Origin of the sequence: Ralstonia pickettii (genome assembly GCF_000607165.1) — a bacterium.
GTDB classification, from domain to species: Bacteria; Pseudomonadota; Gammaproteobacteria; order Burkholderiales; family Burkholderiaceae; genus Ralstonia; species Ralstonia holmesii.
Map to the genome: position 1 here is coordinate 740,006 of NZ_JFZG01000006.1, position 56,263 is coordinate 796,268.

52 protein-coding genes and 1 tRNA gene (2 of these 53 cut by a window edge) are annotated in these 56,263 nt (G+C 63.5%); 20 read left to right on the top strand and 33 right to left on the bottom strand.

The window, feature by feature from the left end:
• The 7 genes from BG83_RS0109745 to BG83_RS0109775 form a co-directional block, all read right to left on the bottom strand.
• A protein-coding gene (locus tag BG83_RS0109745; RefSeq protein ID WP_024976541.1) for a phosphoribosylaminoimidazolesuccinocarboxamide synthase crosses the window boundary here: on the bottom strand, positions 1-338 show its 5' end (the start). 586 nt of this gene lie to the left of the window's left edge; the window shows 338 of its 924 coding nt (coding positions 1-338); the start codon lies at positions 336-338; its stop codon lies off the left edge, out of view.
• 113 nt (positions 339-451) lie between these two features.
• Positions 452-1,516 (bottom strand): class II fructose-bisphosphate aldolase, encoded by a 1,065-nt coding sequence (gene fba, locus BG83_RS0109750; RefSeq protein ID WP_024976542.1) that lies wholly within the window; start codon positions 1,514-1,516, stop codon positions 452-454.
• A gap of 87 nt (positions 1,517-1,603) precedes the next feature.
• Entirely contained in the window at positions 1,604-3,043 is a 1,440-nt protein-coding gene (gene pyk / locus BG83_RS0109755) for a pyruvate kinase (protein WP_024976543.1), read from the bottom strand.
• 49 nt (positions 3,044-3,092) lie between these two features.
• Positions 3,093-4,304: a phosphoglycerate kinase gene (locus tag BG83_RS0109760; RefSeq protein ID WP_024976544.1), complete on the bottom strand. Its 1,212-nt coding sequence runs from the start codon at positions 4,302-4,304 to the stop codon at positions 3,093-3,095.
• 119 nt (positions 4,305-4,423) lie between these two features.
• Positions 4,424-5,320, bottom strand: a complete 897-nt coding sequence (gene rarD / locus BG83_RS0109765) for an EamA family transporter RarD (protein ID WP_024976545.1) — start codon at positions 5,318-5,320, stop codon at positions 4,424-4,426.
• A 2-nt stretch (positions 5,321-5,322) separates the two neighbouring features.
• A complete protein-coding gene (locus tag BG83_RS0109770; RefSeq protein WP_024976546.1) occupies positions 5,323-5,646 on the bottom strand; it encodes an AzlD domain-containing protein in 324 nt (107 codons plus the stop codon).
• Positions 5,643-6,437: an AzlC family ABC transporter permease gene (locus BG83_RS0109775; RefSeq protein WP_024976547.1), complete on the bottom strand. Its 795-nt coding sequence runs from the start codon at positions 6,435-6,437 to the stop codon at positions 5,643-5,645. Before BG83_RS0109775 ends, BG83_RS0109770 begins: the two co-directional genes overlap by 4 nt.
• Before the next feature lie 328 nt (positions 6,438-6,765).
• Between BG83_RS0109775 and BG83_RS0109780 the strand changes: the two genes are divergently transcribed.
• From BG83_RS0109780 to BG83_RS0109800, 5 genes are read left to right on the top strand one after another with little or no spacing between them, the layout of a single operon-like run.
• Positions 6,766-6,963, top strand: coding sequence for a zinc-finger domain-containing protein (locus tag BG83_RS0109780; RefSeq protein WP_024976548.1), 198 nt, complete (start codon positions 6,766-6,768; stop codon positions 6,961-6,963).
• A gap of 49 nt (positions 6,964-7,012) precedes the next feature.
• Complete coding sequence (gene waaF, locus BG83_RS0109785; protein ID WP_024976549.1) at positions 7,013-8,038, top strand: lipopolysaccharide heptosyltransferase II; 1,026 nt, start codon at positions 7,013-7,015, stop codon at positions 8,036-8,038.
• Positions 8,039-8,063: 25 nt separating this feature from the next.
• Positions 8,064-8,504: a YybH family protein gene (locus tag BG83_RS0109790; protein WP_024976550.1), complete on the top strand. Its 441-nt coding sequence runs from the start codon at positions 8,064-8,066 to the stop codon at positions 8,502-8,504.
• Between the two features lie 34 nt (positions 8,505-8,538).
• Positions 8,539-9,615 carry a YheT family hydrolase gene (locus BG83_RS0109795; RefSeq protein WP_024976551.1) on the top strand — a complete coding sequence of 359 codons (1,077 nt, stop codon included), beginning with the start codon at positions 8,539-8,541 and terminating at the stop codon, positions 9,613-9,615.
• Positions 9,608-10,189: a DUF2946 family protein gene (locus BG83_RS0109800; protein ID WP_024976552.1), complete on the top strand. Its 582-nt coding sequence runs from the start codon at positions 9,608-9,610 to the stop codon at positions 10,187-10,189. Before BG83_RS0109795 ends, BG83_RS0109800 begins: the two co-directional genes overlap by 8 nt.
• A gap of 20 nt (positions 10,190-10,209) precedes the next feature.
• Here BG83_RS0109800 and BG83_RS0109805 read toward each other — a convergent pair whose 3' ends face one another.
• Positions 10,210-11,907 carry a tetratricopeptide repeat protein gene (locus tag BG83_RS0109805; RefSeq protein WP_024976553.1) on the bottom strand — a complete coding sequence of 566 codons (1,698 nt, stop codon included), beginning with the start codon at positions 11,905-11,907 and terminating at the stop codon, positions 10,210-10,212.
• A 105-nt stretch (positions 11,908-12,012) separates the two neighbouring features.
• On the opposite strand from BG83_RS0109805, the gene moaC reads away from it, so the two are divergent.
• Positions 12,013-12,489, top strand: coding sequence for a cyclic pyranopterin monophosphate synthase MoaC (gene moaC, locus BG83_RS0109810; RefSeq protein ID WP_024976554.1), 477 nt, complete (start codon positions 12,013-12,015; stop codon positions 12,487-12,489).
• Between the two features lie 62 nt (positions 12,490-12,551).
• Here moaC and BG83_RS0109815 read toward each other — a convergent pair whose 3' ends face one another.
• The 10 genes from BG83_RS0109815 to recA form a co-directional block, all read right to left on the bottom strand.
• Positions 12,552-13,064, bottom strand: a complete 513-nt coding sequence (locus tag BG83_RS0109815) for a pilin (protein WP_024976555.1) — start codon at positions 13,062-13,064, stop codon at positions 12,552-12,554.
• 151 nt (positions 13,065-13,215) lie between these two features.
• Positions 13,216-14,982: a PglL family O-oligosaccharyltransferase gene (locus BG83_RS0109820; protein ID WP_024976556.1), complete on the bottom strand. Its 1,767-nt coding sequence runs from the start codon at positions 14,980-14,982 to the stop codon at positions 13,216-13,218.
• 231 nt (positions 14,983-15,213) lie between these two features.
• Complete coding sequence (locus BG83_RS0109825; RefSeq protein WP_024976557.1) at positions 15,214-15,708, bottom strand: pilin; 495 nt, start codon at positions 15,706-15,708, stop codon at positions 15,214-15,216.
• 424 nt (positions 15,709-16,132) lie between these two features.
• Positions 16,133-16,645, bottom strand: coding sequence for a pilin (locus tag BG83_RS0109830; protein WP_024976558.1), 513 nt, complete (start codon positions 16,643-16,645; stop codon positions 16,133-16,135).
• A 185-nt stretch (positions 16,646-16,830) separates the two neighbouring features.
• Positions 16,831-17,529, bottom strand: coding sequence for a TerC family protein (locus tag BG83_RS0109835; protein WP_024976559.1), 699 nt, complete (start codon positions 17,527-17,529; stop codon positions 16,831-16,833).
• Between the two features lie 160 nt (positions 17,530-17,689).
• Entirely contained in the window at positions 17,690-18,571 is an 882-nt protein-coding gene (sucD, locus tag BG83_RS0109840; protein ID WP_012434934.1) for a succinate--CoA ligase subunit alpha, read from the bottom strand.
• A gap of 88 nt (positions 18,572-18,659) precedes the next feature.
• Positions 18,660-19,826 (bottom strand): ADP-forming succinate--CoA ligase subunit beta, encoded by a 1,167-nt coding sequence (gene sucC, locus BG83_RS0109845; RefSeq protein ID WP_024976560.1) that lies wholly within the window; start codon positions 19,824-19,826, stop codon positions 18,660-18,662.
• A gap of 66 nt (positions 19,827-19,892) precedes the next feature.
• Positions 19,893-20,519, bottom strand: a complete 627-nt coding sequence (locus BG83_RS0109850) for a DUF2889 domain-containing protein (RefSeq protein ID WP_024976561.1) — start codon at positions 20,517-20,519, stop codon at positions 19,893-19,895.
• Positions 20,520-20,806: 287 nt separating this feature from the next.
• A complete protein-coding gene (recX, locus tag BG83_RS0109855; protein WP_024976562.1) occupies positions 20,807-21,286 on the bottom strand; it encodes a recombination regulator RecX in 480 nt (159 codons plus the stop codon).
• A 96-nt stretch (positions 21,287-21,382) separates the two neighbouring features.
• Entirely contained in the window at positions 21,383-22,441 is a 1,059-nt protein-coding gene (gene recA / locus BG83_RS0109860; protein WP_024976563.1) for a recombinase RecA, read from the bottom strand.
• Between the two features lie 265 nt (positions 22,442-22,706).
• Here recA and BG83_RS0109865 point away from each other — a divergent pair, with 265 nt between their 5' ends.
• The 3 genes from BG83_RS0109865 to BG83_RS0109875 are packed head-to-tail and all read left to right on the top strand — an operon-like array spanning position 22,707 to position 25,289.
• Positions 22,707-23,417 carry a response regulator transcription factor gene (locus BG83_RS0109865; protein ID WP_024976564.1) on the top strand — a complete coding sequence of 237 codons (711 nt, stop codon included), beginning with the start codon at positions 22,707-22,709 and terminating at the stop codon, positions 23,415-23,417.
• The gene (locus BG83_RS0109870; protein ID WP_024976565.1) at positions 23,410-24,978 is read left to right on the top strand and encodes a sensor histidine kinase; all 1,569 of its coding nucleotides are present in this window, start codon (positions 23,410-23,412) and stop codon (positions 24,976-24,978) included. The genes BG83_RS0109865 and BG83_RS0109870 overlap by 8 nt, the downstream gene beginning before the upstream one ends.
• Positions 24,975-25,289 (top strand): sodium/substrate symporter small subunit, encoded by a 315-nt coding sequence (locus BG83_RS0109875; RefSeq protein ID WP_024976566.1) that lies wholly within the window; start codon positions 24,975-24,977, stop codon positions 25,287-25,289. The genes BG83_RS0109870 and BG83_RS0109875 overlap by 4 nt, the downstream gene beginning before the upstream one ends.
• 10 nt (positions 25,290-25,299) lie before the next feature.
• Here the strand turns inward: BG83_RS0109875 and BG83_RS0109880 are convergent, their stop codons facing one another.
• The 4 genes from BG83_RS0109880 to BG83_RS0109895 all read right to left on the bottom strand — a co-directional run bounded on the left by BG83_RS0109880 (position 25,300) and on the right by BG83_RS0109895 (position 29,893).
• Positions 25,300-25,950: a 3'-5' exonuclease gene (locus BG83_RS0109880; protein WP_024976567.1), complete on the bottom strand. Its 651-nt coding sequence runs from the start codon at positions 25,948-25,950 to the stop codon at positions 25,300-25,302.
• A gap of 16 nt (positions 25,951-25,966) precedes the next feature.
• Positions 25,967-27,793: a DUF294 nucleotidyltransferase-like domain-containing protein gene (locus BG83_RS0109885; RefSeq protein WP_024976568.1), complete on the bottom strand. Its 1,827-nt coding sequence runs from the start codon at positions 27,791-27,793 to the stop codon at positions 25,967-25,969.
• Positions 27,794-27,857: 64 nt separating this feature from the next.
• Positions 27,858-29,588, bottom strand: a complete 1,731-nt coding sequence (locus tag BG83_RS0109890; protein ID WP_024976569.1) for a cation acetate symporter — start codon at positions 29,586-29,588, stop codon at positions 27,858-27,860.
• On the bottom strand, positions 29,585-29,893 hold the full coding sequence (locus BG83_RS0109895; RefSeq protein WP_024976570.1) for a DUF485 domain-containing protein: 309 nt from the start codon (positions 29,891-29,893) through the stop codon (positions 29,585-29,587). The genes BG83_RS0109890 and BG83_RS0109895 overlap by 4 nt, the downstream gene beginning before the upstream one ends.
• 526 nt (positions 29,894-30,419) lie before the next feature.
• Here BG83_RS0109895 and BG83_RS0109900 point away from each other — a divergent pair.
• Positions 30,420-32,123: an MFS transporter gene (locus BG83_RS0109900; protein WP_024976571.1), complete on the top strand. Its 1,704-nt coding sequence runs from the start codon at positions 30,420-30,422 to the stop codon at positions 32,121-32,123.
• A gap of 48 nt (positions 32,124-32,171) precedes the next feature.
• Positions 32,172-32,248 (top strand) — tRNA-Met (locus BG83_RS0109905).
• Positions 32,249-32,332: 84 nt separating this feature from the next.
• On the opposite strand, the gene BG83_RS0109910 is transcribed toward BG83_RS0109905, so the two are convergent.
• Together BG83_RS0109910 and BG83_RS0109915 are read right to left on the bottom strand one after the other, a co-directional pair.
• The gene (locus BG83_RS0109910) at positions 32,333-33,289 is read right to left on the bottom strand and encodes an alpha/beta fold hydrolase (protein ID WP_024976572.1); all 957 of its coding nucleotides are present in this window, start codon (positions 33,287-33,289) and stop codon (positions 32,333-32,335) included.
• 23 nt (positions 33,290-33,312) lie between these two features.
• Positions 33,313-34,863 (bottom strand): flavin-containing monooxygenase, encoded by a 1,551-nt coding sequence (locus BG83_RS0109915; RefSeq protein ID WP_024976573.1) that lies wholly within the window; start codon positions 34,861-34,863, stop codon positions 33,313-33,315.
• A gap of 108 nt (positions 34,864-34,971) precedes the next feature.
• Here BG83_RS0109915 and BG83_RS0109920 point away from each other — a divergent pair, with 108 nt between their 5' ends.
• Positions 34,972-35,640, top strand: coding sequence for a TetR/AcrR family transcriptional regulator (locus tag BG83_RS0109920; protein WP_024976574.1), 669 nt, complete (start codon positions 34,972-34,974; stop codon positions 35,638-35,640).
• On the opposite strand, the gene BG83_RS0109925 is transcribed toward BG83_RS0109920, so the two are convergent.
• The 3 genes from BG83_RS0109925 to BG83_RS0109935 all read right to left on the bottom strand — a co-directional run bounded on the left by BG83_RS0109925 (position 35,637) and on the right by BG83_RS0109935 (position 39,052).
• Positions 35,637-36,623, bottom strand: a complete 987-nt coding sequence (locus BG83_RS0109925; RefSeq protein ID WP_024976575.1) for a M14 family metallopeptidase — start codon at positions 36,621-36,623, stop codon at positions 35,637-35,639. The genes BG83_RS0109920 and BG83_RS0109925 overlap by 4 nt on opposite strands.
• Positions 36,624-36,660: 37 nt before the next feature.
• On the bottom strand, positions 36,661-37,989 hold the full coding sequence (locus BG83_RS0109930) for an MFS transporter (RefSeq protein ID WP_024976576.1): 1,329 nt from the start codon (positions 37,987-37,989) through the stop codon (positions 36,661-36,663).
• Between the two features lie 139 nt (positions 37,990-38,128).
• Entirely contained in the window at positions 38,129-39,052 is a 924-nt protein-coding gene (locus BG83_RS0109935) for a LysR family transcriptional regulator (protein WP_024976577.1), read from the bottom strand.
• A gap of 120 nt (positions 39,053-39,172) precedes the next feature.
• Here BG83_RS0109935 and BG83_RS0109940 point away from each other — a divergent pair, with 120 nt between their 5' ends.
• Entirely contained in the window at positions 39,173-40,381 is a 1,209-nt protein-coding gene (locus tag BG83_RS0109940; RefSeq protein ID WP_024976578.1) for an FAD-dependent oxidoreductase, read from the top strand.
• Positions 40,382-40,400: 19 nt separating this feature from the next.
• Positions 40,401-40,976 (top strand): hypothetical protein, encoded by a 576-nt coding sequence (locus BG83_RS0109945; RefSeq protein WP_024976579.1) that lies wholly within the window; start codon positions 40,401-40,403, stop codon positions 40,974-40,976.
• Here the strand turns inward: BG83_RS0109945 and BG83_RS0109950 are convergent.
• From BG83_RS0109950 to BG83_RS0109960, 3 genes are all read right to left on the bottom strand, one after another.
• Positions 40,960-41,256, bottom strand: coding sequence for a cupin domain-containing protein (locus tag BG83_RS0109950; RefSeq protein WP_024976580.1), 297 nt, complete (start codon positions 41,254-41,256; stop codon positions 40,960-40,962). The two genes, BG83_RS0109945 and BG83_RS0109950, sit on opposite strands and share 17 nt — an antisense overlap.
• A 114-nt stretch (positions 41,257-41,370) precedes the next feature.
• Complete coding sequence (locus tag BG83_RS0109955; protein WP_024976581.1) at positions 41,371-42,111, bottom strand: response regulator transcription factor; 741 nt, start codon at positions 42,109-42,111, stop codon at positions 41,371-41,373.
• A gap of 460 nt (positions 42,112-42,571) precedes the next feature.
• Positions 42,572-43,489 (bottom strand): LysR family transcriptional regulator, encoded by a 918-nt coding sequence (locus BG83_RS0109960; RefSeq protein WP_024976582.1) that lies wholly within the window; start codon positions 43,487-43,489, stop codon positions 42,572-42,574.
• Between the two features lie 150 nt (positions 43,490-43,639).
• On the opposite strand from BG83_RS0109960, the gene BG83_RS0109965 reads away from it, so the two are divergent.
• Positions 43,640-44,545, top strand: a complete 906-nt coding sequence (locus tag BG83_RS0109965; protein ID WP_024976583.1) for a pirin family protein — start codon at positions 43,640-43,642, stop codon at positions 44,543-44,545.
• A 39-nt stretch (positions 44,546-44,584) separates the two neighbouring features.
• Here the strand turns inward: BG83_RS0109965 and BG83_RS0109970 are convergent, their stop codons facing one another.
• From BG83_RS0109970 to BG83_RS0109980, 3 genes are all read right to left on the bottom strand, one after another.
• On the bottom strand, positions 44,585-45,619 hold the full coding sequence (locus BG83_RS0109970; RefSeq protein ID WP_024976584.1) for a serine/threonine protein kinase: 1,035 nt from the start codon (positions 45,617-45,619) through the stop codon (positions 44,585-44,587).
• 5 nt (positions 45,620-45,624) lie between these two features.
• On the bottom strand, positions 45,625-47,286 hold the full coding sequence (locus tag BG83_RS0109975; RefSeq protein WP_024976585.1) for a DEAD/DEAH box helicase: 1,662 nt from the start codon (positions 47,284-47,286) through the stop codon (positions 45,625-45,627).
• Between the two features lie 131 nt (positions 47,287-47,417).
• Positions 47,418-48,422, bottom strand: coding sequence for a LysR family transcriptional regulator (locus BG83_RS0109980; protein WP_024976586.1), 1,005 nt, complete (start codon positions 48,420-48,422; stop codon positions 47,418-47,420).
• A gap of 130 nt (positions 48,423-48,552) precedes the next feature.
• Here BG83_RS0109980 and BG83_RS0109985 point away from each other — a divergent pair, with 130 nt between their 5' ends.
• The 5 genes from BG83_RS0109985 to BG83_RS0110005 all read left to right on the top strand — a co-directional run.
• Positions 48,553-49,860: an MFS transporter gene (locus BG83_RS0109985; RefSeq protein WP_024976587.1), complete on the top strand. Its 1,308-nt coding sequence runs from the start codon at positions 48,553-48,555 to the stop codon at positions 49,858-49,860.
• Between the two features lie 26 nt (positions 49,861-49,886).
• Positions 49,887-50,921 carry a histone deacetylase family protein gene (locus BG83_RS0109990; RefSeq protein WP_024976588.1) on the top strand — a complete coding sequence of 345 codons (1,035 nt, stop codon included), beginning with the start codon at positions 49,887-49,889 and terminating at the stop codon, positions 50,919-50,921.
• 258 nt (positions 50,922-51,179) lie between these two features.
• Positions 51,180-52,244, top strand: a complete 1,065-nt coding sequence (locus BG83_RS0109995; protein WP_024976589.1) for a TetR/AcrR family transcriptional regulator — start codon at positions 51,180-51,182, stop codon at positions 52,242-52,244.
• A 117-nt stretch (positions 52,245-52,361) separates the two neighbouring features.
• The gene (locus BG83_RS0110000) at positions 52,362-54,872 is read left to right on the top strand and encodes an acyl-CoA dehydrogenase (RefSeq protein ID WP_024976590.1); all 2,511 of its coding nucleotides are present in this window, start codon (positions 52,362-52,364) and stop codon (positions 54,870-54,872) included.
• 34 nt (positions 54,873-54,906) lie between these two features.
• On the top strand, positions 54,907-56,263 hold the 5' portion of the coding sequence (locus BG83_RS0110005) for a 3-oxoacyl-ACP reductase (protein ID WP_024976591.1). 56 nt of this gene lie beyond the right edge of the window; 1,357 of the gene's 1,413 nt are visible here — the first part of the coding sequence; its start codon is at positions 54,907-54,909; the stop codon falls past the right edge of the window.

Below are 56,263 nucleotides of genomic sequence, written 5' to 3' on the forward strand. Positions count from 1 at the left end.
AGGATCGGCTTCAGGCGTTTGACCACGATGGCGCGGCCGCGCACCTGGTCGACTTCATTCGGAGCCACCACGGTTTCCGGGGCGATGCCCGTCTCGTGCGTCGGCACGATGTGGCGCAGCTTGTTGAACCAGAAATCCGACATCTGCGCGAGCACACGGCCCTTGTCCGGAATCGGCTGGCCGAGAATCACGTCAAACGCCGAGAGGCGGTCGGTGGTGACCATCAGCAGCTTGTCGTCGCCGACAGCGTAGTTCTCGCGCACCTTGCCACGGCCGAGCAACGGCAGGCTGGTGATCGACGATTCGTAAAGGGCGGAGGATGCAGGGGTGGCGGACACGGCGGAACCCGAGAGGAGATAAGAAAACGTGGAAGGCCAGCATTATACGTGGCCCATGCAATGCAAAACGGCTGGCGCAGTGCCAGCCGTTTGCCAGATGTGACGCGAAATGCTTATTGCACCACTTGCGCCAGATCGCCGCTTTGGTACTTCTGCGCCATCACCGACAGACCGATCGGCTTGATCTTGCCAGCCTGACCTTCGCAGCCGAACTCGATATAGCGCGCCTTGCAGACCTGCTTGGCGGCTTCGCGGGCGGGCTTGAGCCATTCGCGGGCATCGAACTTGTCCGGGTTTTCGGCCAGGAACTTACGCACCGCGCCCGTCATTGCCAGGCGGATGTCGGTGTCGATGTTGATCTTGCGCACGCCGTACTTGATGGCTTCCTGGATTTCCTCGACGGGCACGCCGTAGGTTTCCTTCATCTTGCCGCCGTACTGGTTGATGATAGCCAGCAGTTCTTGCGGCACGCTCGACGAGCCGTGCATCACCAGGTGGGTGTTCGGGATGCGCGCGTGGATTTCCTTCACGCGGCTGATCGCCAGTATGTCGCCGGTAGGCTTGCGCGTGAACTTGTAGGCGCCGTGGCTGGTGCCAATGGCAATGGCCAGGGCGTCCAGTTGGGTCGCCTTGACGAACTGGGCAGCCTCTTCCGGGTCGGTCAGCAGGGACGAGTGGTCGAGCTTGCCTTCCGCGCCGTGGCCATCTTCCTCGCCGGCCATACCGGTCTCCAGCGAGCCCAGGCAGCCGAGTTCGCCTTCAACGGTCACACCAACCTTGTGGGCCATCTCGACCACGCGGCGCGTCACGTCGACGTTGTAGTCGAAATCAGCCGGGGTCTTGCCGTCTTCGCGCAGCGAGCCGTCCATCATGACCGAGCCGAAGCCCAGGTCGATGGCGCCCTGGCAGATTGCCGGGCTTTGGCCGTGATCCTGGTGCATGACCAGCGGAATCTCCGGATAAGCCTCGACGGCGGCCTGGATCAGGTGCTTGATGAACGATTCGCCGGCGTATTTGCGGGCGCCTGCGCTGGCCTGCAGGATGACCGGTGCGCCGGCTTCCTTGGCAGCTTCCATCACAGCCTGGACTTGCTCCAGATTGTTCACGTTGAATGCCGGCAGGCCGTAGCCGTTTTCAGCGGCGTGGTCCAGCAGTTGGCGCATCGAGACGAGTGGCATGGTTTTCTCCTATGGATCGATCTGTATTCGGTCTCAGGAACCCGTGGGCGTCTGGTAGACGTAGCAAACGGCGTTCCGTCGTGGGCGTCAGTGCATGCCGACGCGAACAATCTTGAGCGTGTTGGTGCCGCCGGCCTGACCCATCGGCTCGCCGACGGTCAGGACGATGAAGTCGCCACGCTGCACGACGCCACGCGCGACCAGCAGTTCTTCGGCCTGGTGCAGGGCTTCGTCACGGTCGGCGCTGTTGGCCAGCGGCAGCGACTGCACGTTGCGGTACAGGGCCATCTTGCGCTGCGAGGCCACGTTGGGCGTCATCGCATAAATGGGGATGTTGATGCCGTGGCGGCTCATCCACAGCGCCGTGGCGCCGGAATCGGTAAGCGCGGCAATCGCCTTGACCTGCAGATGGTGCGCCGTGAACAGCGCCCCCATGGCAATCGACTGGTCAATGCGGCTGAAAGTCTGGTCGAGGAAGTCAGTGTCCAGGTGCACGGATTGCGACTTCTCGGCTTCCAAACAGATGGCAGCCATGGCCTCGATGGTCTCGACCGGGTAGCGCCCGGCAGCGGTTTCCGCCGACAGCATCACCGCATCGGTGCCGTCGAGCACGGCGTTGGCGACGTCCGACACCTCGGCGCGCGTCGGCACCGGGTTGACGATCATCGATTCCATCATCTGCGTGGCGGTGATGGCCAGCTTATTGTTTTCGCGGGCCAGCTTGATCATGCGCTTCTGCAGCGCTGGCACAGCCGCGTTGCCCACTTCCACCGCCAGGTCGCCACGCGCGACCATGATGCCGTCGGAAGCGGCCAGGATCTCTTCGAGCACGCCGGGGCGGATGGCCTCGGCACGCTCGATCTTGGCGATCATGCGCGTCTTGTGGTTGTGCGGCGCACCTGCCACGGCGGCCAGCTGGCGCGCCATTTCCATGTCGGTCGCGTTCTTGGGGAAGCTGACCGCAACGTAATCGGCGCCCAGCGCCATCGCGGTCTTGATGTCTTCCATGTCCTTGGCGGTCAGCGCCGGCGCCGACAGCCCGCCGCCCTGGCGGTTGATGCCCTTGTTGTTGGACAGATCTCCGCCGATCTTGACGATGGTCTCAATCTCTTCACCCACCACGCGCTCGACCTGCAGCACGATCAGCCCGTCGTTGAGCAGCAGCAGATCGCCCGGGCCAACGTCGCGCGGCAGTTCCTTGTAGTCGAGACCGACGCGCTCCTGGTTGCCCAGTTCGCAGCGGGCGTCGAGCGTAAAGCGATCACCCGGTTCGAGCGTGATCTTGCCGCTCTCGAACTTGCCGACGCGGATCTTCGGACCCTGCAGGTCGGCCATGATGGCCACCTCGCGGCCCACCGAACGCGCCACTTCGCGCACAAGCTGCGCACGATCGATGTGATCTTGCGCCGCGCCGTGCGAGAAGTTCAGCCGCACCACGTCCACCCCCGCGGCGATCATGCGGGTCAGGACTTCCTGCGTGCTGGACGCGGGGCCGAGCGTTGCGACGATCTTGGTAGCACGGGTCATGGGCGGCGGTGTCTCGTTGTTGTGGTGGCGATGTTCGCGGCGCTTGCGCTCAAGCCACAGCGGTCTGGCTCTGCGCGCGTTGCTCCAGGATTTCGACGGCCGGCAGCGTCTTGCCTTCCAGGAATTCGAGGAACGCACCGCCGCCGGTGGAGATATAGCCCACCTTGTCGGCGATGTTGTACTTGGCGATGGCAGCCAGCGTGTCGCCGCCGCCCGCAATCGAGAAACCCGACGAGGCAGCAATCGCCTCGGCCAGCACCTTGGTGCCATTGCCGAACTGGTCGAACTCGAACACGCCGACCGGGCCGTTCCAGACGATGGTGCCGGCTGTCTTCAGTTGCTCGGCCAGTTGGGCAGCCGTCTTGGGGCCGATGTCGAGGATCATGTCGTCGTCCGCCACATCCGCCACATCCTTGACGGTCGCGGCCGCGGTGGCGTTGAATTCCTTGGCGCACACCACGTCGACCGGGATGGGCACCGATGCGCCACGTGCTGCCAGCATCTCAATGATGGCCTTTGCATCGCCCACCAAGTCGGCTTCCGCCAGCGATTTGCCGATCTTCAGGCCGGCAGCCAGCATGAACGTGTTGGCAATGCCGCCCCCCACGATCAGGTTGTCCACCTTGTCAGCCAGCGACTTCAGGATAGTCAGCTTGGTCGAAACCTTCGAGCCGGCCACGATGGCGACCAGCGGGCGTGCCGGCTGACCCAGCGCCTTGCCCAGCGCATCCAGTTCGGCGGCCAGCAGCGGACCGGCGCAGGCGACGGGCGCAAACTTGGCGATACCGTGGGTGGTGGCTTCCGCGCGGTGGGCAGTGCCGAAGGCGTCGTTGACGTAGACATCGCACAGCTTGGCCATCTTCTGGGCCAGTTCGTCGCTGTTCTTCTTCTCGCCCTTGTTCACGCGGCAGTTTTCCAGCAGCACGACCTGGCCGGGCGCGACATCCACGCCGTCGACCCAGTTCTGGACGAGTTTCACGTCACGGCCTAGCAGCTCGGACAGGCGCTTGGCAACCGGCGCGAGCGAATCTTCCGGCTTGAATTCGCCCTCGGTCGGGCGGCCCAGATGCGAAGTGACCATGACGGCCGCACCCGCGTCCAGCGCGGCTTTGACGGCCGGCACGGATGCGCGGATGCGCGTGTCTTCGGTGATGTTGCCGGCATCGTCTTGCGGCACGTTGAGGTCGGCGCGGATGAACACGCGCTTACCGGCAAGCTTTCCTTCGGAGATGAGATCGGACAGACGCAGGACGTGGGGCATGGCAGCTACGGAAGAAATCGCGGAAAACGACAATTTTACCCGATGCGCCTGGTCAAAACGTGCGTTTCTCGGCCGAACCTTCCCGGCTCGACCGTCTTGCCGAGGCCGATTGGCGGGGACTATGCCGGCACCGGCGTGCGACGGCGCAGCCGCATCCAGCCTTCGGCCGAATACACGGCAAGACCTGCCCAGATGAGCACATAGCCCGCCACCTTGGGGCCCGCAAACGGCTCGTTGTAGAGCCAAACGCCCAGCAGCAACTGCAGCGTCGGGCTCACGTATTGCAGCAAACCCAACAGCGACAGCGGAATACGCCGCGCGCCGGCGCCAAACAGCAGCAGAGGCAGCGCCGTCAGCGGGCCGGCCAGTGCCAGCAGTAACTGCGTGCCCGGCGATGCGGCCAGGAAGGCATTCTGATGCTGCGAAGCCAGCCAGCCGAGATAGGCCAGCGCCAGCGGAAACAGCAGTAGCGTCTCCAGCGTCAGCCCTTCCAGCGCGCCCAGCGGCGAAGTCTTGCGCAGCAAGCCGTAGAACCCAAACGAAAATGCCAGCGCCAGAGCAATCCAAGGCAGCGTGCCGGCCTGCCAGGTCAGCCACGCCACGCCTGCCGCCGCCAGGGCTACCGACACCCACTGCACTGGCCGCAGCCGTTCACCGAGCACCAGCAGCGCCAGCATTACCACCACCAGCGGGTTGATGAAGTAGCCCAAGCTGGCGTCGATCACGTGGTCGTGGTTGACGGCCCAGATGTAGGTCAACCAGTTGGCGGCCAACAGGCTGGTGCTGGCCGCGTAGCGTGCCACGACACGCGGCTGCGTGCGCAGCGCCCAAAGCCAAGCCCAGTGCCGTTTCACGAGCAGAATCACCACCATCACCGCCAACGACCAGATCACGCGGTGCGAAAGAATCTCCACCGGCGACACCGCCTTGAGCAGCTTGAAGTACAGCGGAAACAGGCCCCACATCGTGTAGGCCAGAAACGCGAAGATCGCGCCGTTGCGATTGGAGCCCGGCATGTTCATCCCCAGAGACGCAGCACGGTAAAGACGCCCATGCCGACGAAGATCATGCCGAGCATGCGCCGCGTTGCCACATAGAAAGCGGTGGCTGCAACGCCGGCCATCAGGCGCGGGTTGGTCCAGCTCGCGTCGAAGTGCCCCTGATTCCAGAGCAGGTCGGGCAAGACGATGGCGACGAGCGCGGCAGCGGGCGCAAAGCGCAGCGCGTGCTGCACGCGGGTGGGCAGGGTCATGCGGTTGCCCACGATCAGGAACAGCGAACGCGTGACGATCGTCACCACGGTCATCCCGGCAATCACCAGCCAGATTTCGAGTGCGCTCATGCGTCGTCCTCTTCGGCTGCAACACGCGCGGCGCGGCGGCGTTGCCACTGCAGGCGCGCGGCGGCTTCGTCCGCAGCCAGGCCGGCAGCCATCGCGCCGGTCACTGCAATCACCAGACTCAATCGATACGGCAGCCTGAAGGCAACCAGAGCCAGCACCGCCGCCACAGCCACCGCCATGAGGGTGGCACGGCTACGAATGGTCGACACCATGACAGGAATCAGCGCGAGCGTCCCGGCCAACGCCAGGCCCCACGCGTCAGGAAACAGGCTCGCCGCGACGATGCCCACGATGGACGACACCTGCCAGCCAACGAAGCTCAGCAGGACCATGCCCCAGTAATAGCCCTCCTTGCCCGCCTGCGGCGCGGCCGAGGGGTACTGCTGGGTGAACAGCACGAACGGCAGATCGCCGTTGAACACGCCCAGGACCACGCGCCGCATGAACGGCAGGTGCCCGAAATGCTGCATCAGCCCCGCGCTAAAGATGATGAAGCGCACATTCACGATGAACGCCGTCAGCAACGCCGTCCAGATCGGCAACCCCGCCGCCAGCAGCGGCAGCACCGCCAACTGCGATGACCCGGCATATACGAAGATCGTCATGCCGATGGCCTGTGGGATGGTCAGCACCGATTTGCTCATCGCCACGCCGGTCACCAGCCCCCAGGCGAGCACCGGCGGCATCGACGGCATGTAAGCTCGCACGCCGGCAAAGAAGCCCGCACGTTCGGCCGGATCGATCGCTTCCCAGCGGCGCTGCAACGCAGCCGCCCAGCGAACTAGCGCCATAGCGCCCCCAAAAGTGACGAATCAGACTCTTTTTGATCAACCGGACAGGGACAACCGGCAGCGCGGGCGCGCAGGAACGTCGGGGGCGACATGGGTGGCTCGTAGAAAACACGCGATTATACTTTTGATGTTAAGCATCCGCTTAACGGCGATGCGCGTGCGCCCTGCCCTACGAAACGATTCGTGCCGGGCGCCACGCACTGCAACAATCTGCGTTGGCGTGCCTGCGCCCACCCCTTACAATTTCGCTTTTGTCGTTTTTTGAACCTGCGGCCCATATCACGGTGTGGCTGACCTGCTCAGACCGCGCCGGCACTCCTCACTCACCATGACCTCGCAAACCGCACCCACGATCGAAATCGGCGCAGACGACCTGCCGCTGCATTGCCCGACCGCCAAAACGCCGGCCTGGAACTACCACCCGCGCGTGTTCCTCGACATCGCTGACACCGGCGAGGCCAAGTGCCCGTACTGCGGCACCGTCTACAAGCTGGCCCCCGGCGTTGAACTGAAGGGCCACCATTGAGCCCGATTCACCTGCAGTACACCGGTCGCCGCGCTCGCCAGGCGATTCGATGATGCGCAAGATTCTCGTCGTCGCCCCCAATTGGATCGGTGATGCGCTGATGGCGCAGCCGCTGTTCGCGCAGCTCAAGGCGCGGCACCCGCGCGCGCAGATCCACGCCATCGCCCCAAAATGGGTCGCGCCCGTGCTCGCGCGCATGCCCGAGATCGCGCGCGTGCTGCCGACCGAACTCGCCCACGGCAAGCTGCAGCTCGGCAGCCGCACGATGTTCGCCCAGCAGCTCAAAGGCGAAACCTTTGACGCAGCGTACGTGCTGCCGAACTCGTTCAAGAGCGCGCTGATCCCGTGGCTGGCCGGCATTCCGCTGCGCATCGGCTACAAGGGCGAGTCGCGCCTGGGCGTGCTGAACGTGCGCTATCCGAATCCGCCCAAGAACGCGCGTCCGCCGATGGTGCAGCACTACGCGGCGCTGGCTTTCAAGCCCCACGCCAAGCTGCCCGACACCCTGCCCGACCCCAAGCTCGACATTGATGTGCAGCGGGTGGCCGCCACCTCGGCCAAGTTCGGCATTCCGGGCAACGCGCGGCTGATTGCCTTCTGCCCGGGCGCGGAATACGGCCCCGCCAAGCGCTGGCCAGCCGAACACTTTGCAGAGCTTGCGCAGATGCTGCGCCGCTCGTTCCCGTATGCGCAGATCGTCGCGCTCGGTTCGGGCAAGGACCGCGAGATGGCCAACGCCATCGTCGAGCGCGCGCTGTTCGTGCGCAACCTGTGCGGCGAGACCTCGCTGGACGAAGCCATCGAGCTGCTCGCCCGCGCCGAAGCCGCCATCTGCAACGATTCCGGCCTGATGCACGTGACCGCCGCCCTAGGGCGCCCACAGGTGGCCGTATTCGGCTCCAGCGACCCGCGCCACACGCCGCCGCTGTCGCCCGCTGCGAGTATCATGTGGCTCCATCTGGAGTGCAGCCCGTGCTTTGCGCGCGAATGCCCGCTGGGCCACTTGCGCTGCCTGCGCGACATCGGTCCCGAGATGGTGTTTCATGAATTGCGCCGGCTGCTGCAGCCGCAGTAATACGCTCTCCTTAACGTTCACCGCCATGCCACGATTTGCCCGCCTGTTCGAAGCCGCCGAGGACATCCTCGAAGCCTATCGCGATGCGCTCAAGCGCCGCGATGCCGATGGCGCGCTCAAGCTGTGGCTCGATGAGGACTCGGTGAGCTTCATCCTGCCGGATGGCCAGCGCCTGAACGGCCACGAGCAACTGCGCGGCTGCCTTGATGCGCTGGTCGAGAAGAACCCGGTCTGGATCGAATGCCTCTCGCAGCAGGTGCATTCGTCGCTGGGCGTATCGATCTTCGAAGCCACGGAAGCATTGCGCTTCTCGGCCACCGCCACCGAGGCCGACCTGTACGTGCACACGACGTACGTACTGATGCAGAACCACGAAGGCTGGCGTATCGCCCACGTGCATTCCAGCCAGGCCGCCGAAGAACGCGTGGCCGCCTCCATCGCCAGCGTTACGCACTCTCTGCACTAAGCTGCCGCGCTTGGCGTGGCTGCCGTCTCTCTCGATGACCCACCCGTCTCGCCACGCCACTCCCCTTGAACTGAATCTGGGCGCCCTGCTTGCAGGGTCGTTCGAGCCGCATGCGTTCCGCTCGCCGTGGTGGCTGATCGGCGGCAACGCGCAGACGATCGTGCCCGCGCGCCTGTGGCGCTTTCCGCGCATTACGTATCGGCGCGAACGCTGGGACACGCCCGACCACGACTTCATCGACCTCGACTGGACCACGCATGAAACGGATGCGCACGCGCCGCTCGTCGTCATGTTTCATGGCCTGGAGGGCGATTCGCGCAGCCATTACGCGCGGCTGCTGATGGACGCGGTGCGCGCGCGCCGCTGGCTGGGGGTCATTCCGCACTTTCGCGGTTGCTCGGGCGAGATGAACCTTGCGCCGCGCATGTATCACTGTGGAGACGGCGCTGAGATCGCGTGGATCCTCGAACGCCTTTATCGGACGGTTTGCCAGCCGCAGGGCCGCAAGCTGCTGGTCGTCGGCATCTCGCTGGGCGGCAACGCGCTGCTGCGCTACCTGGGCGAACATGGTACCGATGCGCGCTACGTGAGCGCGGTTGCGACGGTGTCTGCGCCGCTGGACATGCGAGCGGGCGGCGCAGCGTTGTCCAAGGGCTTCAACATGGTCTACACGCGCATGTTCCTGCGCACGCTCAAGGACAAGGCCAACGCCAAGCTCGACCAGCACCCAGGCCTGTACGACCGCGCCGCCATGATGGCCACGCGCACGCTGGGGCAGTTCGACAATCTTGTCACCGCCCCGCTGCACGGTTTTCGCGACGTGCTCGACTACTGGACACGCGCTTCATCCAAACCCGTGCTGCGCGAGGTACGCGTGCCCGCGCTGGTGCTGAACGCTCGCAACGATCCGTTCCTGCCCGGACAGCACCTGCCCGGCCCCGCCGACGTGTCACCCGATATCACGCTGGACCAGCCGCTGCACGGCGGCCATGTCGGCTTCCTGGTGCGCCATGGCAAGACAGGCCGCGTCGACTGGATGCCCGCCCGAGTCCTGCGCTTTTTCGATGACGTTTTGGGCCGCCAAACCAATGCGGAAGACGCCCATGGATGACATCGTCCGCCAGGCCATGGCCAAGTGGCCGAACGTGCCGAACTGCTTTGGCTGGCTGGCGCTGGATCGGCGGGGCCAATGGCGCATGCGCAACGAATATGCGCAGGCCAACAACCTATCCGGTGAGCCGATCCGCCACGCGGCGCTCGTCGATTTCATCGTGCGCAACTATGCGCATGACGATGCGGGGCGCTGGTTCTTCCAGAACGGGCCGCAGCGAGTGTTTGTCGGACTCGATTACACGCCGTGGGTGGTGCGGCTGTCAGCCGACGGCGCGCCGCCAGCGTTCACCACAACCACCGGCGCCGCATTCTCACCCGGCGACTGTTTTGTCGATGAACAAGGCAGCGTGCTGCTCTCGGGCCGCGTGGGCGGCTGCGAAGCAGAAGAGACGATTGCGCTGCTGCACGATCATGACCTGGAGCCGTTCTCATCCTTGGCCCAATGGCACGGAGACGCATGCGGAGCCGCACTGGGTACGTTGACGCTGGGGGATCGGACGTTCGACATTGAGCCAATTGCGAGCACGGAGGTTGCAAAGCGCTATGGCTTCGTGACCCGGCCCGCGGAATAGCGCCCGCTGGCCCACCCGCCCTACTTCGGCAACGCCTTGTCTTCCGCCTTCTCTTCCCGGTATTGACGTTCCATCTGGTGCAGGCGCGCATCCACTTCGGATAGCGTGTAGAAATCCGCATCTCCCGCATCGCGGGCGAGCTTCAGTTGCTCCACTGCCGATCCCCACGCCCCATCCCGCGCGTATTTCTCCGCCAGCGCACGATGCTGCTCAACGCGCTTGCCCTTGTCGGCATAGGCACGGGCGAGCATGTCCCACCAGATCGGCTGGGTGGTGTCTTCGCGGGTCTTGTCTTTCAGATACGGAATCGCGTCATCGGCCCGGCCGGCCGTCAGCAGCGTTTGCGCATAGGTGATGCCCACCGCGCGTGACAGCGGATACGCAACGAGCGCCGCGCGTGCCAACGTCAGCGCTTCGGATGCACGGTCACGAGCGCGTGCCAACTCGATGGCCGTCACATCCAGCTCGACGCTGCCCGACGTGATGCCGGGAATGTTGCCGTACAGGCGTCGCGCCTCCTGCAGCGCCTGCTCAGCGTCATCCAGCCGCCCGGCCATCTGGTTGGCGACGGCCACGCCGTACCAGAGCGCCGCGCGCTTCTCGACGGGCGCATCCGGTGCCGACGACAATTGCGAGCGCATCGCATTACGCACGTCGATATAAGCGCTTGTGGACGTTTCCTGCAGCACGCGCGCGCGCACCTTCGCAAAACCAAATTCTGGCCGACGCGGCTGGCGCGGATGCGGCAAGCCTCGTGCGCGGTCCTCCATGTCGGCGATACGTTCGCCGGTCAGCGGGTGGGTGCGCGCATAACCGGGAATCACGCCGGTATCGGCAATGTTCGTCACGCGCTGCAGACGACGAAAGAAGTCCGGCATGCCGTCCGGGTTGTAGCCAGCGCCGGTAAGCAACGTGAAGCCTACGCGGTCTGCCTCGCGCTCCGCGCCGCGCGAGAAGGCGAGCTGGTTCGATACTGCCGCCGCCTGCCCGCCCATCGCCAGCGCCTGCGCGGCGTCACCGCTTTTGGTGGCTGCCAGGCCGGCCAACAGAATCGACGCCAGCGCAATCCACATCGACTCGCCGGATTTATCGATGCCGCGCGCAATATGCCGCTGCAGCACGTGCCCGATTTCGTGACCGAGCACCGAGGCCAGCTCCGATTCACTCTCGGTCGCGACCAACGTACCCGTGTTCACGCCGATGTAGCCGCCCGGCAACGCAAACGCATTGATTCCCGGATCACGCACGGCGAACAGCTCAAAGCTCGACGCCGACGTGCTGCCCGCCACGTGCTGACGGCGCGCCGCATCGATCAGCTTGTAGCCAATGGTATTGAGGTAATCGGTGATCAGCGGGTCGGGCACGAAGTCCGGATCGCGGCGTATCTGGCGCATCACACGGTCGCCCAGGCGGCGCTCCATCTCGGGCGACAACGACGCTGTCGACGGATCACCCATATCGGGCAACTCGTACGTCGGCGCGTCAATAACAGCCGGCTCCTTCGGCAAATACGGTGACTGCCGGCCGATCTGCACGCTGCGATTCAGGTTGCTTTGCACCTGATCGGCAGCGGAACCTAAGCCCGGGTTGACCGAGGCCGCAGGCGCGGACGCCACCGCCTGGCCCAGCACGGGCAATGGCAGCGGCGCCAGCCATGTCGACAACAGCACAGCAGCCGTCAGCTTGCGGACGCGCGGCCGAAAAAGTGAAAGCGTCATACGGAAAGCACGGAGAGCGGAATCAGCGCGGCTACATCGCCGCAAGCCGGGTGCTTGCTATCATAAAACGCTTCGTACCCTGCCCCGCAAAACGCGCTGTCACTCATGTCGCAACTCACCCACTTCGATTCCGCCGGACAAGCCCATATGGTCGACGTCGGCGACAAGGCCGTTACCCACCGGGTGGCCGTGGCCACTGGCACGATCCGCATGCTGCCCGAGACGTTTGCGCTGGTGCGCGACGGCAACGCCAAGAAGGGCGATGTGCTCGGGATTGCGCGCGTTGCGGCCATCCAGGGGTCCAAGCGGACGTCGGATTTGATTCCATTGTGTCATCCGCTGGCGTTGACGAAGGTGGGGGTGGAGTTTGTGCTGGATGAGGCTGAGCAAACCGTCCGCTGCACCGTTCGTGCCGAGACGCGTGGACAGACCGGCGTGGAAATGGAAGCGCTGACTGCGGTGCAGGTGGGGCTGCTGACGATCTACGATATGTGCAAGGCTGTGGATCGGGGGATGGTGATTGGGGATGTGCGGCTACTGGAAAAGCATGGGGGGAAGTCGGGGGATTGGGTGGCGGTGTAGTGGATCCCTCGCCTCAAAAAAAAGAGCGTCTTTGCGACGCTCTTTTGCTTGCGTTTACCGGATCAGCGGCATTCCGAGGGGGTCAGGTTGGCCGCAAGTGTCGGTGCGCCCTTCAACTCGTCGGACCCCGCACGAATTTGGGCACCCTTTGCGTAGCAATCCCAACGAATTGGACCGATAGGTCGCTTGCCGCTGCTCAAAGCGACATCGTTCGCCGTTGGTTTTAAAACAACGGTGTTTTCACCATCCGGAACGACGTTGCTCGCATAGGCAATGGTGATTTCCCCCGTCGATGCCTCAATCGTAATTCCACCCGCCTGAACATTCTTCGTCGCCTTGGTATCGGAGGCATAGCCTTGGTCAAGCGATACACCTGCAATAGCGTTTTCGGAGACCAACGTCTTGGCAGTCGAGGCCAATGTCAGCCCTTCAGTCACGCGCGAGCGCGTAACGTAGTCTTGGTATGCGGGCACGGCGATCGCGGCCAAAATGCCAACGATCGCGATGACGATCATGAGTTCGATCAGGGTAAAGCCCGCTTGGGCTCGCTTGCCTGCATTGCTCTTCAGACGCATTGACTTCTCCTCTATCGTTGTTTCGGATTTTCAATTGCCGATTTCTTTCAGCATTTGAGAGGGAGAAGACTAAGCGAGTCGATGAAACTCCATGCAAGGCGCAACGATTTTTAATTCTTCCCAATAAGAAAGCGCCCAAAGGGCGCTTCAATTATTGCGACGCGGCAGGCGCTTTTTCAGCCGATGGTTTCATCGTTGATACGAGCAGATTTTCGGATTTGAGCCGAGTACAAAGCGTCTTCAGCCTGCCATCCCCCTGCTTCTCACAGGCTTGCTTGAGAATCCAAGTCTGCGTTGCGTAGTCGGCCGGATAGCTGGCACGCATACGACGCGCGTACACCATGGCTTCATCGGCCCTCCCAAGATACGCAAGTGCAAGCACATAGCGTTGAACCGTGAGCGATCCGGGATAGAACTGCATGGCGTGGAACTCGAGCTTCTCCAGAGATGACGCCATCTCCTGGGTGACGTTCCACTGAATCGCAATCGCGAGATTCTCGAAAGGCAGCAACAACGTTGGCCCATGCTTGCTATACCTGGCAAGCTCCTTCTGTGCCCCCTCCGGCGCGTAATGAAGCCGCTCCACGGCCTTGTAGTCACCCCACAGATGCGCCATCAGCGCGACACCACCTATGGAAATCACAGCAGTAGACACGAAAGCCATACCGCTTGACGGTGCCGGCAAATCGCGTTCGTCAGCATAGCCCAGGGCAAAGGCGAGCGGAAGCAGGAAGAACAGGTAGTGCAGCGGATACTCCAACATCGAATGCACGAGCATAACCGCAGCGATGGAAAGCAGAAATGCCAAGTCCGGCGTCATCCGGCGCTTCCGCAGACTCCATACGAAGCCAAGCACGGGTACTACTATGGCAAGCAAACCAAGCAAGCCGACCTTGGCCAGTTGATCCAGCACGATGTTGTGTGCATTCAGTGACATCACGACCGGGCCAAGCACGTCGGTCTGTACAAACTGATTCCAAGCATAGTCGCCCCATCCACCGCCCAGCCATGGATGAGCGAGGAACATACGCCATGCATGCATCCACAACTGGGCTCTCCCCGTGCCCTCTGCAAAGCGCTCCCCTATCGATCCTGGCAACCCGAGATGCCATAGCGTGTTGCCGTAGTCAACCAACCAATTGCAGAGTTGGTATGTCACCGTCAGCAGGACGATTGGCAAACACGCCACCATCCAGCGGCGCCAGCCACGCAGATCGGACGTCCATACGAGCCCCGTCAAGCCGCCGACCACGATGATATGCAGCCATGACATGCGAGAGAATGTCAGGGATAGCCCAAACAAGAATAGAAGCACGACGACCGCGAGCAGCCACCGCGTGTAGCGATATCGCTGCGCCAAAAACGCGCTCGCCGCCATGCCAAATGCAAGATATGACGCCACATGATTGGGCTGGTTCATATTGCCCCACATGCGTCGACCGGTGGTTCCGGGCGCTTCGGCGATCAGCACTGGGAGCAAGTTAGGCACGCGAAACAGCTGCAGCAATTCGATCGCCACGGTTACGAGACTTCCGACGATCAAGCCAATCGCCAACGCCTCCAAAACACCTGGCAATTCTCGGCAGCGAGCACCAAGGCCACAAGCCGCAGTGGCAGCCAACAGGAACACCGTCGCGGCGAGCGAGAAAAACGGATTCAGCGGCGGTGCGACCAAGAGCTGCGCGAACAGAACGCCAATCAACGCGAGCGGCGCCAGCGCAATCCGCGGCAGTCCCGTCGGGCTTTTCCATGTCGCCGCCAGTACCGTGATCGCCAAGACGATCCAACAGATGGCAGTAAGAAATTCGGAATAGAAGGTTGGCATCGGCAGCGTATGCGGCGCCAACAGGTAGGGAAGTGCGCCGCACATGACCAATGCGAGCCAGAGCGGGAGATACAGAAGTCGAGATCGAAGCATGCGCAAATCTGCGAGAGAACGGGAGTACATACGGCGCCATCAAAACACCGTTTGCAACGGCCGCGAGTGTAGTCGAACGAACCGCAAGTTAAGCTTGATGGCTTTTTGAACACGCCACCCCGCCAAGCACATCCGCATAAAGCAAAGGGCGCCCTGAGGCGCCCTTGCGATTCTCTTGTTCCTAGATGTGCCAGTCGTTACACAGGACTAGCTGGACCAAGAAGATAACGATTAGTTCTGGCAAGCGGCCGGCAGGTACGGATACAGGGCTGCTTGCGATGCCGCGACGGAATTATTATTGGCCGAAGCAGTTCCGCACGTCCACGCAACCGTGCCATCGCCTGCGCCAACGCCAAACAAGCCGATCATCTTGCCATCAACCGACGAGTTGCCCGTGCTGGCAAGCGTCAGAATCACGCTGACATTCGACGCGCCAAACGGGTTGTATTTGATAGCACTGATGTACTTGGTATTGCTTGGCACCGACGTGCTGAACGGTGCGTTAGTCGGGAACGTGACAGGGCTAGCATTCGCGTAGGCTTCGGAAATCGCCGCGCGGGTCGAATCCAGCAGCGTCGTCGCTTCCGTCAGCTTCGACTTGATCATGTAGTTGTTGTAAGCCGGCAGCGCGATGGCAGCCAGGATACCGACGATCGCAACCACGATCATCAGTTCGATCAGCGTGAAACCCTTCTGGACACGCTTGTTCAGACGCAGCGACTTCATAAATTCCCCCGGATATTTGGTTAAAGGTGAAGCGGGTGAGATGGAGCAGGGATCGTGCCAACTCGAATTTGTAGGTTTATGGAACCCAGGCGGCAGAAAATTGGCAGGTCGTCCACTGTGGTGTGACACTTTTCGACACCAATTGACACTGTATGTTAGTTTTGCGATCCTTGAGTCACATTTTCGGCGAAGAACTGCTACACCGTTGTGACCGGGCACTTAAGGCGTCTCCGCGGAAAGTACTGGCTTGCCCATTTGAGGCGTCGTTCGTTCCTGCCTCTGGCTTGGGTGACGCTCCGCAGCACCCCCAAAAAATGCATCAGACCCCGAGCCTCGGGTCATGATGCACTGATTCAGACGACAGTACCTCCGACACGCCAACCAAGCCACCCGACTCATCTTGGTTGACGCGCACAATCTCGCTTCAATTTTGGCAGGCAGCCGGCAGGAAGGGATACATGGCAGGCACTGCGACGCCGGAGCCATAAGCGCTGGCGTTAACGCTATTGGCCGTCGCGCAGGTCCAACTCACTGTGCCATCAGATTGCTTAGCACCGAAGATGCCGATATACCCGCCGTCCACTTGAGCGGAACCCGTGTTCCCCAGCGTCACGATCACCGCCGCTGAACTCCCGCTGACGTTATATTTAACCGCGGTCACGTAGCGCGCATTGCTCGCCACCGACTGCACGATCAAGGGTGGCGACGATGCTGGTGGAAAGACCCCGTCATTTGCTGAATAGACATCCATGATGGCCGCCCGTGATGCGTCGAGCATGGTCGTCGCTTCGGTCAGCTTGGACTTGATCATGTAGTTGGTGTAAGCCGGCAGCGCAATTGCCGCGAGAATCCCAACAATCGCCACCACAATCATCAGCTCGATCAGCGTAAAGCCGCCCGCCCGACGCTTTATTCCCTTGCTGTGCTTGAAAACCATGACCTCTCCCCAAAAGGTATTTTGTTATTGGGAGGCCACCGTGCAGGGACTATGCCAAGGCACACATTGTGTATCTGGGCAAAAACTGGCGCACTTTGGTGGGAATTCAGGCGCAAATCTGACCGTTCTTGACAGAATTTCGGACAGAACCCGTCATCACCTACTTTCGTGGGGAATCGTTCGAACTAGGCTTGGCGCAACGCACGCCGGCTGAGCCACCAGCCCACACATACCACCAGCAGCGCCCCAACACACCCAACCACCACATCCGCGTACGGCACCGCGCGCTCGAACCACGTCGCGTCGATCGGATCGGTGACGAGCATGTCGCCGGCAAGATAGCCAAGCAGCGCTGCCCCCAGCGTGATGATTACCGGAAAGCGCGCCATGACCCCCACCAGCAGCGTGCTGCCGAATACGATCAACGGCACCGACAAACCAAGCCCCAGCACGAGCAACAGGAACGTCGTGCCTGGCGGCCCTTTCTCCGCCGCGGCGGCCACGGCGACGACGTTATCAAGCGACATCACAAAGTCGGCGACGAGGATGGTCTGGATGGCAGGCCACAGGCCAACTCGCTGGCGGTGGTCTCCGGAGGCTTCGTTTTCAGCTTCCGTGAGCAGCTTCACGCCGATGTAGAGCAACAGCAGCGCGCCAATCGTTTTCAGATACGGCAGCGCAAGCAGCTTGACGGCCAGCACGGTCAACACCACGCGCAGCACAATGGCGCAGGCGCTGCCCCAGAAAATGGCCTGTTTCTGCTGGCGCTTGGGCAGGTTGCGCGCAGCCAGCGCGATGACGACCGCGTTGTCGCCCGACAGCACGATGTTGGTCAGGATGATGGAGCCAAGTGCGAACCAGAATGCGCTTGAGGTGAGCGCCATAGCGTTTTCGAAGATGTCCTTGGGGTTGGCTTGCAGTGTGCCGGTGTGCAGCCTCTTGTCCGCTTATACACATGTCGTGCCTGGATCGCATGCTGCGTCGCGACCAAACAAAAACGGGAGGCCAGGCCTCCCGTTCTCGCACAACCTCAAACCTTGCCGATTACAGCATCGCCTTGAGCAGACGTGCCATTTCCGACGGGTTCTTGGTGGTCTTGATGCCGCATTCTTCCATGATGTCAAGCTTCGCTTGCGCGGTGTCGGCACCGCCCGAGATCAGCGCGCCGGCATGGCCCATGCGCTTGCCCGGAGGCGCGGTCACGCCAGCGATGAAGCCAACCACCGGCTTCTTCATGTTGTCCTTGATCCAGTAAGCCGCGTTGGCTTCGTCCGGACCGCCGATCTCACCGATCATGACCACGGCATCCGTTTCCGGATCGTCGTTGAACATCTTCATCACGTCGATGTGCTTCAGACCGTTGATCGGGTCGCCGCCGATACCGACTGCCGACGATTGGCCCAAGCCCAGCGCGGTGAGCTGACCCACGGCTTCGTACGTCAGCGTGCCCGAGCGCGACACCACGCCGATGCGGCCCTTGCGGTGGATGTGACCCGGCATGATGCCGATCTTGATTTCGTCCGGCGTGATCAGGCCCGGGCAGTTCGGGCCCAGCAGCAGCGTCTTGCTGCCGGCCTTACGCATCTTGTCCTTGACCATCATCATGTCGCGCACGGGGATGCCTTCGGTGATGCAAACCACCAGGTCCAGCTCGGCTTCGACAGCTTCCCAGATGGCGTCAGCGGCGCCTGCGGGCGGCACGTAGATCACCGACACGGTCGCGCCGGTCTGAGCCTTGGCGTCCTTGACGGTTGCGTAGATGGGAATGCCTTCGAAGTCTTCGCCAGCCTTCTTCGGGTTCACGCCGGCCACGAAGGCATTCTTGCCATTAGCGTAGTCGCGGCAGCCGCGGGTGTGGAACTGGCCGGTCTTACCGGTGATCCCCTGGGTGATGACCTTGGTGTCTTTGTTGATCAGAATCGACATGCTGTAATCCTTTTATGCAGCGAGCCGCGCCGACGTACTCAGCAGCGGGCGCGACTCACGTTCGCGTATGGTTGGGTCAGCGGGCGGCTTACTTGCCGGCGGCTGCGGCCACGACTTTCTCTGCGGCCTCTGCCATCGTGTCTGCGGCAATGATGGGCAGACCCGAGTCGGCCAGCATCTTCTTGCCGAGGTCTTCGTTGGTGCCCTTCATGCGCACGACCAGCGGCACCGACAGCGACACAGCCTTCGCCGCCGCGATCACGCCTTCGGCGATCACGTCGCAACGCATGATGCCGCCGAAGATGTTGACCAGGATGGCCTTCACGTCCGGGTTCTTCAGCATCAGCTTGAAGGCTTCGGTCACCTTCTCGGTGGTGGCACCGCCGCCCACGTCGAGGAAGTTGGCCGGCTCGCCGCCGAACAGCTTGATGGTGTCCATCGTGGCCATAGCCAGACCGGCGCCGTTCACCAGGCAGCCGATGTTGCCGTCGAGCGAGATGTAGGCCAGGTCGAACTTCGAGGCTTCGATTTCGGCCGGGTCTTCTTCATCCAGATCGCGGTACGCCACGATTTCCGGGTGACGGAACAGCGCGTTCGAGTCGAAGTTGAACTTGGCGTCCAGCGCGATGACCTTGCCGTCGCCGGTCAGGATCAGCGGGTTGATTTCAGCTTGCGAAGCATCGGTTTCCCAGAATGCCTTGTACAGGCCCTGCAGGGCTTGGCGGGCTTGCAGCACGCTCGCGTCGGGCACGCCGATCTTGCGGGCGATGTCGTCAGCCTGGGCGTCTTGCAGGCCAGCTTGCGGATCGATCAGCAGCGTGTGGATCTTTTCCGGGTGCGATTCGGCGACTTCTTCGATGTCCATGCCGCCTTCGCTCGAGGCCATCAGCGCGACCTGCTGCGAGACACGGTCCACCACCAGCGACACGTACAGTTCCTTCTTGATGTCCGCGCCTTCTTCGATCAGCAGGCGCTTGACCAGCTTGCCCTCCGGACCGGTCTGGTGCGTCACCAGCGTCATGCCCAGGATGCTGCTGGCGTATTCCTTGACCTGTTCCATGCTCTTGGCAACCTTCACGCCGCCGCCCTTGCCACGGCCACCCGCATGAATCTGTGCCTTCACGACCCACACCGGGCCGCCCAGGGTTTCTGCGGCCTTGATAGCCTCGTCGACCGAGAAGGCCGGAATGCCGCGCGGAACCGGCACATTGTATTTGCGCAGGATTTCCTTGCCTTGGTACTCATGGATATTCATGCGTGTTTCCTTTGCTAGGCAGAGTGAGTGTGATGAGTATTGAAAACGCGAACAGCGCGGTGCCCTTCAGGACGAGGGCTCAGGCGACAATTCGGTGGGTGGCGGTTGGATCTTGGCTTCGGGCTGGTATGCAAACCAGCGCGGGTAATGTTTGCGGACCACCTCGCCCTCAAGATGCAGGGCATGGCAGCCGTGGAGTTGATAAGGCGGCTTTTCGCCAGGCTCGACAGGCCGGAGGTCGGTAGAGTTATCACGCACCGGGAAAACGTCGCCCGCGAAGGCCTGGATGGCGGCGGTCGGCAGCACACCACACAGCTCGGTCAGGTGCGTACAGCCCGCCACGCCGCCGAGTCTCTCACGCGAGGCCTTTCGAAATCCCTTCATCAGGTTCAGGCCGATGAGCTTCCGGTAGGCGGGGCTAATCGTGTCGCAATGTGTGGGGTACGGCACCCAGTCGGAACACGCTTCGGCATCCACGACGTTCATGCGTGTATCGATCGTCACGCGCAGCCACAGGTCATGCAGCGGCTGGCCTTCGGGGCGCACGCCGCCGCTGGCCAGGGGGATGTCACGTGGTTTTGTGTCGGTCAGGCGCGCTTCGATGTCCCACAGGCCGTCTTCCCGCAAATAGGCCTCCACCGTGATGGCACGGCGGTGGCGCATGACGCGCGGGACAGGGGCAGACAGAGGCATGGACCAGACAGACCGATAGGACCGATGGAGGCGGCGCACGCGGATCTCGCGCATCGCCCACGGGACATATGCAGCAGCGCATCAGCCGCCACACACGAACACTACCGTCCGGCAATTGAGATGAAGGACGGTACCAAAGACTCGAATTTTAACACGTCGTCACGACCAGACTGGTCGCGTGCTGCAACGCAGTGTGAAAGCGGTTGCAACAACCGGGGGAGGTGCAACCGACACGATCCGCACACAAGAGAATTGTTCGGCGCGAATTGTGGCGAGATCGGCGGCGTTCAGGCGGGTTCGTCGCCATCTTCCAGCAGTTCATGCGCCCCTGCGATGATGCGCGACACTACGGAACGGGAGAATCCACGCGCCATCATGTATCGCACCTGCTTGGCACGTTCGGCCAAGTCGGCCGGTGGGCGGCCGAAGCGTTTTTCCCACAGGGCTTTGGCCCGGGCGGCTTCCGTGCTTTGCAGTTGCGCCTTGACCTCGCCCAGCGTCTCTGCGCCAAGCTGATGCGTCTTCAACTCCTGCATCAAGCGCGCTGTACCGTAGCGGCCCGCGCGGCGGTGCACCATGCTTTCAGCAAAGCGCGTGTTGGAGAGCCAGTTTTCGCCTTCCAGCCAATCCAACAGCGCGTCGACCTCCTCGGCAGACTCGGCGTGCGGCACCAACTTACGGCGCAGTTCGATGCGGCTGTGCTCGCGGCGAGACAGATAGCCCAGCGCGCGTGCTTTCAGCGATAACGGTGGGCGCGGCAACGGCATACGGTTTCAGGCTCAAAAAGAAAACGCCCACCGTTGGGGGACGGCAGGCGTATGAAGCTCGATAGAGCCGTCGATCTGCGCCGACGGCCAACCCAATTACTCTTCTCCGACTGCCTCGGCCACTGCGATGGCGCCCATCGGCGTCACGCCCAGTGCTTCGCGGACCTTGTTCTCGATGTCGCGGGCGAGGTCGGGGTTCTCGCGCAGGTATTCACGGCAGTTGTCACGGCCTTGGCCGATGCGCTCGCCGCCGTAGCTGTACCAGGCGCCGGACTTCTCAACGATCTTGGCTTCCACGCCGAGGTCGATGATTTCGCCCTCGCGCGACACGCCCTGACCGTAAAGGATGTCGAAGATGGCTTCGCGGAACGGCGGCGCCACCTTGTTCTTGACGACCTTGACCTTGGTCTCGTTGCCGACCACCTCGTCGCCCTTCTTGATCGAGCCGATGCGGCGGATGTCCAGACGCACCGAAGCGTAGAACTTGAGTGCGTTACCACCCGTGGTGGTTTCCGGCGAGCCGAACATCACGCCGATCTTCATGCGGATCTGGTTGATGAAGATGACCATGCAATTGGTCTTCTTGATGGTGCCGGTCAGCTTGCGCAGTGCCTGGCTCATCAGGCGGGCCTGCAGGCCGGGCAACGCGTCGCCCATTTCGCCTTCAATTTCAGCCTTTGGCACCAGAGCAGCCACCGAGTCGATGACAATCAGATCAACCGAGCCCGACCGAACCAGCGCGTCGGCGATTTCCAGAGCTTGTTCACCCGTGTCCGGTTGGGAGATCAGCAGGTCCGGCACGCTCACGCCAATCTTGTCGGCATAAGTGACGTCTAGAGCATGTTCCGCATCGATGAAGGCGCAAGTGCCGCCCAGCTTCTGCATCTCGGCAACCACCTGCAGTGTCAGGGTAGTTTTACCCGACGATTCCGGACCGTAGATTTCCACTACGCGGCCGCGCGGCAAGCCACCAACGCCCAGCGCCACGTCCAACCCCAACGAACCTGTCGACACGACTTGGACCGGCTCGACCTCGGCGTCGCCCATCTTCATGATGGAGCCCTTGCCGAACTGCTTTTCGATCTGCGCGAGCGCGGCAGCCAGCGCCTTCTGCTTTTCTGCGCTCATTGCGGCTGCCTTCTTACCGTCTTCCATGGTCGTCCTTCGTGCAAATTGGTGTATAAATGGGCCGCAAGGGCTTGCGATTCCAGCGGTTGCCTGCAATAACGGGCCGCAGCGTGATTGCCCCGACACGACCCATTCCATGACTTTAGCGCCGCCAAGACTACAGCACCGCGAATTCGGAGTACTGTATAAAAAACCAGTGGTTTTGACAAGTCTCCAGAACACATGTCGCGCGAAAACAATGTAGCGGGCGGGATGGGCAAGACATCTTGCCCGGCATCGCGGGGAGACACGCATGCGCATCCTGATTGCCGAAGACGACGCCACGCTGGCTGACGGGCTCACACGCTCGCTACGCCAAGCGGGTTATGCCGTCGACCAAGCCTCCGATGGGGCGACTGCCGACGCGGCGCTGTCCGCGCAAACGGCCCAAACCTATGACCTGCTGATTCTCGACGTGGGCCTGCCGCGTATGTCCGGGCTGGAGGTCCTCAAGCGCCTGCGCTCGCGCGGGGCGATGCTGCCGGTGCTGATACTGACCGCCGCCGACAGTGTGGAAGAACGCGTCAAGGGACTGGACCTTGGTGCCGACGATTACATGGCCAAGCCCTTCGCGCTGTCCGAACTGGAAGCACGCGTGCGTGCGCTGGTGCGCCGGGGCACGGGCGGTGGCGCTACGCTCGTTCGCCATGGGCCGCTGGCGTTCGACCAAGTCGGGCGCATTGCCTATATCCATGATCAGGTGGTGGAACTGTCGGCGCGTGAGATCGGGCTGCTGGAGATTCTGCTGGCGCGCGTCGGTCGCCTGGTGTCGAAGGAGCAACTGGTCGACCACCTGTGCGGCTGGGGCGAAGAAGTCAGCAACAACGCCATCGAGGTCTACATCCACCGGCTGCGCAAGAAGATCGAGGTGGAAGGCATCCGCATCGCTACCGTGCGCGGACTGGGCTATTGCTTGGAACGCATGGCCACCCCGACGACAACCGCGACGGCTGCCCATGGGTGATCGGCTGGCCTGGCCGTGGCGTCGGCATCGCGCGTCGCTGCGCGAACGTGACGACGCGGCGCCCGAGGCCGGGGGCCCCGATGACGGGGGCGACCTCACCGACACCCTCCCCCACCTCGAAGACGACGCCACGCGGCCCGTCGCCCGATCCCTCTTCGGCGAAATTCTCGACTGGATGCTCGCGCCGCTGCTGTTGCTGTGGCCGATGAGCATTGCGGTGACGTACCTGGTGGCCAAGTCGATTGCGAATGCGCCATACGACCGCGCGCTGGAATCGAGCGCGATCGTGCTCAGCCAGCAACTGCGCGAGGTGAATGGGCGCGTGACGCTGCAACTGCCGATCTCGGCGCGCGAGATTTTGCGCGCGGACGAAACCGACAACATCTACTACCAAGTGCTCGGCACGAACGGCGAGTTTGTCTCCGGTGACCGCGACCTCCCGCTGCCGCCCGAGGAAGACGCCAACGCCGGTGGCCTCGTGCAGCTGCGCGACGACCACATCCACGGCGCTGAGATTCGCGTTGCCTATACGTTCGTGCAGCGGCCAGGCTCCGGCGACAAACCTGCGCTGGTGCAGGTGGCGGAAACGCTCGACAAGCGCGCGCAACTCGCGAACGAAATCATCAAGGGCGTGATCCTGCCGCAGTTCGTCATCCTGCCGTTGGCGGTGATCCTGGTGTGGTTTGGCCTCACGCGCGGGCTGGCGCCGCTCAATGCGATTCAGGAGCGCATCCGCGCGCGTAACCCGGGCGACACCAGCCCTATCGACGAAGGCGCCGCGCCGCAGGAGCTGACGCCGCTGGTGGCGTCGTTCAATGACCTGCTCGGGCGGCTGGAGCAATCGGTGCACACGCAGAAGCGCTTCATCGCAGACGCCGCGCATCAGATGAAGACGCCGCTGGCGGGTCTGCGCATGCAGGCAGAGCTGGCACAGCGCGAACAATCGCCCGATGAGCTGCGCCGCACGCTCGCGCATATCGCCGACAGCTCGGATCGCACCGCGCACCTCGTGAAGCAGCTGCTTTCGCTGGCGCGCATGGAAAACATGGGCGCGACCGACGGTCTAGTGCCGCTGGATATCTGCGCGCTGTCACGCCAGGTGGTGGCCGAGTGGCTGCCCAAGGCGTGGGCCAAGCAGATCGACCTCGGCTTTGAAGAGCCTGGGCCGCCGGTCACGATTTCGGGCAATGCAACGATGCTCGCCGAGATGCTCAACAACCTGCTCGACAACGCGATCCGCTACACGCCCGACGGCGGACATGTCACCGTGCGCGTGACCACCGCGCCGTTCGAACCGTTCGTCTTCATCGATGTGGATGACACCGGCCCCGGCATCCCCGCGGCCGAGCGCGAACGCGTGATGCAGCGCTTCTACCGCATTCTTGGCACGCAGGCCGAGGGCAGCGGGTTGGGCCTGGCCATCGTGCGCGAGATCGTGCAGCAACACGGCGGCGACATCGAGGTGCTCGACAACGTGTATCAGGCATCTCCGCGGCTGGCGGGGGCGCGCTTTCGCATCACGCTGCATCGCTGCTCGCCGGGCGAGGAAGCCAACGCATGAGCATCACGCCCGGAACTCCGGCACGCCGCCGCTGGATCGCCAACATGCGTTGGATCGCAGCGCTGCTCACGGTGTGGTTTGTGGTGACATTCGTGGTCGCGTTCTTTGCGCGTGACCTGTCGACGCACTTTTTCAACTCGGACTGGACATTCGCCTACTGGGTCGGCGCGCAGGGTGCGCCCATCGTTTATGTGCTGATTACAGTGCTCTATGCCTGGCACACCAACCGCGCTGCGGATGCGGCCGCGCAAGACGACGAAACGGCGCAGCGCGAAGCCTCGTCGGAATCGTCCCCTCCGCCGTCAATCTGACACCGGCAAGTTACGCGGCACCCAGATGGCGCAGCTTCACGAAGGCCAACGCGGCCATTACCGCGTCGTTAAGCGCGTCGTGCGCGTCCCAGGTCGGCAAATCCAATCCCTTCATGACAGTGGCGAAGCGCAGGTCCAGATCAGGGTCGCCCTGTTGCCGATACGGCGGTAGCTGCCGGAACTGATAGTCGTAATACAAGGCGGAAACTTCAATCTTGGACTGCGGCAAGCCGATGCCAAGCATGGGCACCACCACCCGATTGAGCATCGCCACATCGAACTCAAGGTAGTAACCCACCAATGGCCTGCTGCCGATAAAGTGCAGCAGTGCATGGACGGCCTGCTCGATCGATACACCGCTGTCCAGGTCGCGGTTGCGCAGACGATGCACGCAGATGCTATCTGCGTGCATCTCGCCCCGTGGCCGGATCAGCAACTCCAGGCGCTGGCTGGTCAGAATGCGATTGCCGGCGATACGGACGGCACCGATGGAGATGATCTCGTCGGTGCGCACGTTCAGGCCTGTGGTCTCGCAATCGAGCGCGACCCACTCATCTGGGGGCGGTGCCTCGAAGAGGAAGCGGAACGCCGGATCGCGCAACTTGCGCAACTGGCGCCGCCTTTGCAGTGCCTGCAGCCAGTCGGAGAGCCGTCCATTCATGACTGCTCGCTCATGTTCACATCCACTCGGTCCGCCAGCGCTGCCGCAGCAGCGCCTTGAACCGTTTGACGGCGCTCAGCGCATCCTTGAGCAGATCACGCTCCAGCGATGACAGGCTCGCCAGATGCACGTCGCACGACACCGGTTGATGCGCATCGATCTCCGCCAGCCCGGCCTTGAGCCGCAGCGTCATCAGGAAGTGCAGGCTCTCGCTCAACTCGGCAGCCATGTGCGCGTCGAGAGCCTCGGCGCGCACCAGTGCATCCAGACGCGGCACGGTGCCGGTCTCGTCGAGCACTTGGTGGGCCAGCGCAAGGCTGCGCACCCCGTGGACAATCGGGAAGATGCCCTCCTTCTTCACGTCGAGCACCGGATCGGAATCGCCAAACCCGAGCAGGCGATCGCGCCAGCCGGGCGCGCCACTGAAGGCTTCAACGGCAGCGGCAAATCGACCCAGTACGGCGTCATTGTCGATCGCCAGCTCCAGCAACGTCCGTCGCAGCTGTTTGAGCAAGGTGGCATCGCCGCACACCGCATGGGCATCGAAGAAGATTGCCAGATGCATCAACCCTTCGGAGCTCGGCAGGATCAGCCATTCGCGAATGCGCCGCGCGAAGTCGCTCGCATTCATGCACCACTCGGGCCGGCTGAGCATGATGCCGCCAGGGCAAGGCGGGTAGCCGAACGCGGCTAGTGCATCGGAGAAGCGCGAGACGATGCGCTGCAGATCAGCGGGAGGCACATAACCATCGCGCAGCACCAGCGCGTTGTCCTGATCGGTCTTGAGCAGTTGCTCGCCACGCCCCTCGCTTCCCATGACGAACAGGCAACTGTTTGCCACCAGTTCCGGTGGCGCGATCATCTGCCAGGCGCGTTCAAACAGTCGCGCGTTGATTTCGCGCACGAGGCTGGCGACGTGGTCAATGCGCGAGCCGCCACGTGTAAGCAGCGCGACCATCCGGGTGATCTGCGCGGCCACCTGCGCAAGCCCGTCCAAGTCCTGCGCTAGGTTGATCTGCACGGTCAGCAGATACGAGTGGTTGGCCAGGAAGCTGAACACATCCAGTGATTCCAGCAAACCGAGAATCTCATCTCCGTGCGTGACGACCAGCCGGTGCACGCGATGGCGCAGCATCAGCGTCAGGGCGTCGCCGATCTGCGCGGAGGCTGGGACGGTGATGAGCGAGAACTGACTCATCTGCCCTACCGGCAGACGATCCAGCGGTGTGCCTTGCAGGACGGCGCGCTGCAACGAACTGCGTGTGAAGATGCCCACGCGCGGCGGGCTGCTCGTGCCGTCACGCACGAGCACGTTCGAGGTGTTATGTGCTTGGAACAGCTTGACCACGGAGACCACGTCCGTGTCGGCATCCACAAAATGGGCGGGCCGGATGAAGGCATCGCTCACGCGAGAGACGGCCAGCGACTGCATCGTCTCCATGCTCTGCCGCTGTGCGATGGCGCTGAGCTTGCTGCCGAGATCGGAAAAAAGCAGCGCGCCAAAGGTGGCGTTGGCGGCAATGAGGTCACGCACCGCCTGACGTGCCACCTGATAGACCACCACTTCTTCAGCAGCGACGAAGCGGCTGCTTGCCTTGCCAGCCACCAACGCCCGGCCGTCAAAGCAATCGTCGGGGCCGTAGGTGGCGATCAGCTCGTCGCCGTCGTACTGGGCGACGTGCCCTTTGATGATCAGGAACAGGTGCAGCGGTGCGGCACCCGTATCGAGGATGCTCTGCCCTTCCGGGTAATAGCCGATGTCGACGGCATCAAGCACCAGGCGCTGCTCGTCCTGGTTGAGGCAATCGAACGGCCAGACGGTGAAGTTGAAAGCGCTGGGCATGGTTGCCTTGAAGGCGGGCGATGCAATGCGTCACCCGCCTTCGATCAGCGTGGCCAGTGGCCGATCAGTGGCCCGACGCGCCAGCCGCACCGAGGCCCGTTTCTGAGCGAACCTGCTGCGCGGCAAACGACGCCTTCTCGTTCTTGGCGCGAACGCTGCTGTCCAGCACCGAGAACAGCCACACGCCCACGAAGCCGATCGTCATCGAGAACAACGCGGGCGACGTGTACGGGAACCACGCCGAGCCCTTCGGATAGCCAAGCGTGGCTTCCCACACCGACGGCGAAACGATCGTCAGACCCACCGACGAGATCAGCCCCAGGAACCCGCCAATGACCGCACCACGCGTGGTGCAGCCCTTCCACAGCATCGAGAGGAACAACACCGGGAAGTTGGCCGACGCCGCAACTGCAAACGCCAGCGACACCATGAACGCGATGTTCTGTTTCTCGAAAGCGATGCCGAGCAACACGGCAATCACACCGAGCACCAGCGTGGTGATGCGCGACACCTTGAGTTCATCTGCGCTGTTGGCCTTGCCGTTCTTGAAGACCGTGGCGTAAAGATCATGCGACACCGCCGAGGCACCGGACAGCGTGAGCCCCGCCACCACCGCCAGAATCGTGGCAAAGGCCACGGCCGAGATGAAGCCGTAGAACACATCGCCGCCCACCGTCTTGGCCACCAGCACGGCTGCCATGTTGGCCGTGCCCGCACCGCCCTTGATGATGCCCTTGGCCACGTCGGACAGCTCAGGGTTCGTCAACACCAGCGTGATCGCACCAAAGCCGATGATGAAGATCAGGATGTAGAAGTAGCCGATCCAGGTGGTTGCCCAGAAGACCGATTTGCGTGCCTCCTTGGCATCGGGCACCGTGAAGAAACGCATCAGGATGTGCGGCAGACCAGCGGTGCCAAACATCAGCGCCATGCCGAACGAGATGGCCGAGATCGGATCCTTGATGAAGCCGCCCGGCGCCATCACAGACAGACCGATCTTGGCAGCCTCATCGGGCGATTTGCCTGCATTGGCTGCAATGGCCGTCTTGACCTGCACGGCCTTGGCGAACAGCGCTTCAAAGCTGAAGCCGTACTGCGCCATCACCATGATCGCCATGAAGGTCACGCCGGCCAGCAGCATGCACGCCTTGATGATCTGCACCCAGGTGGTTGCGGTCATACCGCCGAAGAGCACATAGACCATCATCAGCGCGCCGACGATGACCACCGCGATCCAGTAATCCAGCCCGAACAGCAGCTTGATGAGCTGGCCTGCACCGACCATCTGAGCAATCAGATAGAACGCCACCACCACCAGCGTGCCAACTGCGGCAAAGCTGCGGATGGGGCCTTGCTCAAACCGGTAGCCTGCCACGTCCGCAAAGGTGAACTTGCCGAGGTTGCGCAGCCGCTCGGCCATCAGGAACGTGATGATCGGCCAGCCGACCAGAAAGCCGATGGAGTAGATCAGGCCGTCGTAGCCGGAGGTCATCACGGCCGCGGAGATGCCCAGGAAGGACGCTGCCGACATGTAGTCGCCCGAGATGGCCAGGCCATTCTGGAAACCGGTGATACCGCCGCCCGCCGTATAGAAGTCTGCCGCGGAGCGCGTACGCTTGGCAGCCCACTTCGTAATCCACAGCGTGCCGGCCACGAACACTGCGAACAGCACGATGGCCGTGGTGTTGGTTTCCTGCTTGGCGGTCTGTCCGACATCGCCGCCGGCAGCCAGAGCTGCTCCGCAGGCGCCAGCGGCCAGTAGCGCCACCAGCAGGATCGAAAGTATCTTCTTCATTTGGCGACGTCCTTCAGGATGTCCTGCGTCAGTTGATCGTATTCGCTGTTGGCCCGGCGCACGTAGATGCCGGTAATGACGACCGTGAAGATGATGACCGCCATACCGACGGGCACGCCCACGCTCATCACACCTGTACCCACGGGCTTGGCGAGAAACGCCTTATCGAACGCGATCAGCGCGATGTAACCGTAGTACACAGCAAGCATCAGCACTGTCAGAACGATTCCGAGCTTGTTGCGTCGCTGTTTGAGTTGCGCATATTTCGGATGCGCCTCGATTTTTCCTACCAATCCATCCTGCATCGCCTGTCTCCTGGTTTGCTTTTGGAATGTGTGCGGCGATTCTGGATAGCGAAACTGACTGAACTCTTACTCACGCCGTCCGTGGCGGTTTACTGCGATAGTGGTTTTCCCTAGCGCTGCAAAACTACGTAAGAAACAGTGCGCGACATCCGGCGCCAAATGGATCGCGGGGCGGCTCCCCTCGCCCAAAACGACGCTGGCCAGCGCGTGCATCTTGTGCATATGCACATTCGCAGGACGCGCACATACCGTCTGGCACTGCCGGCACAAAGTGGCCGTTGGATGATGCAGCGCACGCATTGCAGTAAGGGCCAAGTCGATGCACCGCTACCCGACTCAGGCGAGCCCAAGTGCTTGATTTTCTTGAAATCTCGATCACCAATCGAGTGTATTGAAAGGCACATGTCTGTCAGAACACCGTAAGTTTCGCCTCCCACAATCGTTGACACTTCCGCGGGCGAAAAGCGTTTGCGTTGTCATGTCCATGCCCAGCGGGACGACCTACGAAAAAAAAACAGGAGACAACATGGCAACCGTGCAAAGTGCACCGAACGCGCCCGCTGGGCGTGTGCAGCCCGCGCCCATGACGAAGGAGGAGAAGAAGGTCATCTTTGCCTCGTCGCTGGGGACGGTGTTCGAGTGGTACGACTTTTATCTCTACGGCTCGTTGGCGGCCATCATCGCCAAGCAGTTCTTCTCGGGCCTGGACCCCACGGCGGGCTTCATCTTTGCACTGCTGGCGTTTGCTGCCGGCTTTCTGGTGCGCCCGTTTGGCGCGCTGGTGTTTGGCCGCCTGGGCGACATGATCGGGCGCAAATACACGTTCCTGGTGACCATCGTCATCATGGGTACGTCGACGTTCGTCGTCGGTCTGCTTCCGTCATACGGCACGATTGGCGTCGCCGCGCCGGTCATTCTGATCGCGCTGCGCATGCTGCAAGGTCTGGCGCTGGGCGGTGAGTACGGTGGCGCCGCCACGTATGTCGCCGAGCATGCCCCGCACGGCCGCCGCGGTGCCTACACGTCGTGGATCCAGACGACGGCCACGCTGGGCCTGTTCCTCTCGCTGATCGTCATCCTGGCTATGCGCGAACTGACCGGCAAGGCGTTCGACGACTGGGGCTGGCGCATCCCGTTCCTGGTGTCGATCCTGCTGCTCGCCACGTCGGTGTACATCCGTCTGTCGATGAGCGAATCGCCCGCGTTCCAGAAGATGAAGGCGGAGGGCAAGACCTCAAAAGCCCCGCTGACGGAAGCTTTCGGCCAATGGCGCAACCTGAAGATCGTGATCCTGGCGCTGCTCGGCCTGACCGCCGGCCAGGCTGTGGTGTGGTACACGGGCCAGTTCTACGCGCTGTTCTTCCTCACGCAGGTGCTGAAGGTCGACGCCTTCACGGCCAACGTGCTGATTGCCGTAGCGCTTGCCATCGGCACACCGTTCTTCGTGTTCTTCGGCTCGCTGTCTGACCGCATCGGTCGCAAGAAGATCATCATGGCCGGCTGCCTGCTGGCGGTGCTGACGTACTTCCCGCTGTTCAAGGCGCTCACGCACTACGCCAACCCGGCGCTGGAGCGCGCCCAGCAGACTGCGCAGATCACCATCACGGCCGACCCGAAGGAGTGCTCGTTCCAGGGCAGCCCGATCGCCCGCGAGGTGGACTTCCGCTCGTCTTGCGACATCGCCAAGCGCACGCTGGCGCAATCGTCGGCCAGCTACGAGACGGTCGATGGTCCGGCCGGCACGGTCGCCTCGGTGTCGATTGCGGGTAAGCAGATCACCTCGCTCAACGCTACCCGCACGGCCGACGGCCAGAACTTCGACGCCGACAGCAAGACCAAGATCGCCGACTTCAAGAAGCAGGTGAGCGAGTCGCTCAAGGCGGCCAACTACCCGGCCAAGGCAGATCCCGCCCAGATGAACACGATCATGGTGCTGGTGATCCTGGTGATCCTGGTGATCTACGTCACCATGGTCTACGGCCCGATCGCGGCAATGCTGGTCGAGATGTTCCCGACACGCATCCGGTACTCGTCGATGTCGCTGCCGTATCACATCGGCAACGGCTGGTTCGGGGGCCTGCTGCCGACCATCTCGTTCGCCCTGGTGGCCCAGAACGGCAATATCTATCACGGTTTGTGGTACCCGATCTGGATTGCGGCCATCACCTTCGTGATCGGTGTGCTGTTCGTGCGCGAGACCAAGGATGTGGATATCTATCGCAATGATTGAGACAGGGGGTTGACATATTCGCCGAAGACGGTAGAATCCCGCTTCTTCGGCGAATTAGCTCAGTCGGTTAGAGCGACGGAATCATAATCCGCAGGTCCGGGGTTCGAGTCCCTGATTCGCCACCAAATACCAAAAAGCCCTGCTTCGGCAGGGCTTTTTGCTTTTCTGCTGCTTCCGTGCATCCCTAGCCCCACACAAGAGGCTCCGGGCTAGGCAAGCGCCTCGGCTCGCGCAGGCGCCGCAGCGGCAACCGCCAGCACCCAATCCGTCGTCAACGCCGGCTGCGTCACGGGCAGCATATGACCGCCGTCGATGATGCGCAGGTTCACGCGGTCGAGCTTCTGCTTGAGTGCTTCGCCCTGGCGTTTGACGTTGAGAATGCGGTCACCGCGACCGTACAGCATGTCGACAGGCACCGTCATCGAGGCATAGCGGCGTTCCATGTCGGGCAGATCTTCCGGCGCAGAGACCAGATCCGACGAAGCCGCATAAAACACATGCGGACGCAGCCCCAGCAAGCCGCCACCCTTGAACGGGAAATCCTTCGGCATGGTCTCAGGCGCGAACACCGCGGCGATGGCCTTGCGAGAATTGATGATCGACAGGGGAATCGCGAGCGTCCACGACACCAGCCTGCGCACCAGCGGCGACGGCAGCACCAAGCCCCCGAACGCACCGGGCGGCGCGCTCTCTGCATGCGTGAGCGGCGCGATCAACGCGAGCCGACGGATGACTTGCGGATGGTTCAGCCCCACCGCCAGTGAAATCGCTCCGCCAAGCGAATGCCCCACCAGCACGGGCTTGTCGAGCCCAAGCTTCTCGATGCACTGCGCGACCATGCCCGCCTGCGCGTAGATATTGGCCGGCGAATCCACACCGCGCACGGACCGCCCCGCCCCCGGCCGGTCGATCACGATCACGCGGTGCGAGCGCGCAAGCCGATCCATATCCAGATACGCGAAGTTGCGCAGGTTGCCGCACAGGCCATGCACGAACACGATGGCGGGGCCTTGGCCGCGATCGGTGTAATGCACGCGGTCTGCCCCGACATCGAGGAACTTGCCTTCGGGCGGAAATCCCTTTGTGACGCGGCGTGCGATGAAGAACGTAAACGCAACAGGCGCCAGGAGTGCAAATGCGATGACGCCAAGAATGGTGCTGGTCATAGTGTCCCCGATGCGGGAGGCGGTTAGGCGGGCTGTGCCGCGCCGATCGGCTGCGCGCGGCGTTCGAACTGCATGGCGCTGTCGGCCAACGTACCGAATTTGAGCATCATCAGATCGCGTGCGTAGTTCTGATACGACTTCCACGGCTGCTTGTCGCCCTGCTTGGGCAGGATGGCGGCGGCACGCTGAATGTAGCCGGACGTCAGATCGACGGCAGGCTCGCAGCTCATCGCTTCGTCATCGAGACGCGGCACGCAGGTATCAAACCCGTTGGACTGCATGTGGTTGAGCAGCCTGCAAACGTACTGCGCGATCAACTCGGCCTTGAGCGTCCACGACGCATTTGTATAGCCGAACGACGACGCGAGGTTCGGCACGCCGCTGTACATCATGCCCTTGTACGACACCGTCTCTGCCAGGTTCACTGCGCGCCCGTCGACGCTGATGACCGCTCCGCCCAGCACCTTCAACTTGAGCCCCGTGGCCGTGACGATCACGTCGGCATCAAGATGCTCGCCGCTCTTGAGCTGCAGGCCGGTCGGCGTGAAGCGCGCGATCTCGTCGGTCGCAATCGACGCCTTGCCCGCGCGGATCGTCTTGAACAGATCGCCGTCGGGCACAAGGCACAGGCGCTGGTCCCACGGGTTGTAGCGCGGCGTGAGGTGTTTGCGCACGTCGAACCCGGGACCGATCTGCTTGCCCGCCATGCGGATGATGAAGTCTTTGAATGCCTTGGGCTTACGACGCGCGAGGCTGTAGAAGTACATCGTCAGCAGCACGTTTTTCGTGCGCACCAGCCGGTGAGCAAGGCCCGACGGCAACCAGCGACGCAATGTGTTGGCCACGGCATCCTGTTCCGGTCGCGAGACGATGTACGTAGGCGAGCGCTGCAGCATCGTCACGTGCTGCGCGGTGCCGGCCATCGCGGGCACAAGCGTGACGGCCGTGGCTCCGCTGCCGATCACCACCACGCGCTTGCCGGCGTACGACAGATCGTTCGGCCAATGCTGCGGATGGACGATCCGCCCCCGGAACTGATCCATCTCGGGCCACGTCGGTGCGTGGCCTTCTTCGTAGTCGTAGTAGCCGCTGCACATGTAGAGGAACTTGCAGGTGAACTGCACCGGTTCCTCGCGCGAGCCATCGCTGCGTAGGGCCTGCACCGTCCAGCGCGCCGCTGCGGAATCCCAGCTCGCACCCGTCACCTTGTGGCGGAAGCGGATCGACTTGTCGATGCCGAACACGCGTGCGGTGTCGCGGATGTAGTCGAGAATCGTCTGGCCGTCGGAAATGGCCTTGCTGCTGTGCCACGGCCGGAAGCTGTAGCCGAGCGTGAACATGTCGGAGTCGGATCGGATACCCGGATAGCGGAACAGGTCCCACGTGCCGCCAATGGTTTCGCGCCCTTCAAGGATGGCGAAGCGCGCCGATGGGCAGCGCTCGCGCAGGTGATACGCCGCGCCAATGCCCGAGAGGCCCGCGCCGACGATGAGCACGTCGAGGTCTGTATCCGGCGCGGCAGCCCGGTTGCGGGGCGCGCCCGGGTTGGCGCTTCGCTCCATCGTCGTGTCCATGCGGTCTCCTGTTTGCAGCCCCGGGGGCGGGACCGGCAAATTTCGCCTTAAATGTGGTGTGATTCATCACCACTTTAATTTTTGGCCGTCCTGACGTCAAATAGCGAAATGGAGAAAACACTTGAAACAGCCGACGCGCCCGCCAAGAAAGGCCGCCCGTATGGCGGTGTGGCGCCAGAAGCACGCGCGGCAGAACGCCGCGATGCGCTGATCCGCGCCGGCACGCGCGTCTTCGGCACGGTGGGCTTTCGCAAGGCCACCGTGCGTGCGATCTGCCAGGAAGCGAGGCTCAACGATCGGTACTTTTACGCCGCGTTCGACAGCACCGAAGCCCTGCTGCGCGCGACCTACCAGCAACATGCGGAAGACTTGCGCGCGCAGGTGTCGGAGGCCACCGCGGCTGCGGAAGGCACGCTGGAAGCTCGTGTCGACGCCGGCCTGCAGGCGTTTTTCGCGTTCTTGCGAGACTCATGCGCAGCGCGCGTGCTGCTACTCGAAGTGATGGGCGTGAGCCCGGAAACGGACGCAACCTATCAGCGCAACCTGCTGGAGTTCGGCAAGCAGATCATGGCGAACGCCCAACTGCCCGGCACGCACCATGACGACGATGCAGAACTGCGCGCCGATCAACGCATCATCGGCCTCGCGCTCGTGGGTGCATTGACCAACGTCGGTGCGGCGTGGCTTCTGACCGGCTATCGAGATCCCGAAGAGAAGATGGTGCGCAACTGCCGCCAAGTCGTGCTCGGCACATTGCGCACCATGCTGGGCGCTTAGGCCGTGCCTTCCGGCTTGCCCAACCGGACCACGGTCACACCCTGCGCCAGGTGTCGCAACGATGGCTGCAGCAGAACGCAGTTGTCGTACGGGGTGACGATCTGCAGGTCTCCATCGGTGGCGATGACAGTGCCTGCTCGCTCGATGGTTTCCATACCGCGATAGTCGTCCGCAAAACGGAATGCCGTGGATTTAGCGACCACCGGATCGGTCACACGAATGCAACGCACCTCCAGCGCGGGCGCAATCCCCAGCCATTCCGATACCGCCGATGCGTCGACGGTGCCAAGCGCCACCAGGAAACGCGCGCACGCATCCAGCGCCACATCGCGGCTCGTGCGCTCGAAATGCTGGCCGCATTCGATGAGCAGCGCGTTCTTCGGGCTAGCGGCATCGCCAAAGCCGCCGTAGTCGCGCAAGCGGCGGCCAGCAGCGTGGCCGGCATCAATCATCAGATGCGAAGGCGCGCCAACCTGGCGGCCCAACGCGACGCCTTTCGCATGCGGACCCGTCAGCATCAGCGGCTCCGCCTTTTCATGCATCGAGTGAATATCGAGCAGGTAGTCGACCGTGTCGATCACAGGGCGCAGTTCACGCGCGCGGCGCAGTTCCAGCGTGTCGCCTGCGCCGTCGAGCTTGTCCGCCGACCAGACGCGGTTCAGATCTTCGTCGATAAAGCGCGTGGCATCCGGATCGTTGATGTCAAAACGCTCGTACGCCTCGACGTTTGCGAATGACAGCGTGAGCCGGCCACGCGCCGGGCGCACGCCGGCAGCCAGCAGCATATCCACCGCAATCGCGCCGCACAGCTCATTGCCATGCGTGAGCGCGTTGATCATGACGTGCGGACCGGGCATGCCGCTATCGAACGTGTGCACGTAATCAATGTCGTGCGTACCCGTCTTCCAGCGGTGGATATCGGGCTTGTGCAGCTCGATCGGGTACACCGGCAGCGTGGCGCGCAGCGCCTCCAGGGTCATCATGCGAAATCCTTGGGTGTTACGAGAAGTCTGTTCAGGTTCAGTGCGCACGAGCGCGTCCACGCAGCATCCAGAGCGAGACCAGGCTGATCAGCGTGGTCGCAAACACATAGAAGCTCGGCGACGTCTTGATGTGCGTCACGCCAATCAGCCATGTGACGATCAGCGGCGAGAACCCACCGAAGATCGTTACCGACAGGTTGTAGCTCAGCGCCAGGCCCGTGCCGCGCGTACGCGTCGGGAAGATGTCAGCCAGGAGCGCCGGCAACGGCGCCAGGACGGCGGCCAACAGCACGCCCACAATCGCCTGCATCACCAGCAGCGTCCAGAACGTCGGTTGCGCGACCAGCGTGGCAAACATCGGATACGTCGACAGCGCAATCACCACCATCGCAATCGACACCACGCGGATGCTGCCGAAACGATCCGCCAGCAACCCGAACGCCGGCGCCATCACCATCAGCATCACGCCGGTGATCATCGTGCAGACCAGCGAGGCACTGGTCGCGATGTGGAGTTGATTGATGGCATAGGTCGGCATGTAGACCTTCTGCACGTAGTTGAATGCGGTGACGGCTACGACCACGCCCGCCCCCAGCAGTAGCCCCGGCAAACCCCGAGTGAGTGTATCGCGCAGCGGCGAATGCGTTTGCGACGCGCCCTGCGCCTCGGCCTGCATGGCGACAAACTCGGGCGTCTCAGGCGTGTGGCGACGAATGTAGACGCCAATGGGACCGATCAGCAAGCCGAATAGGAACGCCACGCGCCAGCCCCATGACTCCACTTGCTCGGTGGTCAGCGCGTAAGTCAGCCATGCGCTCAAGCCCGCGGCCAGCAATGTGGCAAGGCCCTGCGTGGCGGCTTGCCAGCTCGCGTTGTATCCCATGCGCTTGCCGTTGGCGTGCTCGATCATGAACGCCGTGGCTGAACCGAATTCTCCACCGGCCGAAAAGCCCTGCAGCAGCCGCGCCACGATCACGATGGCCGGCGACCACAGCCCGATCGACGCGTACGTCGGTGCAAACGCGATCATCGCGGTGCCGAGCATCATCAGCAGGATCGACCACGTCAGCGCAGCCTTGCGGCCGACGCGGTCTGCATAGCTGCCAAGCACCATCGAGCCCAGCGGCCGCATGATGAACGACACGCCAAACGTGCCGACCGAGAGCATCAGCGAACTCCACGCATCGCCCGTCGGGAAGAACAGCTTGCCGATTGTGATGGCGAAATAGCCGTAGATCAGCAGATCGTAGTATTCGAGCGCGTTGCCAACGCTGGCTGCCAATACGGCACGCCAGGGCGCGGGATGTCGATGGGTATCGCTGGCGCGTGCGGATGCGCCGCTCGCATTGAGGGTGTGGGCTGGCATGGTTGTCTCCCCGTGGTCTGTGCCGATCCGCCGGTTTTGCTGAATAGCGCTGGCGGGCGAAGGTTGCGGAGGAGTCTAGGTGCCGTGCCCAGGCGGCTTGTGCCGTTTCGGCACAAGGTTGGGCTTTCTGCGATGCGCCTCAGGCGAGGTCGGCGCGGGCGTTGTTGTTGGCGTTATCAACGGCCAGTTGCCATACCTCGTCAAGCAGTGCGCTCTGATTGCTGCGCACCCGCATCATGCGGATGTTGACGTGGATGTGCCAGGCGTCATCGCCGGCGGGGCGAAGTTCACCCGCATTCAGGTGCGGCTTGGCCAGGCGATACGGCAACCAGGCCATGCCGAATCCACGCAGGGCCATCTCTTCCACGGCCTCGTAAAAATCCGCCTGAAACACGGGCTGCAGATGCGCCTTGCGGTCGGCGGCGGCCAGGTGGCTGTCAAGCATTTGGCGCAACGTCAGCCCACGTGCAAAGGCCAGCCATGGCAGCGGTGCTGCGGCCGAGCCCGGCAGGGTGAACCGGGCACGACCACGCTTGTCAGGCGCGCTGACCGGTACCAGCGTCTCGCTGCCCAGCGTGCAATGGTCGTACTTGCGCGGATCGAGCAATGCATCGGCCTGCGGGCTGGCGTAGGCGATCAGCAGATCGACCGTGCCATCGGCAAGTGCCAAGACGCCCTCCTGTGTGCCGCCCGTCGTCACGCTGAGCGGAAACACGCCGCGCTGGCGTGCCAGCGTTTCATACCAGCCCGGGACGAAGGTGCGCGCCAGCGTGCGCCCTGTGCCGATCTTGAGCGCCACCGGCAATTGCGCCTCGCGCAGCAGCAAGCGCGCATCGTTCAAGCCGTCGACGGCATTGGACGCGGCATCCAGAAACAAGCGCCCCGCCGCCGTGAGCGTGACCGGATGCTCGCTGCGCTCGACCAGCGCGGTGCCCACCCATTCTTCCAGCGCCTTGATCCGCCGGCCGAATGCGGGATGCGTGACGTTGCGGTTCTCGGCAGCGCGGCTGAAGCTGCGTGTCTTGGCGAGTTCCTTGAAGTCTTCCAGCCATTTGATCTGCATGGCGCGTCCGGGTGGGGTGGTGGGCGGGAGGTCTGCGCATTATCTCCGCAGCGTGCACGAACGGCCTTAACGTGCGTGCCGTATCGTTATCATCTTGAGCAAACGATCTGCCACGCCTTCATGACCGCACCCCGCCCGCTGACCATCGGCATTGCCGGCGCCGGTAACGCCGGCCTCGCCGCCGCCATCGCGTTTGCCCGCCAGGGGCACGACGTGCACGTCTTCGAAAAGCACCCGCAGCTGACCGCCATGGGCGCGGGCCTGCTGATTCAGCCGCAGGGTATCCGCGCGCTGGAGACACTCGGCGTGGGTCGCGAGCTGGAGGGCATCGGCGCGCCGATCGACCGGCTGATCGGCCTGAGCCATCGCGGCTGGCGCCTGCTCGACATCGACTACGCCGATACGCCCGGCCGCGCCGTCACGCGCCACGCGCTGTCATCCATGCTTTACGACGCCGCGTTGCACGCGGGCGCATCGTTCCACTTTGATTGCGCGATCCAGCAACTGCTTCTTGATGGCCCGCGCGCACGGGTCACGCACGCACAGGGCGAATCAATGTTCGACTTGTTTGTGATTGCCGATGGCGCGGCCTCGGCGCTGCGTGAGCCCGCAGGGCTCGCCGGCCCGTCGAGTACCTACCGATGGGGCACGCTGTGGTTCCAAGGGTGGGTGGATGGCTGGAACCCGCGCGTGCTGCAGCAGCGCTTTCGCGGCACGCGCGAAATGATGGGCCTGCTGCCCACCGAAGTGGACGGCACCCGCACTCGCCTATCGATGTTCTGGAGCCTCCCCGGTGATGCTGTGGACGCCTGGCGACAGACCGACATCACGCAGTGGAAAGCGCATGTGCTGAGCCTGTGGCCGCAAGCCTCGCCCATGGTCGAACAGATTGGCTCCCACGACGATATGCCTTTCGCCGTCTATCGCCACACATGGCCGCGCGCGCTGGCCAAACCACCCTACTGCGTCATCGGCGACGCCGCCCATGCCATGAGCCCGCAGCTCGGCCTGGGGACCACCCTGGCCGCGCAAGATGCCCTGGCACTCGCCGCGTGCGTGCAAGTGCATGGCCCCACCGATGGCGCCCTCGCCTATCACGCCCGGCGTCTGCGTACCGTGCAGGCCTATCAGACGCTTAGCCGATCACTCACGCCGTGCTTCCAGGCCCAATATGGAGGCTGGATGCGAGACGTGGTGTTCGCCACCGGCTTGCGTATCCCGGGTGTTGCATGGCTGATGAAGCGCAGCCTGGCGGAACCGCCTGCTCGCGACGCCGCATTCGCCCCGGCCGCGGCTTCCACAACAGCCAGCGAAAAACCGCAGGCATAACACCACGCCACGGATCATCATGAGCCTGCTGAACACCTTCCTTCCCGAGCATCAGTTCAGCGAGCAGCACCACATACGCGTCAATGCCCCGCCCGCGCGCGTGCTCGACGTGGTTTCGCAACTGGACGTCAGTGATTTCCCGCTGGCCAGGCTGTTCCTGCACTTGCGCGCCATCCCGGCACGCATCGCCGCCGCGATGGGCAAGCCCAGTGCGCGACGTATCGATGCCGGATTTGGCCTGCACGATTTCACGGTACTCGGCCGCGATGGATATCGCGAATTCGCGCTGGGCCTGGTCGGCCGCTTCTGGGAATCCGCCGGTGGGCTCGTCCGCGTTGAAGCCGGCGCGTTTCGCACGTTCTCGGAGCCCAACATCGCCAAGCTGGTCATGACGTTCGTCGCCGAACCCGACGGCGCCGGCACGCTGCTGACCACGCGCTCGTGCGTGCATTGCTCCGACACAACGGCGCGCCGCCGCTTCACGCCTTACTGGGTGCTGATCCGCATACCAAGCGGGCTGATCCGCCGGATGATGCTGCAGCGGATCAAGCAACTCGCGGAGGCCCACTGCGCCCCGCTTACACGTCCAGAATAACCAACGTGCCCGCGCTGCCGGCGTCCACGCTGTGCGGCACGCCGGCGGGCACGACGTACAGCTCGCCGCGCGACACGGTTACCGGTTCGCCGTCGATGCGCAGACGCAGCTCGCCATCGATCACTAGCAGGCCTTCGGCATAGTCGTGCACTTCGTCGGGATACGGCGTGCCGTCCATGCGCAGCACCTTGAAGTTGCCGCCGCCAAAGCGCTCCAGCACGCGAGACGACCATGCACGCGGCAGCGCATCGGCCTCTGCATTGAGATTGAAAGACGGCACACCGGCCTCGCCCGAGAATCAGAAGCGCTGAGCATACCAGCCGATGAACAACAAAAAGGGCACCGCCGCGTTCCTGCGGTGGAGCCCTTTTTGCGCGGGGCGATCGGCGTGCGCCTAGACGTCGTACGACGAAAGATCCATCTCGGACAGCGCATTCATGTCGTCCGCCGGCTTCAGATAGTCGACGCGATAGCCATGCTTGTACACCGCCACCAAGCGCACCTCGTTCACCGGTTCGATATTCAGCTTCATACGGATACGCGACACGTGGCTATCGATCGTGCGCGTGTACTCCGAGGAGTTGCGGCCCCACACCTGCCCGAAGATGTGATCGCGCGACAGCGTGCGCCCCACGTTCGAGAACAGCAGCAACGCCAGCTGGAATTCGATGGCCGTCAGCGTCACGGGCTCGCCGTGCAGCGTGACCTGCTGGCGCTGCAGGTTGAAGTAGTACGGCCCCACCGCGAACGGCAGGCGGCCATACGGAATCGGATACGCCCGGCGCAGCAGCGCATCGACACGAGCACGCAGCTCGGCAATGCGGAACGGCTTGGCGATGTAGTCATCGGCGCCATGCGTGAGAGCGCGCACGAGGCTTTTCTCGCCCTCCTCGGCGGTGACGAACAGGATGGGCAGCACATCCCTGTGGCGGCTGCGCACCACGCTCAGCACGTCGATACCGAGCATGCCCGGCGTGTGCCAGTCGAGGATCAGCATGTCGTACGACGAGCGGCCCAGCATGCGCAGCAACGTCGCACCATCGCTGTAGGTCATCACGTCGTGGCCCGACTGGGACAGGATCTGGACGATGACTTCGCTTTGGAAGGGATCGTCTTCAAGCAAGGCGATACGCATGTTCTGCTCCGTGGAAATTGCGCACATGCGTGCCGGGATGGTGCGGGCCTTGATAGCGACCTAACCGTCGCGCTCATCGCGATCCGTCGCATGTGTTACGTGTCGGCAATTTTCATGGCGAGGTTTGCTACAAACCATGAGAAGAGTCCTAATTTGTGAAGACCCTTGAGCCACCCAATGCCGTGTCCATTCCACGGAACCCGGACAAAAAAAAGCCCGGACAACGCGGTCCGGGCGGCGGTGTTTCCCACAACGTGACGGGATCGGAAACACCCAAGGGTCGCATGTGCCAGACGCGTCGCAGTGCACCGGGGGGGGAAACACTGCAACGCTACGGGATAACGTCAAGGAGAGCCCGACGTACTGGTCGGCACACGCGAAGCGCATGATGCCGTGCCATATGCCCAGCCGGAGCAGTCGTGACAACATTTGACACGCCCAGTTTCCGGGCCGGGACACCTCAGGTGGGATCAGCGTTTTCCAGCTCTTGCCGAATCGACTCGGTCAGCATGTCGATCAGCAATCGGACACGTTTGGGAACGAACCGCGCGGATGGGGTGACGAGGTTGATCGGCTCTCCGCTGGTCGCATAGTCGGGCAGCACGCGCACGAGGCGAGGCAGCGGTGCGTTGGCGCGTGCCACCGCACTTGCGTACAGCGGCAGCGGGCCTATGCCGGCGCCCGATGCAATCAGCGTTTCCAGATAGATGAGGCTGTCGGAATTCAGGCGGGCGCGCACAGCCACGGTTTTCAGGCCATCGGGGCCGACAAGGCGCCATTGCGTTTCGCCGCGGCCGGTGCCGCGAAAGTCGAGGCAACAATGGTCGGCCAACCCTTGCACGGTGGCCGGAGCACCGCGGCGCTGCAGGTAATCGGGCGAGGTGAATAAGCCAATGCGCAATACGCCAAGCGACCGAGCCACGAGCGAACTGTCGGCCAAGCGTCCGACGCGGACGGCAAGGTCAAAACCCTCCTGCACCAGATCGACATTGCGCGGCGTCAGCACCACGTCCAGATCAATCTCCGGGTACTGCTGCATGAAGCGGGCCGCGACGGGCGCCACCAGCAGGCGGCCCACGTCTTCGGAAGACGTGATCCGCACCTTGCCGCGAGGCAGGTCCTGCAGCTCGCCGGCGCACGTCGTGGCACGTTCGATGTCTTCCAGTGCATGCGACGCCACCTGATACAGACTCTGGCCGGCGTCGGTCAGATGCAGCGTGCGCGTGGTGCGCTGTAACAGGCGTACGTTCAAATCCTGTTCAAGCGCCGCAATGCCCCGGCTGACGGACGATTTGGGCAGATCGAGCCGCGTTGCCGCTGCCGTGAAGCTGCCCGCTTCGACCACGCGCACGAACAGCGCCAATTGGTTCAGATCCATGGTTTCCTCCTCTTGTAGTGATGCGCGCCGGCCTAGGATTGTCATTGTCTCGCCGGGAGCAACATTTTTTCCCACAATAACCGACTAGTGCAAACCGGGCAACCACCCTACATTTGGCATATGACAAATGCCCGATTTCAGGAGAACAACATGGAAACCCTCGTACAACCGCAAGTGCAGCAAGTGCAGCGCGGCCGCCGCGTGGAGCGCATCATCACTGGCCGCCCCACTTCGGACGGCGCAGGCGTGAAGCTCACGCGCGTGCTGACGAACAACCTGCAACGTCGGCTGGACCCGTTCCTGATGCTGGACGCGTTCCGTAGTGACGACCCGAACGACTATCTGGCCGGCTTTCCCGACCACCCGCACCGTGGCTTCGAAACGGTGACGTACATGATCGCTGGCCGCATGCGCCACCGCGACAGCGCCGGCCACGAAGGGCTGCTGCAACACGGCGGCGTGCAGTGGATGGCGGCCGGCAGCGGCGTCGTGCACTCTGAAATGCCGGAACAGGAAGATGGCGTGATGGAAGGCTTCCAGCTGTGGCTGAACCTGCCCGCCAGCGACAAGATGACGACGCCCTGGTACCGCGACATTCCGTCGAACGAGATTCCCGAGTTCACGACGGAAGACGGCGTGACCGTTCGTGTGATCGCCGGAGATTCGCAAGGCGTGCGAGGTGCGATGACGCGTGAAGCGACGCAGCCGCTGTATCTGGACATCACGCTGCCGGCGGGTGCGTCCTTTGCGCAGCCGCTGCCGGCCGCGCACAACGCGTTCGTCTACGTGTTCCGCGGCAGCGCGCTGGTGGGCGATGCCGACGCGTCTGGCAATGCCGGTCTGCAACGCGTGGAAGACAAGCAGATGGCCATCCTTGCCAACACGGAAGGCAGTGACGGTGTGGTCATCCGTGCAGCAGACGCAGACGCACGCGTGCTGCTGGTGGCTGGCAAGCCGCTGAACGAGTCGATCGCCCAGTACGGCCCGTTCGTGATGAACACGCAGGAAGAGATCTTCCAGGCCGTGCGGGACTTCCAGGCCGGCAAGTTCGCTTAAAGCATCTACGCAGTCGCAAAGAAAAACCGCCGCTCGGTTTCACCAGAGCGGCGGTTCGTCCAACAGCGCGATCTGCTCGCGCAATTCCAACACCCGATCCTGCCAGTAGCGTTGCGTGTTGAACCACGGAAACGCGGCAGGAAACGCCGGATCGTTCCAGCGACGCGCCAACCATGCGCTGTAGTGCAGCAAGCGCAGCGTGCGTAACGCTTCCACCAGATACAGCTCGCGCGTGTCGAATTCGCAGAAGTCTTCATAGCCGGCCAGCAGGCTGGCGAGCTGCGATTGCATCGACGCGCGATCGCCCGAGAGCAGCATCCACAAATCCTGCACGGCGGGGCCGGTGCGGCTGTCGTCAAAATCGACGAAATGCGGGCCGGCGCTGCGCAGCGGATCGCCTTGCTTGGCGTCGGCCTCTTCAATCCAGAGCACGTTCGACGCGTGGCAATCGCCGTGCAGACGCAGCAGCGAGACATCGCCCGCGCGGTCGTAGCAGCGGCGCACGCCGTCGAGTGCGGCGTCAGCCACGCTGCGCCAGGCCGGCAGTAAATCGGGCGGAATGAAATCGTGTTCGAGCAGCCAATCGCGCGATTGCACGCCGAAGGTGTCAATGTCGAGTGCAGGCCGGACCATGAAAGGCCGCTGCGCGCCAACGGCATGGATGCGCCCGAGGAAACGGCCCATCCATTCAAGCGTGTCGTCTTGGTCGATGGAAGGCACGCGCCCTGCGCAACGCGGGAAGACCGCGAAATGCCAGCGCTCGAACGCTTGAAGCGTGCGACCGTCGATTTCCAGCGGCGCGATCACGGGGATTTCCGTGGCGGCCAGTTCTGCCGTGAAGGCGTGTTCCTCGATGATCTGCGCTTCAGTCCAGCGGCCCGGGCGGTAGAACTTGACCACCACCGGCGCGCTGTCTTCCACGCCGACTTGGTAGACGCGGTTTTCGTAACTGTTGAGCGCGAACATGCGGCCATCCGGCATCAGCCCGACCTGCGCCAGCGCATCGAGGATGCTGTCGGGCGTCAGGCCGTCGTAGGGCGCTTCAGCTGATGCGGGCTGGCCGTCGTCGTGCATGAACGTCAGGCTTTACGGCCGCCGAGCAACGCAGCAGCCTTGGCAAACAGACCGTTGAACGGCTGCTTGGCCGGCTTCCCCTTGTGGGCAGGCTGCGCGGCTTGCGTGCTCGATGCGCGACGTTGTTGGCCACCCTGCGCGCCTTGCCCATTGCCCTGGCCCTGACTTTGGCCGTTGCCTTGGCGCTGGCCACGCGCTTGGGATTGGCCATTGCGCGGCTTCGGCGCAGCCTGGCCGTCGCGTTGACCTTGCGCCTGACGCTGGCGGCTGCCGGCACCATTGCGACCCTGGCCTTGGCCTTGGCCTTGATTCTGGCCCTGGCCCTGACCATTACCGCTCGACTCGCGACGCGGTTCGCGAGGCTCACGCGGAGCCCGCGGCTCGCGTGGCGCAGCGTTGGCGCTGGCCTGACGAGGCTGCTGGCTGCGGCCACCGCCCGGGCGGCCACCGCGCGCGTTGCCGCCACGGCCCGCCGAGTTGCGCCCGTTCGGAATCGGCTCTGCCTCGATGGTCGGGTCCGGCTCGAAACCTTCCAGCACGGTACGCGGCAGTTCGCGCTTGATGAGGCGCTCAATGTCACGCAGCAAACCGTGCTCGTCCACGCAGACCAGCGAGATCGCCTCGCCTTGCGCACCGGCGCGGCCCGTGCGGCCGATACGGTGCACGTAGTCCTCCGGCACGTTCGGCAGATCGAAGTTGACCACGTGCGGCAGTTGGTCGATGTCGATACCGCGCGCGGCGATGTCGGTGGCAACCAGCACGCGCAGCGTCCCGGCCTTGAATTCCGTCAGCGCGCGCGTGCGTGCCGATTGGCTCTTGTTGCCATGGATGGCCAGCGCGGGAATGCCGTCGCGCGTGAGCTGCTCGGCCAGGCGGTTCGCACCGTGCTTGGTGCGCGTAAACACGAGCACCTGGTGCCAGTCGTTGTCGCGCACGAGCTTGGCCAGCAGTTCGCGCTTGCGCTCGCGGTCGACCGGGTAGATGCGCTGCTCCACCGTCTCGGCCGTCGTGTTGCGGCGAGCGACTTCGATCAGCGCCGGCTTGTCGAGCAGGCGATCGGCCAATTCGCGAATGTCGTCAGAGAACGTCGCCGAGAACAGCAGGTTCTGACGCTTCGACGGCAGGATGTTGAGGATCTTGCGGATATCGTGGATGAAGCCCATGTCGAGCATGCGATCGGCTTCGTCCAGCACCAGCAGTTCAATGTGGGACAGGTCGATGGTGCGCTGCCCTACGTGGTCCAGCAGGCGGCCCGGCGTGGCCACGACGATATCGACACCGCGCTTGAGCGCATCGATCTGCGGGTTGATGCCGACGCCGCCGAACATCACCATGGACTTCAGCGGAAGGTATTTGCCATAGGCGCGCACGCTTTCTTCCACCTGCGCGGCAAGCTCACGCGTGGGCGTCAGCACCAGCGCGCGGATCGGAAAGCGCATGCCCTGCGGCGTCTGCACTTTGTTCGGTTGCGAGGCAGACAGGCGGTGCAGCAGCGGCAGCGTAAAACCAGCGGTCTTGCCGGTGCCGGTCTGGGCACCGGCGAGCAGGTCACCGCCCTTGAGGATAGCGGGGATGGCCTGGCGTTGAATCGGAGTGGGTTCTGCGTAGCCGAGTTCGGCCACGGCGCGTACCAGCTTGTCTGACAAGCCGAGTTCGGAAAACGACATGGAAAAGCGATTGGACCGGCGTGTCCCGCGCATTCGTTCGTGCGCCAATCGTGGACAAAGCCTGGGTAGGTGACGGGGCGACTGGACCCCGGGGACTGCAAGAAGAGCGCTAGTTTAACAGGTGATGGTGTTTACCCCACCGGCGCCCGCAATGCCGCCAACGGCGCATTTACCACGTCCCCCAACCGCTCCGCCAACGAATACCGCGCCATATACCGACGGAAATGTCCCAGGAACGCGTCTTCGGCTGGCGCCAGACGCCGCTCCTTGTGCCACATCAGGTACAGATCGATGTCGGCAATGCCCTCTTCCGGCGGTAGCCGCCACAAGCGCTGCTGCGCCACGTCGTCCACCACGATGTGCTCCGGCAGGCAGCCGATCCCATAGCCCGCAAACACCAGCCGCTTGATCTCGTCCAGGCTCGGTGACGTAGCGACGATGCGTCCGGTGAATCCCTGCTGATCCCGAAACACCGCCAGCGGCGATAGCGCATCGCCCAATTGGTCGCTCATGAACGAAACAAAGTTCTCGCCGAGCAGATCGCCGATCGACAAGCCCGTCCGCCCGAACAACCGGTGATGCCGCCCGCAGAACACGGCGTAGCGCTGGCGCAGGAACAGTTGCCGCTCGAGCTTCTCGACGGGCGTGCGGCACAGGCTGAGCCCAATGCCCGCCCGCTTTTGCGCAAGCGCATCGAGGATGTCCGTGCTGCGCATCACTTCCACCTGCAGATCCACGCGGGGGTGATGGCGATGGAACGCCGCGAGGCATTCGTCGTACACGCCCGATTGGATCCGGCTGACCGTCAGCAGATGCAGCACGCCGCTCACGTCGTCTTGCGGCTCCCCGAGCTCTGAGCCGAGCCGCGCGACATTGCCGTAGACATCGGTGGCGATGCGCAATACGTCTTCGCCGACGCGCGTGAGGCGGAAGTGCGAGCCGCGCCGCTCAATCAGCGTGTGGCCGAGCTGATCTTCGAGGCGCCGCAGCGCAAGGCTGACCGCCGGCTGCGTGATGTGCAGCCGCACCGCCGCGCGGCTGATGCTGCGCTCGTGGACGATGGTGAGGAAGGTGCGCAGCAGGTTCCAGTCAAGCCGGTCGCTGACCAAGGCGGGATCGAGAGCGGACGAGTCCATGGCGGCAGGTATGAGTTCAATTTATGCAAACAATAAGTATTTGGAATTTGACTAATACCCGTCAAGCGGCAATAAACACGCATCGTCGCCTTGAAGCGACGGACTAAAAAAACCTGTGAGGAGCTTCACCATGCAACCGTCTCAACCCGGCGGGCGCCAGCCTGCCCGTGCGGCCACCGCCGCCTTTGTCGGCACCATGATCGAGTGGTACGACTTCTACATCTACGCCACCGCCGCAGCGCTCGTGTTCGGGCCGCTGTTCTTCCCGGGTGGCGATCCGTTCCTCAGTACGCTTGCTTCGTTCGGCACGTTTGCCGTGGGCTTTTTCGCGCGGCCGCTGGGCGGCATCGTGTTTGGCCACTGGGGTGACCGCATCGGCCGCAAGAAGGCGCTGATGATCACGCTCACGATGATGGGCCTGGCGACCATCGGCATCGGGCTGCTGCCGACGTATGCCACCGCCGGCGCCCTCGCGCCCGTGCTGCTGGTGCTGCTGCGCGTGGTGCAGGGCATCGCGGTCGGTGGCGAATGGGGCGGCGCGGTGCTGATGGCGGGCGAACATGCGCCCACGGGCCGCCGCACGTTCTTCGCGTCGTTTGCACAACTCGGCAGCCCGGCTGGGTTGATTCTCTCGCTGCTGGCTTTCCGCCTCGTCACGTCGATGGAGAAGGACGCGTTCATGGACTGGGGCTGGCGTCTGCCCTTCCTCGCCAGCGCGGTGCTGCTGCTCGTTGGCGTGGCGATCCGCCTGGGCGTGAACGAGTCACCTGAGTTTGCGCAGGTGCAGGCGCAACGCAAAACGGCCAAGCTGCCGATCGCCGAAGTCTGGCGCACGGCTCGCGTGCCGGTGCTGCTTTGCATTGGCGCCAACACCATCGGCATTGCGGGCGTGTACTTCACCAACACGTTCATGATCGCGTACGCGACGCAGTATCTGTCGCTGTCGAGAACGCTGATTCTCGATTGCCTGTTTGTGGTCGCGTTCATCCAGTTCCTCGCCCAACCGTTGGCGGCATGGCTGGCGGAAAAGCTTGGCGGCGCACGCTTCCTCAAGCTGATGGCGCTGATGGCGATGGCGTCGCCGTATCCGATGTTCCTGCTGGTGCAAACGCGCCAGGCGCCGCTGATGGTGCTGGGCATTGCGCTGGCCGTGGTGTGCATGGCGAGCTTCTATTCGGTCATCGCCGGCTTCGTGTCGGGCGTGTTCGAAACGCGCGTGCGGTACTCGGCGATCTCGCTGTCATACCAGGTATGCGGTGCGGTGGCGGGCGGGCTCACGCCGCTGATCGGCACCATCCTCGCGCAGCGCTTCCATGGCCAGTGGTGGCCGCTGGCGGTGTTCTACACGCTGCTCGCCGGTATCTCGCTGCTGAGCATCGCCGCCATCGACGCGCGGCAGCGCGACAGCGCAACTGCTGCCAACGCAGTCGGCGCATGACGGTCTTTCCCAACCCGGTTTCACCCATGCTGACGTTCTTTCACCCTGAACAGCTTCTGCACCATCCGCAGAGCTATTATTCGCGCGGCAAGATGCGCACGCCGCAGGAAGTGCCCGCGCGCGCGCTGAATCTGCTGCAGGCCGCGCGTGATCTCGGCTTTACCATTGCGCGCCCCGAAGATCACGGCATTGCGCCGCTCACCGCCGTGCATGGCGAGCCCTATCTGCGCTTCCTGCAGGACGCTCATGCCGACTGGCTGCGCCTGCCCGAAGACTGGGGCGACGAGGTCATGTCGAACATCTTCGTGCGCGAGCCCAATGCGTTGCGGGGCGTGCTGGCCCAGGCCGCCCGCTACCTGGCAGACGGCAGTTGCCCCGTCGGCGAGAACACATGGCGATCGGCGTATTGGTCGGCACAGAGCGCAGCTGCCGGCGCGCAGGCCATCCTCCATGGCGAGCGCACCGCTTACGCGCTGTGCCGCCCGCCCGGCCATCACGCGCGCCGCGAAGCAGCCGGCGGCTTCTGCTACCTGAACAACGCCGCCGTTGCCGCGCAGGCGCTGCGCACCAAGTTCAAGCGCGTGGCCATCCTCGACACCGACATGCATCACGGTCAGGGCATCCAGGAGATCTTCTACGACCGCGCCGACGTGTTGTACGTCTCCATCCACGGCGATCCGACCAACTTCTACCCGGTCGTCGCCGGCTTTGACGACGAGCGCGGCACGGGCGACGGCCTGGGCCTGAACGTGAACCTGCCGATGCCGCATCGCTCGCCGGAATCGGTGTTCTTCGACAAGCTCGGGGACGCGATTGCCGCACTCGAACGCTTTCAGCCCGATGCGCTGGTGCTCTCGCTCGGCTTCGACATCTATCGCGAAGACCCGCAATCGCAGGTGGATGTCTCGACGCAGGGCTTCGGCCGGCTTGGCCAGGCCGTCGGCGCGATCGGGCTGCCGACGCTGGTCGTCCAGGAAGGCGGCTATCACCTCCCCACCCTTGCACAAAACGCTGCCGCATTCTTTGGCGGCCTGACCTCGCTCCATCAGCCGGCCGGCTGACCCGCCCACCGGGGCGCAGACCTCCCTTCAGCTTTTTTGATGTTTGCGCCCACTCACTTTCCAAGCCACGTGTTTCATACGTTGGCTTGGCAACCTTCCCTCCTCTAGAGTGCCCGCTCGAATTGGGCGCTTGGCGTTTTCAAACGTCTGTTCCTAACATGCCCGGGCAACCCCATACACATGTTTGAATCGTACGTTCGAGCGCTGCACTGCAGCAATCGACCCCGATATCAGACCTAAAAAAACGAGGTAGGAGACATGGGACGTCCTGGAGCAGGAGACACCAAGGGCCGCATTCTGGAAGCCACCGAACTGCTGTTCATCGAGTTCGGCTACGAGGCGATGTCGTTGCGGCAGATCACGGCGCGCGCCAAGGTCAATCTGGCCGCGGTCAACTATCACTTCGGCAGCAAGGAAGCGTTGATGCAGTCGGTGCTTGGGCGCCGGCTCGACCCGCTCAACACGCGCCGGCTGGCGCTGCTGACCGCGTGCGAAGAGCGCTGGACCAAGGAGCAACTGACCTGCGACCACGTGCTCGGCGCGCTGTTTGTGCCGGCGCTGCAGATGGCGCGAAACCCCGACACCGGCGGCCCTGCGTTCCTGCGCCTGATGGGACGCGTGTATTCCGACACCTCGCCGTTCGTGCAGAACTATCTGCTCGGCCACTACGCGCTCGTGTTCGATCGTTTCTTTGAAGCCTTTTCGCGTGCGCTGCCGCACTTGCCGCGCGCAGAACTGGGCTGGCGCCTGCACTTTGCGCTCAAGGCGCTGGCCGGCGTGCTGGCCGGGGACGACCTCAACAACCTGCTACCGCTGTTCACGCAGGGCAAGACGATGAACGATGCCTCGCTGCTGGCACGCCTGACGGCCCTGGTGGTGGCTACGCTCAACGCCCCGCTGCCCGGCGAGGCCGGCGCGCTCGATCAGGTGGTCGAGCTGGCCGAAGCACAGGTGCCCACGCCCGTCGCACAAGCAGACGATGCCCCCAACGGCAGCGACAGCGGCAATGGCGGCTCCGGTCGCCACGCCGGGCACGGCAACGGCCGCGGCAGCGAACGCAGTTCGACGCCGACCACCGCCTCGCCCTTCGCCGGTGACCTGTTCGGCCGCACACCCGCCGCACGCGCCAGCGCCGACGATGCCGCAGACGACCACGACGATCTCGGCGCCGATGAGCACGACGATCATCACGGTGACGACAGCGATGGAGACGGCCCCGCGCCCTCCGCGCGCACCCGCGCATTGGCCGTTCGCCGCAGTAATGCAGCACGCGCGATCTTCCCGGCCAACCCAATGCGCCCCTGGCGCAGCCCTAACGCCTGACAACCCGGGCCCAGCCCCGATCTCCCGTGTGCTGGCACGGGAGTCGCTCGGGCATTCAGCAGGTGCCGCCGCGTGTTCGAGACATCCGGCACATAGACGCATCGAATGGAGACCCTCATGACGACAATCTGGATCGTCCTGCTTTGCATCGGCGTGCTCGGGCTCGCCAGCATGGAAGCCTCGGCATTCGCTTGGCTGGTCGTGACCGCGGCGTGGCTGGTGGCCGGCGTCTGGCTTGGCCTGGTCGGCCCGGTGATGACCACGGTACTCGCCATCGTCTTTGTGCTGCCGGCGCTGGTGCTCGCGCTCAAGCCGCTGCGCCGGGCACTCATCACGCGCCCGGTGCTGGCGATGTTCCGCAAGATCATGCCGGAGATGTCGCAAACGGAGCGCGACGCCATTGAAGCGGGCACCGTCTGGTGGGATGCCGAACTGTTCTCCGGCCGACCCAACTGGTCGCGATTGCTGTCTTCGCCGCCGCCGCGCCTGTCGGCGGAAGAGCAATCGTTCCTCGATGTGGAAACCGAAAAGCTCTGCGACTTGGCCAACGATTGGGAAAGCACGCAGATCTGGCAAGACCTGTCACCCGACGCGTGGGCCTATGCGAAGCGTGCCGGCTTCCTCGGCACGATCATCCCGAAGGAATACGGCGGCAAAGGCTTCTCGGCGTACGCGCACTCGCAGGTCATCATGAAGCTGTCGACGCGCTGCTCCGCCGCAGCCGTGTCGGTCATGGTGCCAAACTCGCTCGGCCCTGCCGAACTGCTTCTGCACTACGGCACGGAAGCGCAGAAAAACCACTACCTGCCGCGCCTCGCACGCGGTGAAGAAATTCCCTGCTTTGCGCTGACCAACGCGTATGCCGGCTCCGATGCCGCAGCCATTCCCGATGTGGGCGTGGTCTGCCGCGGCATGCACGAAGGCCGCGAGACGCTTGGCTTTCGCGTGACATGGAGCAAGCGCTACATCACGCTCGGCCCCATCGCAACGGTGCTGGGGTTGGCGTTTCGCGCGGTCGATCCGGATGGCTTGCTCGGTAGCGACAAGGAACCCGGCATTACCTGCGCGCTCATCCCCACGAAGCATCCGGGCGTAAACATCGGCCGCCGCCATTGGCCGCTCAACGCGGTGTTCCAGAACGGCCCGAACTCCGGCAAGGATGTATTCATTCCCATCGACTGGGTCATCGGCGGCCAGGCGCAAGTCGGCCGTGGCTGGCGCATGCTGATGGAATGCCTGGCGGCGGGCCGTGCGATTTCGCTGCCCTCTTCCAACGTGGGCATGGCCAAGCTGGCCGTGCGCAGCACCGGCGCCTATGCCGCCGTGCGACGCCAGTTCCGCACACCCATCGGCAAGTTCGAGGGCATCCAGGAAGCGCTCGGCCGCATGGGCGGCAACCTGTACATGATGGATGCCGCGCGGCGCCTGTCCGCGCTCGCCGTAGACCTGGGCGAGAAGCCGTCGGTCATCTCCGCCATTGCCAAGTACCACGTCACCGAACGTGCGCGCGATGTGGTGACCGATGCGATGGACATCGTCGGCGGCAAAGGCATCTGCATGGGGCCGAACAACTTCCTGGCGCGTGCGTATCAGCAAGTGCCGATCGCCATCACGGTGGAAGGCGCGAACATCATGACGCGCTGCCTGATCATCTTCGGGCAGGGCGTGATCCGCTGCCATCCGTATGTGCTGCGCGAGATGACGGCCGCACAAGGCGCCGATTCACCCGAGACGCTGCAGGCGTTCGATACGGCATTGTTCGGCCACGGCGCGTTCATCGCGGGCAACCTGGTGCGTGCGTTCCTGCATGCGCTCTCCGGCGGGCGCGTGGCAAGCGCCCCGGGCAATGCCGCACCGGAAATGCAGCGGTATTACCGGGCCGTGAACCGCTTCTCGACCGCGTTGGCGCTGTTGTCCGATGTGTCGATGTTCACGCTGGGCGGCACACTCAAGCGCCGCGAGAGCATCACGGGGCGGCTTGGCGACATCCTCTCGCAGATGTATCTGATCTCGTCCACGCTCAAGCGCTTTGAAGATGAAGGCCGCCCGGCAGAGGACGCGCCGCTCGTGCATTGGTCAGTGCAGGACGCGCTGGTGAAGGCGCACGATGCGCTCGACGGCGTGTTGGCCAACTTCCCGAACGCGGGCATCGCGGCGCTGCTGCGTGCGCTGATCTTCCCGTTCGGCACGCCATATCGCAAGCCGTCGGATGCGCTGGCTGCGCAGGTTGCCGAGCTGATGCAAACGCCGGGCGCTGTGCGCGATCGCCTGCTGGCCGACTCGTACTGCCCAACGCCCGAGGTCGACCCCATCGCCTATGGCGAAGCGGCCTTCCGCCTGCAACCCGCGGTGGATGCGATCGAGCAACGCTTGAAACCGGCCATCCGCGCAGGCAAGCTGCCGCCGGTGCCACAAAGCCTGCCCGATTTCGAAGCCTGGACCGCGCAAGCCGTCGCACAAAACCTCATCGACGATGGCGAACGCAAGCAACTGTGCGACTACGCGCGCTACGGTGAACACGCAGTCGCCGTGGATGACTTCCCGCCCGACTTCAACCTGATGGCCGACCTGCAGCGCCGCAAGGATGCGCTCGATGCCCTGCAGGCCGCCGAGCGCCGCGCAGCCTGATGGCCCAGGGGCCGGACAAACGAGAACAACAACGATGCAAGACAAATACCTCGATTTCGTCGGTTCCGGTTTCGGCAAGTGGCTGTCGGCCAACCTCGGCCTGCCGCAGCCGGTGCCGTTGCGCCGCTATGTGCCGGGGGAACCGGAATTTGTCGGGCCGTTCCTCGTGGGCTCGGCGCCCGGGGGCTCCATGCGTGAAACGCTCGCCGCGCTGTTTGCCGAGACCGGCGTACCCACGCGCTTTCATGAAAGCGATCCGGAATGGCTCGGCGCTGCCAACCGGCACGGGCAAATCACCGGCCGCTTTGTCGCGCCCACGGGCAAGGAAGGCGACGCGTTTGATCGCATCGGCGGCATCGTCTTCGATGCCACGGGCATTGCGTCGATCGACGGCCTCGACGCGCTGTATCACGTGTTCCACGACGGCTTGCGCGCCATCGGCCGGTGTGGCCGTGTGGTCGTGATCGGTCGCCCACCGGAAGGCTGCAAGACGCCCGAGACGGCGATTGCGCAGCGCGCGCTGGAAGGGCTCACGCGTTCGCTCGGGAAGGAAGTCCGGCGCGGCTGCACGGCGCAGCTCGTCTACGTGGCGGAGGGCGCGGAAAACGTGGCCGCATCGACGCTGCGGTTTCTGCTGTCGGCACGCTCGGCGTATGTGTCGGGGCAAGTGGTGCGCGTGCATCGCGCCGCAGCGGTCTCGGTGGATTGGCAGAAGCCGCTGGCCGGGCGCACCGCGCTGGTCACCGGCGCCTCGCGCGGCATCGGTGCAGCCATTGCGCACGTGTTGGCGCGTGATGGTGCGCGCGTGCTGTGCCTGGATGTGCCGGCCGCGCAGGAAGCGCTGAACGCGGTCGCACAGGAAATCGGCGGTGAAGCCATGGCTTACGACATTGCCGCACCGGAAACGCCCGCCCTGCTCGCGCAACAACTTGCTGCATTGGGCGGCATCGACATCCTCGTGCACAACGCAGGCATCACGCGCGACAAGACCATCGCCCGCATGACCGAACCCGCGTGGCGCAGCGTCCTCGACATCAACCTGACTGCGCAATTGCGCATCAACGACGCGCTGTTTGCAGCCAATGCGCTGCATGCGGGCGGAGCCATCGTGTGCGTGTCGTCCATCAGCGGTATTGCAGGTAACCTCGGGCAGACCAACTACGCGACATCCAAGGCGGGTGTGATTGGCCTCGTGCAGGCTGGCGCCCCGTTGCTGGCCGAACGCGGCATCACCATCAACGCCGTTGCGCCAGGCTTTATCGAAACGCAGATGACAGCGGCCGTGCCGTTTGCCATCCGCGAAGCCGGCCGCCGCATGAACGCGATGAGCCAGGGCGGCCAGCCGGTCGACGTGGCCGAGACGATTGCGTGGTTCGCCAACCCCGCGTCGA

Excerpts from the sequence above, each read along its gene's own strand:
- BG83_RS0109895 (WP_024976570.1), bottom strand. The coding sequence starts at position 29,893 with ATGCAGGATGGATTGGTAGGAAAAATCGAGGCGCATCCGAAATATGCG.
- BG83_RS0109985 (WP_024976587.1), top strand. The coding sequence starts at position 48,553 with ATGCAACCGTCTCAACCCGGCGGGCGCCAGCCTGCCCGTGCGGCCACC.
- BG83_RS0109850 (WP_024976561.1), bottom strand. The coding sequence starts at position 20,519 with ATGCCTCTGTCTGCCCCTGTCCCGCGCGTCATGCGCCACCGCCGTGCC.
- BG83_RS0109790 (WP_024976550.1), top strand. The coding sequence starts at position 8,064 with ATGCCACGATTTGCCCGCCTGTTCGAAGCCGCCGAGGACATCCTCGAA.
- BG83_RS0109900 (WP_024976571.1), top strand. The coding sequence starts at position 30,420 with ATGGCAACCGTGCAAAGTGCACCGAACGCGCCCGCTGGGCGTGTGCAG.
- BG83_RS0109935 (WP_024976577.1), bottom strand. The coding sequence starts at position 39,052 with ATGCAGATCAAATGGCTGGAAGACTTCAAGGAACTCGCCAAGACACGC.
- BG83_RS0109865 (WP_024976564.1), top strand. The coding sequence starts at position 22,707 with ATGCGCATCCTGATTGCCGAAGACGACGCCACGCTGGCTGACGGGCTC.
- waaF (WP_024976549.1), top strand. The coding sequence starts at position 7,013 with ATGATGCGCAAGATTCTCGTCGTCGCCCCCAATTGGATCGGTGATGCG.
- BG83_RS0109875 (WP_024976566.1), top strand. The coding sequence starts at position 24,975 with ATGAGCATCACGCCCGGAACTCCGGCACGCCGCCGCTGGATCGCCAAC.
- BG83_RS0109780 (WP_024976548.1), top strand. The coding sequence starts at position 6,766 with ATGACCTCGCAAACCGCACCCACGATCGAAATCGGCGCAGACGACCTG.
- BG83_RS0109945 (WP_024976579.1), top strand. The coding sequence starts at position 40,401 with ATGAGCCTGCTGAACACCTTCCTTCCCGAGCATCAGTTCAGCGAGCAG.
- BG83_RS0109955 (WP_024976581.1), bottom strand. The coding sequence starts at position 42,111 with ATGCGTATCGCCTTGCTTGAAGACGATCCCTTCCAAAGCGAAGTCATC.
- BG83_RS0109885 (WP_024976568.1), bottom strand. The coding sequence starts at position 27,793 with ATGCCCAGCGCTTTCAACTTCACCGTCTGGCCGTTCGATTGCCTCAAC.
- sucD (WP_012434934.1), bottom strand. The coding sequence starts at position 18,571 with ATGTCGATTCTGATCAACAAAGACACCAAGGTCATCACCCAGGGGATC.
- moaC (WP_024976554.1), top strand. The coding sequence starts at position 12,013 with ATGTCGCAACTCACCCACTTCGATTCCGCCGGACAAGCCCATATGGTC.
- BG83_RS0109990 (WP_024976588.1), top strand. The coding sequence starts at position 49,887 with ATGCTGACGTTCTTTCACCCTGAACAGCTTCTGCACCATCCGCAGAGC.
- fba (WP_024976542.1), bottom strand. The coding sequence starts at position 1,516 with ATGCCACTCGTCTCGATGCGCCAACTGCTGGACCACGCCGCTGAAAAC.
- BG83_RS0109770 (WP_024976546.1), bottom strand. The coding sequence starts at position 5,646 with ATGAGCGCACTCGAAATCTGGCTGGTGATTGCCGGGATGACCGTGGTG.
- pyk (WP_024976543.1), bottom strand. The coding sequence starts at position 3,043 with ATGACCCGTGCTACCAAGATCGTCGCAACGCTCGGCCCCGCGTCCAGC.
- BG83_RS0109815 (WP_024976555.1), bottom strand. The coding sequence starts at position 13,064 with ATGCGTCTGAAGAGCAATGCAGGCAAGCGAGCCCAAGCGGGCTTTACC.
- BG83_RS0109925 (WP_024976575.1), bottom strand. The coding sequence starts at position 36,623 with ATGATGACCCTGGAGGCGCTGCGCGCCACGCTGCCGGTGTACCCGATC.
- BG83_RS0109890 (WP_024976569.1), bottom strand. The coding sequence starts at position 29,588 with ATGAAGAAGATACTTTCGATCCTGCTGGTGGCGCTACTGGCCGCTGGC.
- BG83_RS0109775 (WP_024976547.1), bottom strand. The coding sequence starts at position 6,437 with ATGGCGCTAGTTCGCTGGGCGGCTGCGTTGCAGCGCCGCTGGGAAGCG.
- rarD (WP_024976545.1), bottom strand. The coding sequence starts at position 5,320 with ATGCCGGGCTCCAATCGCAACGGCGCGATCTTCGCGTTTCTGGCCTAC.
- BG83_RS0109870 (WP_024976565.1), top strand. The coding sequence starts at position 23,410 with ATGGGTGATCGGCTGGCCTGGCCGTGGCGTCGGCATCGCGCGTCGCTG.
- BG83_RS0109805 (WP_024976553.1), bottom strand. The coding sequence starts at position 11,907 with ATGACGCTTTCACTTTTTCGGCCGCGCGTCCGCAAGCTGACGGCTGCT.
- BG83_RS0110000 (WP_024976590.1), top strand. The coding sequence starts at position 52,362 with ATGACGACAATCTGGATCGTCCTGCTTTGCATCGGCGTGCTCGGGCTC.
- recA (WP_024976563.1), bottom strand. The coding sequence starts at position 22,441 with ATGGAAGACGGTAAGAAGGCAGCCGCAATGAGCGCAGAAAAGCAGAAG.
- BG83_RS0109880 (WP_024976567.1), bottom strand. The coding sequence starts at position 25,950 with ATGAATGGACGGCTCTCCGACTGGCTGCAGGCACTGCAAAGGCGGCGC.
- sucC (WP_024976560.1), bottom strand. The coding sequence starts at position 19,826 with ATGAATATCCATGAGTACCAAGGCAAGGAAATCCTGCGCAAATACAAT.
- recX (WP_024976562.1), bottom strand. The coding sequence starts at position 21,286 with ATGCCGTTGCCGCGCCCACCGTTATCGCTGAAAGCACGCGCGCTGGGC.
- BG83_RS0109915 (WP_024976573.1), bottom strand. The coding sequence starts at position 34,863 with ATGGACACGACGATGGAGCGAAGCGCCAACCCGGGCGCGCCCCGCAAC.
- BG83_RS0109910 (WP_024976572.1), bottom strand. The coding sequence starts at position 33,289 with ATGACCAGCACCATTCTTGGCGTCATCGCATTTGCACTCCTGGCGCCT.
- BG83_RS0109975 (WP_024976585.1), bottom strand. The coding sequence starts at position 47,286 with ATGTCGTTTTCCGAACTCGGCTTGTCAGACAAGCTGGTACGCGCCGTG.
- BG83_RS0109995 (WP_024976589.1), top strand. The coding sequence starts at position 51,180 with ATGGGACGTCCTGGAGCAGGAGACACCAAGGGCCGCATTCTGGAAGCC.
- BG83_RS0109980 (WP_024976586.1), bottom strand. The coding sequence starts at position 48,422 with ATGGACTCGTCCGCTCTCGATCCCGCCTTGGTCAGCGACCGGCTTGAC.
- BG83_RS0109920 (WP_024976574.1), top strand. The coding sequence starts at position 34,972 with ATGGAGAAAACACTTGAAACAGCCGACGCGCCCGCCAAGAAAGGCCGC.
- BG83_RS0109795 (WP_024976551.1), top strand. The coding sequence starts at position 8,539 with ATGACCCACCCGTCTCGCCACGCCACTCCCCTTGAACTGAATCTGGGC.
- BG83_RS0109960 (WP_024976582.1), bottom strand. The coding sequence starts at position 43,489 with ATGGATCTGAACCAATTGGCGCTGTTCGTGCGCGTGGTCGAAGCGGGC.
- BG83_RS0109830 (WP_024976558.1), bottom strand. The coding sequence starts at position 16,645 with ATGGTTTTCAAGCACAGCAAGGGAATAAAGCGTCGGGCGGGCGGCTTT.
- BG83_RS0109970 (WP_024976584.1), bottom strand. The coding sequence starts at position 45,619 with ATGCACGACGACGGCCAGCCCGCATCAGCTGAAGCGCCCTACGACGGC.
- BG83_RS0109930 (WP_024976576.1), bottom strand. The coding sequence starts at position 37,989 with ATGCCAGCCCACACCCTCAATGCGAGCGGCGCATCCGCACGCGCCAGC.
- BG83_RS0109825 (WP_024976557.1), bottom strand. The coding sequence starts at position 15,708 with ATGAAGTCGCTGCGTCTGAACAAGCGTGTCCAGAAGGGTTTCACGCTG.
- BG83_RS0109940 (WP_024976578.1), top strand. The coding sequence starts at position 39,173 with ATGACCGCACCCCGCCCGCTGACCATCGGCATTGCCGGCGCCGGTAAC.
- BG83_RS0109800 (WP_024976552.1), top strand. The coding sequence starts at position 9,608 with ATGGATGACATCGTCCGCCAGGCCATGGCCAAGTGGCCGAACGTGCCG.
- BG83_RS0109835 (WP_024976559.1), bottom strand. The coding sequence starts at position 17,529 with ATGGCGCTCACCTCAAGCGCATTCTGGTTCGCACTTGGCTCCATCATC.
- BG83_RS0109965 (WP_024976583.1), top strand. The coding sequence starts at position 43,640 with ATGGAAACCCTCGTACAACCGCAAGTGCAGCAAGTGCAGCGCGGCCGC.
- BG83_RS0109820 (WP_024976556.1), bottom strand. The coding sequence starts at position 14,982 with ATGCTTCGATCTCGACTTCTGTATCTCCCGCTCTGGCTCGCATTGGTC.
- BG83_RS0109760 (WP_024976544.1), bottom strand. The coding sequence starts at position 4,304 with ATGCCCCACGTCCTGCGTCTGTCCGATCTCATCTCCGAAGGAAAGCTT.